Origin of the sequence: Streptomyces sp. NPDC091279 (genome assembly GCF_044757465.1) — a bacterium.
Classification (GTDB): domain Bacteria; phylum Actinomycetota; class Actinomycetes; order Streptomycetales; family Streptomycetaceae; genus Streptomyces.
The window spans coordinates 615,451-670,834 of record NZ_JBIVVA010000004.1; the positions used below are offsets into that span (position 1 = coordinate 615,451).

At 72.3% G+C, this 55,384-nt stretch carries 54 protein-coding genes, 1 tRNA gene and 4 pseudogenes (1 of these 59 cut by a window edge); 38 read left to right on the plus strand and 21 right to left on the minus strand.

All coding sequences use genetic code 11. The features are described from left to right. The first annotated feature begins 172 nt into the window (after positions 1-172). The 5 genes from ACIQOU_RS13115 to ACIQOU_RS13135 are packed head-to-tail and all read left to right on the plus strand — an operon-like array spanning position 173 to position 7,335. Positions 173-1,345: an acetyl-CoA carboxylase biotin carboxylase subunit family protein gene (locus ACIQOU_RS13115; RefSeq protein WP_401536614.1), complete on the plus strand. Its 1,173-nt coding sequence runs from the start codon at positions 173-175 to the stop codon at positions 1,343-1,345. Beyond that, entirely contained in the window at positions 1,342-3,114 is a 1,773-nt protein-coding gene (locus ACIQOU_RS13120) for an IucA/IucC family protein (protein WP_401536615.1), read from the plus strand. Before ACIQOU_RS13115 ends, ACIQOU_RS13120 begins: the two co-directional genes overlap by 4 nt. Then, positions 3,111-4,376, plus strand: coding sequence for an MFS transporter (locus ACIQOU_RS13125; protein WP_401536616.1), 1,266 nt, complete (start codon positions 3,111-3,113; stop codon positions 4,374-4,376). Before ACIQOU_RS13120 ends, ACIQOU_RS13125 begins: the two co-directional genes overlap by 4 nt. After that, complete coding sequence (locus ACIQOU_RS13130; protein ID WP_401536617.1) at positions 4,376-6,103, plus strand: IucA/IucC family protein; 1,728 nt, start codon at positions 4,376-4,378, stop codon at positions 6,101-6,103. Before ACIQOU_RS13125 ends, ACIQOU_RS13130 begins: the two co-directional genes overlap by 1 nt. Next, entirely contained in the window at positions 6,100-7,335 is a 1,236-nt protein-coding gene (locus ACIQOU_RS13135; protein ID WP_401536619.1) for a type III PLP-dependent enzyme, read from the plus strand. The genes ACIQOU_RS13130 and ACIQOU_RS13135 overlap by 4 nt, the downstream gene beginning before the upstream one ends. Before the next feature lie 16 nt (positions 7,336-7,351). Here ACIQOU_RS13135 and ACIQOU_RS13140 read toward each other — a convergent pair whose 3' ends face one another. Then, on the minus strand, positions 7,352-8,476 hold the full coding sequence (locus ACIQOU_RS13140) for a M20 family metallopeptidase (protein ID WP_401536621.1): 1,125 nt from the start codon (positions 8,474-8,476) through the stop codon (positions 7,352-7,354). Beyond that, positions 8,473-9,549: a LacI family DNA-binding transcriptional regulator gene (locus tag ACIQOU_RS13145; RefSeq protein WP_401536623.1), complete on the minus strand. Its 1,077-nt coding sequence runs from the start codon at positions 9,547-9,549 to the stop codon at positions 8,473-8,475. Before ACIQOU_RS13145 ends, ACIQOU_RS13140 begins: the two co-directional genes overlap by 4 nt. Positions 9,550-9,840: 291 nt before the next feature. On the opposite strand from ACIQOU_RS13145, the gene ACIQOU_RS13150 reads away from it, so the two are divergent. From ACIQOU_RS13150 to ACIQOU_RS13180, 7 genes are all read left to right on the plus strand, one after another. Next, entirely contained in the window at positions 9,841-10,827 is a 987-nt protein-coding gene (locus ACIQOU_RS13150; RefSeq protein ID WP_401536625.1) for a substrate-binding domain-containing protein, read from the plus strand. Between the two features lie 11 nt (positions 10,828-10,838). Then, a complete protein-coding gene (locus ACIQOU_RS13155; protein ID WP_401536627.1) occupies positions 10,839-11,606 on the plus strand; it encodes an ATP-binding cassette domain-containing protein in 768 nt (255 codons plus the stop codon). Further along, positions 11,603-12,616, plus strand: coding sequence for an ABC transporter permease (locus tag ACIQOU_RS13160; RefSeq protein ID WP_401536629.1), 1,014 nt, complete (start codon positions 11,603-11,605; stop codon positions 12,614-12,616). The genes ACIQOU_RS13155 and ACIQOU_RS13160 overlap by 4 nt, the downstream gene beginning before the upstream one ends. Next, a complete protein-coding gene (locus ACIQOU_RS13165) occupies positions 12,613-13,671 on the plus strand; it encodes a phosphotriesterase (RefSeq protein WP_401536630.1) in 1,059 nt (352 codons plus the stop codon). Before ACIQOU_RS13160 ends, ACIQOU_RS13165 begins: the two co-directional genes overlap by 4 nt. Next, positions 13,668-14,426: a glutamine amidotransferase gene (locus ACIQOU_RS13170; RefSeq protein ID WP_401536632.1), complete on the plus strand. Its 759-nt coding sequence runs from the start codon at positions 13,668-13,670 to the stop codon at positions 14,424-14,426. The genes ACIQOU_RS13165 and ACIQOU_RS13170 overlap by 4 nt, the downstream gene beginning before the upstream one ends. A gap of 79 nt (positions 14,427-14,505) precedes the next feature. Next, positions 14,506-15,120, plus strand: coding sequence for a hypothetical protein (locus ACIQOU_RS13175; RefSeq protein WP_401536634.1), 615 nt, complete (start codon positions 14,506-14,508; stop codon positions 15,118-15,120). Further along, positions 15,120-15,377 (plus strand): helix-turn-helix domain-containing protein, encoded by a 258-nt coding sequence (locus tag ACIQOU_RS13180; protein WP_401536636.1) that lies wholly within the window; start codon positions 15,120-15,122, stop codon positions 15,375-15,377. The genes ACIQOU_RS13175 and ACIQOU_RS13180 overlap by 1 nt, the downstream gene beginning before the upstream one ends. A gap of 20 nt (positions 15,378-15,397) precedes the next feature. On the opposite strand, the gene ACIQOU_RS13185 is transcribed toward ACIQOU_RS13180, so the two are convergent. Next, positions 15,398-15,613 (minus strand): hypothetical protein, encoded by a 216-nt coding sequence (locus ACIQOU_RS13185; RefSeq protein WP_401536638.1) that lies wholly within the window; start codon positions 15,611-15,613, stop codon positions 15,398-15,400. Between the two features lie 138 nt (positions 15,614-15,751). Between ACIQOU_RS13185 and ACIQOU_RS13190 the strand changes: the two genes are divergently transcribed. Continuing rightward, positions 15,752-16,048 carry a hypothetical protein gene (locus ACIQOU_RS13190; protein ID WP_401536639.1) on the plus strand — a complete coding sequence of 99 codons (297 nt, stop codon included), beginning with the start codon at positions 15,752-15,754 and terminating at the stop codon, positions 16,046-16,048. 188 nt (positions 16,049-16,236) lie between these two features. On the opposite strand, the gene ACIQOU_RS13195 is transcribed toward ACIQOU_RS13190, so the two are convergent. Further along, a complete protein-coding gene (locus tag ACIQOU_RS13195) occupies positions 16,237-16,956 on the minus strand; it encodes a class I SAM-dependent methyltransferase (protein WP_401536640.1) in 720 nt (239 codons plus the stop codon). A 165-nt stretch (positions 16,957-17,121) separates the two neighbouring features. Between ACIQOU_RS13195 and ACIQOU_RS13200 the strand changes: the two genes are divergently transcribed. The 8 genes and pseudogenes from ACIQOU_RS13200 to ACIQOU_RS13235 all read left to right on the plus strand — a co-directional run bounded on the left by ACIQOU_RS13200 (position 17,122) and on the right by ACIQOU_RS13235 (position 23,081). Next, complete coding sequence (locus ACIQOU_RS13200) at positions 17,122-18,336, plus strand: FAD-dependent monooxygenase (RefSeq protein WP_401536642.1); 1,215 nt, start codon at positions 17,122-17,124, stop codon at positions 18,334-18,336. Continuing rightward, a complete protein-coding gene (locus tag ACIQOU_RS13205; RefSeq protein WP_401536643.1) occupies positions 18,333-18,785 on the plus strand; it encodes a RidA family protein in 453 nt (150 codons plus the stop codon). The genes ACIQOU_RS13200 and ACIQOU_RS13205 overlap by 4 nt, the downstream gene beginning before the upstream one ends. Beyond that, positions 18,782-19,597: an SDR family oxidoreductase gene (locus ACIQOU_RS13210; protein WP_401536644.1), complete on the plus strand. Its 816-nt coding sequence runs from the start codon at positions 18,782-18,784 to the stop codon at positions 19,595-19,597. Before ACIQOU_RS13205 ends, ACIQOU_RS13210 begins: the two co-directional genes overlap by 4 nt. 59 nt (positions 19,598-19,656) lie before the next feature. After that, the gene (locus ACIQOU_RS13215; protein WP_401536646.1) at positions 19,657-20,307 is read left to right on the plus strand and encodes a TetR/AcrR family transcriptional regulator C-terminal domain-containing protein; all 651 of its coding nucleotides are present in this window, start codon (positions 19,657-19,659) and stop codon (positions 20,305-20,307) included. Between the two features lie 801 nt (positions 20,308-21,108). Beyond that, a pseudogene (locus ACIQOU_RS13220) lies at positions 21,109-21,590 on the plus strand (hypothetical protein). Next, positions 21,587-22,732 (plus strand): annotated as a pseudogene (locus ACIQOU_RS13225) (UvrD-helicase domain-containing protein); the annotation flags it as partial. The pseudogenes ACIQOU_RS13220 and ACIQOU_RS13225, both read left to right, overlap by 4 nt. Then, positions 22,719-22,940: pseudogene (locus ACIQOU_RS13230) on the plus strand (transcriptional regulator); the annotation flags it as partial. The pseudogenes ACIQOU_RS13225 and ACIQOU_RS13230, both read left to right, overlap by 14 nt. A gap of 67 nt (positions 22,941-23,007) precedes the next feature. After that, positions 23,008-23,081 (plus strand) — tRNA-Met (locus ACIQOU_RS13235). A 56-nt stretch (positions 23,082-23,137) separates the two neighbouring features. On the opposite strand, the gene ACIQOU_RS13240 is transcribed toward ACIQOU_RS13235, so the two are convergent. The 4 genes from ACIQOU_RS13240 to ACIQOU_RS13255 all read right to left on the minus strand — a co-directional run bounded on the left by ACIQOU_RS13240 (position 23,138) and on the right by ACIQOU_RS13255 (position 25,539). Beyond that, a complete protein-coding gene (locus ACIQOU_RS13240) occupies positions 23,138-23,332 on the minus strand; it encodes a hypothetical protein (protein WP_401536648.1) in 195 nt (64 codons plus the stop codon). Positions 23,333-23,464: 132 nt separating this feature from the next. Beyond that, the gene (locus ACIQOU_RS13245; protein WP_401536650.1) at positions 23,465-23,692 is read right to left on the minus strand and encodes a hypothetical protein; all 228 of its coding nucleotides are present in this window, start codon (positions 23,690-23,692) and stop codon (positions 23,465-23,467) included. 60 nt (positions 23,693-23,752) lie between these two features. Further along, positions 23,753-24,010, minus strand: a complete 258-nt coding sequence (locus ACIQOU_RS13250; protein WP_401536652.1) for a hypothetical protein — start codon at positions 24,008-24,010, stop codon at positions 23,753-23,755. Positions 24,011-24,399: 389 nt separating this feature from the next. Further along, on the minus strand, positions 24,400-25,539 hold the full coding sequence (locus tag ACIQOU_RS13255) for an aromatic ring-hydroxylating dioxygenase subunit alpha (RefSeq protein ID WP_401536654.1): 1,140 nt from the start codon (positions 25,537-25,539) through the stop codon (positions 24,400-24,402). A 152-nt stretch (positions 25,540-25,691) separates the two neighbouring features. Here ACIQOU_RS13255 and ACIQOU_RS13260 point away from each other — a divergent pair, with 152 nt between their 5' ends. From ACIQOU_RS13260 to ACIQOU_RS13285, 6 genes are all read left to right on the plus strand, one after another. After that, complete coding sequence (locus tag ACIQOU_RS13260; protein ID WP_401536656.1) at positions 25,692-26,405, plus strand: class I SAM-dependent methyltransferase; 714 nt, start codon at positions 25,692-25,694, stop codon at positions 26,403-26,405. Between the two features lie 72 nt (positions 26,406-26,477). Next, the gene (locus tag ACIQOU_RS13265; RefSeq protein ID WP_401536658.1) at positions 26,478-27,626 is read left to right on the plus strand and encodes a nucleotide disphospho-sugar-binding domain-containing protein; all 1,149 of its coding nucleotides are present in this window, start codon (positions 26,478-26,480) and stop codon (positions 27,624-27,626) included. A gap of 43 nt (positions 27,627-27,669) precedes the next feature. Then, the gene (locus ACIQOU_RS13270) at positions 27,670-28,479 is read left to right on the plus strand and encodes a phytanoyl-CoA dioxygenase family protein (protein ID WP_401536659.1); all 810 of its coding nucleotides are present in this window, start codon (positions 27,670-27,672) and stop codon (positions 28,477-28,479) included. A gap of 2 nt (positions 28,480-28,481) precedes the next feature. After that, complete coding sequence (locus tag ACIQOU_RS13275; RefSeq protein WP_401536661.1) at positions 28,482-29,585, plus strand: hypothetical protein; 1,104 nt, start codon at positions 28,482-28,484, stop codon at positions 29,583-29,585. Beyond that, positions 29,582-30,871 carry an activator-dependent family glycosyltransferase gene (locus ACIQOU_RS13280; RefSeq protein ID WP_401536663.1) on the plus strand — a complete coding sequence of 430 codons (1,290 nt, stop codon included), beginning with the start codon at positions 29,582-29,584 and terminating at the stop codon, positions 30,869-30,871. Before ACIQOU_RS13275 ends, ACIQOU_RS13280 begins: the two co-directional genes overlap by 4 nt. Continuing rightward, entirely contained in the window at positions 30,868-31,836 is a 969-nt protein-coding gene (locus tag ACIQOU_RS13285; RefSeq protein WP_401536665.1) for an SRPBCC family protein, read from the plus strand. The genes ACIQOU_RS13280 and ACIQOU_RS13285 overlap by 4 nt, the downstream gene beginning before the upstream one ends. On the opposite strand, the gene ACIQOU_RS13290 is transcribed toward ACIQOU_RS13285, so the two are convergent. Further along, positions 31,826-32,149, minus strand: a complete 324-nt coding sequence (locus ACIQOU_RS13290; protein WP_365231256.1) for a muconolactone Delta-isomerase family protein — start codon at positions 32,147-32,149, stop codon at positions 31,826-31,828. The genes ACIQOU_RS13285 and ACIQOU_RS13290 overlap by 11 nt on opposite strands. 142 nt (positions 32,150-32,291) lie before the next feature. On the opposite strand from ACIQOU_RS13290, the gene rfbB reads away from it, so the two are divergent. Both rfbB and rfbD read left to right on the plus strand, forming a co-directional pair. Next, on the plus strand, positions 32,292-33,287 hold the full coding sequence (gene rfbB / locus ACIQOU_RS13295) for a dTDP-glucose 4,6-dehydratase (protein ID WP_401536666.1): 996 nt from the start codon (positions 32,292-32,294) through the stop codon (positions 33,285-33,287). Beyond that, the gene (rfbD, locus tag ACIQOU_RS13300) at positions 33,284-34,135 is read left to right on the plus strand and encodes a dTDP-4-dehydrorhamnose reductase (RefSeq protein ID WP_401536668.1); all 852 of its coding nucleotides are present in this window, start codon (positions 33,284-33,286) and stop codon (positions 34,133-34,135) included. The genes rfbB and rfbD overlap by 4 nt, the downstream gene beginning before the upstream one ends. On the opposite strand, the gene ACIQOU_RS13305 is transcribed toward rfbD, so the two are convergent. From ACIQOU_RS13305 to ACIQOU_RS13335, 7 genes are all read right to left on the minus strand, one after another. Beyond that, a complete protein-coding gene (locus tag ACIQOU_RS13305; protein ID WP_401536670.1) occupies positions 34,128-35,429 on the minus strand; it encodes an activator-dependent family glycosyltransferase in 1,302 nt (433 codons plus the stop codon). The two genes, rfbD and ACIQOU_RS13305, sit on opposite strands and share 8 nt — an antisense overlap. Positions 35,430-35,511: 82 nt before the next feature. After that, a complete protein-coding gene (locus ACIQOU_RS13310; RefSeq protein ID WP_401536672.1) occupies positions 35,512-35,937 on the minus strand; it encodes a MarR family winged helix-turn-helix transcriptional regulator in 426 nt (141 codons plus the stop codon). Between the two features lie 83 nt (positions 35,938-36,020). Further along, positions 36,021-37,358, minus strand: a complete 1,338-nt coding sequence (locus tag ACIQOU_RS13315) for an activator-dependent family glycosyltransferase (protein ID WP_401536673.1) — start codon at positions 37,356-37,358, stop codon at positions 36,021-36,023. Between the two features lie 49 nt (positions 37,359-37,407). Further along, positions 37,408-38,202 carry an SDR family NAD(P)-dependent oxidoreductase gene (locus tag ACIQOU_RS13320; protein WP_401536675.1) on the minus strand — a complete coding sequence of 265 codons (795 nt, stop codon included), beginning with the start codon at positions 38,200-38,202 and terminating at the stop codon, positions 37,408-37,410. Between the two features lie 77 nt (positions 38,203-38,279). Beyond that, entirely contained in the window at positions 38,280-39,503 is a 1,224-nt protein-coding gene (locus ACIQOU_RS13325) for a nucleotide disphospho-sugar-binding domain-containing protein (protein ID WP_401536677.1), read from the minus strand. A gap of 29 nt (positions 39,504-39,532) precedes the next feature. Then, positions 39,533-40,717: a hypothetical protein gene (locus ACIQOU_RS13330; RefSeq protein ID WP_401536679.1), complete on the minus strand. Its 1,185-nt coding sequence runs from the start codon at positions 40,715-40,717 to the stop codon at positions 39,533-39,535. A gap of 100 nt (positions 40,718-40,817) precedes the next feature. Next, the gene (locus ACIQOU_RS13335) at positions 40,818-41,636 is read right to left on the minus strand and encodes an NAD(P)H-binding protein (RefSeq protein WP_401536681.1); all 819 of its coding nucleotides are present in this window, start codon (positions 41,634-41,636) and stop codon (positions 40,818-40,820) included. Between the two features lie 185 nt (positions 41,637-41,821). On the opposite strand from ACIQOU_RS13335, the gene ACIQOU_RS13340 reads away from it, so the two are divergent. After that, positions 41,822-42,607, plus strand: a complete 786-nt coding sequence (locus ACIQOU_RS13340) for an SDR family NAD(P)-dependent oxidoreductase (RefSeq protein ID WP_401536682.1) — start codon at positions 41,822-41,824, stop codon at positions 42,605-42,607. Between the two features lie 59 nt (positions 42,608-42,666). Here ACIQOU_RS13340 and ACIQOU_RS13345 read toward each other — a convergent pair whose 3' ends face one another. The 3 genes from ACIQOU_RS13345 to ACIQOU_RS13355 form a co-directional block, all read right to left on the minus strand. Continuing rightward, positions 42,667-43,365 carry a disulfide bond formation protein DsbA gene (locus ACIQOU_RS13345; RefSeq protein WP_401536684.1) on the minus strand — a complete coding sequence of 233 codons (699 nt, stop codon included), beginning with the start codon at positions 43,363-43,365 and terminating at the stop codon, positions 42,667-42,669. Positions 43,366-43,426: 61 nt separating this feature from the next. Beyond that, positions 43,427-44,194, minus strand: coding sequence for an ABC transporter permease (locus tag ACIQOU_RS13350; RefSeq protein WP_365231277.1), 768 nt, complete (start codon positions 44,192-44,194; stop codon positions 43,427-43,429). A 2-nt stretch (positions 44,195-44,196) separates the two neighbouring features. Beyond that, positions 44,197-45,180, minus strand: a complete 984-nt coding sequence (locus ACIQOU_RS13355) for an ATP-binding cassette domain-containing protein (protein ID WP_401536686.1) — start codon at positions 45,178-45,180, stop codon at positions 44,197-44,199. Between the two features lie 466 nt (positions 45,181-45,646). On the opposite strand from ACIQOU_RS13355, the pseudogene ACIQOU_RS13360 reads away from it, so the two are divergent. Next, positions 45,647-45,724: pseudogene (locus ACIQOU_RS13360) on the plus strand (BBE domain-containing protein); the annotation flags it as partial. A 157-nt stretch (positions 45,725-45,881) separates the two neighbouring features. Next, entirely contained in the window at positions 45,882-46,823 is a 942-nt protein-coding gene (locus ACIQOU_RS13365) for an aromatase/cyclase (protein ID WP_401536687.1), read from the plus strand. Positions 46,824-46,912: 89 nt separating this feature from the next. Here the strand turns inward: ACIQOU_RS13365 and ACIQOU_RS13370 are convergent, their stop codons facing one another. Next, complete coding sequence (locus tag ACIQOU_RS13370; protein WP_401536688.1) at positions 46,913-48,136, minus strand: acyl-CoA dehydrogenase family protein; 1,224 nt, start codon at positions 48,134-48,136, stop codon at positions 46,913-46,915. 118 nt (positions 48,137-48,254) lie between these two features. After that, a complete protein-coding gene (locus ACIQOU_RS13375; RefSeq protein WP_401536690.1) occupies positions 48,255-48,998 on the minus strand; it encodes an NAD-dependent epimerase/dehydratase family protein in 744 nt (247 codons plus the stop codon). 132 nt (positions 48,999-49,130) lie between these two features. On the opposite strand from ACIQOU_RS13375, the gene ACIQOU_RS13380 reads away from it, so the two are divergent. The 6 genes in view from ACIQOU_RS13380 to ACIQOU_RS13405 are tightly spaced (at most 55 nt apart) and all read left to right on the plus strand, a layout consistent with a single transcriptional unit that may run on beyond the window. Continuing rightward, a complete protein-coding gene (locus ACIQOU_RS13380) occupies positions 49,131-50,513 on the plus strand; it encodes a P450-derived glycosyltransferase activator (protein ID WP_401536691.1) in 1,383 nt (460 codons plus the stop codon). 36 nt (positions 50,514-50,549) lie between these two features. Beyond that, positions 50,550-51,761 (plus strand): methyltransferase domain-containing protein, encoded by a 1,212-nt coding sequence (locus ACIQOU_RS13385; protein ID WP_401536692.1) that lies wholly within the window; start codon positions 50,550-50,552, stop codon positions 51,759-51,761. Between the two features lie 55 nt (positions 51,762-51,816). Next, on the plus strand, positions 51,817-52,431 hold the full coding sequence (locus tag ACIQOU_RS13390) for a dTDP-4-dehydrorhamnose 3,5-epimerase family protein (RefSeq protein ID WP_401536693.1): 615 nt from the start codon (positions 51,817-51,819) through the stop codon (positions 52,429-52,431). Then, positions 52,428-53,375 carry an NAD-dependent epimerase/dehydratase family protein gene (locus tag ACIQOU_RS13395; protein WP_401536694.1) on the plus strand — a complete coding sequence of 316 codons (948 nt, stop codon included), beginning with the start codon at positions 52,428-52,430 and terminating at the stop codon, positions 53,373-53,375. Before ACIQOU_RS13390 ends, ACIQOU_RS13395 begins: the two co-directional genes overlap by 4 nt. Continuing rightward, the gene (locus ACIQOU_RS13400; RefSeq protein ID WP_401536695.1) at positions 53,372-54,859 is read left to right on the plus strand and encodes an NDP-hexose 2,3-dehydratase family protein; all 1,488 of its coding nucleotides are present in this window, start codon (positions 53,372-53,374) and stop codon (positions 54,857-54,859) included. The genes ACIQOU_RS13395 and ACIQOU_RS13400 overlap by 4 nt, the downstream gene beginning before the upstream one ends. After that, positions 54,856-55,384 carry the 5' portion of a methyltransferase domain-containing protein gene (locus tag ACIQOU_RS13405; protein ID WP_401536696.1) on the plus strand. 737 nt of this gene lie beyond the right edge of the window, so the window shows 529 of its 1,266 coding nt (coding positions 1-529); it begins with the start codon at positions 54,856-54,858; its stop codon lies beyond the right edge, outside the window. Before ACIQOU_RS13400 ends, ACIQOU_RS13405 begins: the two co-directional genes overlap by 4 nt.

A 55,384-nucleotide genomic window follows, 5' to 3' on the forward strand; every position in this document is an offset into this window, starting at 1 on the left:
ACCTGTTTTTGGCGGTCTGGGGGGGCCCGCCCCCCTACCTGGGCGGCGCGGCCGTCCCCTGGGCCGGGGGGGGCGCGGCCCCGGGGGGGGGCGGCGGGGTGGGGGGGGGGGGGCGCCCCCCGGGGCCCCCCCGCCCCTCACCCCCCACCTCCGAGCGGAAGCCGCCCCACCCATGCGCCTGTACCTGCTGGCCCTCAATCCCACCGACTCCGTCACCGAGGGGTTCCTGCCCGCCGCCGCCCACCTCGGCCTGGACGTCACCCTCCTCACCGACCAGCCCGACGCCCACCGGCACACCGGCCCCGAGGTCGAGGTCCTTCAGTGCGACGTGCGCGACTTCCGCGCCGTCATCACCCGCATCGCCACCCACCACACCCCGGACGCCGTCTTCACCAACAGCGACCACCTCCAGACCCAAACCGCCCTGGCCGCCCACTACTTCGGGCTCCCCGCCAAGGACTGGCGGGCCACCCTGCGCGCCAAGGACAAGGCCGAGATGCGCCGCCACCTGGCCGCCACCGGCGTCGACACCGTCTGGTCCGCCGAACTCACCGCACCCGCCCCGCTGGACGCCCCCTACCCCTGCGTGCTCAAGCCCCGCGAGGGCGTCGCCAGCGAGGACGTCGTCCTGGTCGAAGGCCCCGGGGAACTGGTGGCGCGCGGCACGGAGATCTTCGCCCGCCGCCCGGACACCGTCCTGGTCGTCGAGGAGTATCTGCCGGGCGAGCTGTACACCCTGGAGACCCTCGGCGACGGCCGCGCCCGCCATGTCCTGGGCGGCTTCCACACCGAACTGTCGCCCCCACCCCACTTCATCGAGGAACGCCTCACCTATCTGCCGGACCACCCGCCGGCCGTCCTCGACCAGGTGCTGGCCCAACTCGACGCGCTCGGCGTCGGGTTCGGCGCCTGCCACACCGAGTTCGTGGTGCACGCGGGCCGGGCGCGGATCATCGAGGTCAACTACCGCGCCATCGGCGACCAGTGCGACCTGCTCCTCCAACGGCTGCTCGGGATACCCCTGTTCGCGCACATCCTCCGCACCCACCTCGGCGAGCCGCTGCCCGCGGACCTGGACGCCCGCCGCGACGGCGCCGCCACCGTCTGGTACCCCTGCGCGGACCGCGCCGGAACCCTCACCGCCGCCCCACCGGCCACCGAACTCACCCTGGCCACAACAGATCTGACGTACCGTCCGCTGCGCGAGACGGGCGAACGGCACGACCTGTACGGCACCAACCGGGACTACCTGGGCGTCCTGCGCGCCGTCGGCCCCGACCGGCACAGCGTGGACAAGGCCGTCGAGGAATTCGTCGCCGCCCGGAGCTGGGAGATCCAGCCGTGACCGCCCCGACCGCCACCGACCCGGCCGAGGCCGACCTCCTCACCCGCCTCCTGAGCACCCTGCTCCGCGAGGACGTCGTCGGACTGCGCTCCCGCAGCACCCTCGTCCACCGCCCCGACGGCCGCTGGCTGCGCCTGGGCGCCGACGGACGGCCCGCCCTGCTGCTCCCGGTCACCGACGACGGCTACCAGGGCACCTACGCGGCCCGCCTCCCCCTCCTGCTGAGGGAACCCGACGGCCGCGAACTGACGTCCTGCACAGCCGTGTTGGCCGCCCTGCGCGAACGCGCCGAGCACATCGACCACGGCGGTTTCGACGCCCTCGCCGAGGAGTGCCGCCAGACCCTGACCACCGTACGGCTGCACACCGACACCGCCGAGGAATGCGCGACCCGGCTCGTCGACCAGTACGGCAAGGACCCCGCCGACTGGACAGGCCTGGCCAAAGGCCTCGCCCACGACACCCTCGCCGCCCGCCTCGACCACCCCGTCTACCCGACCGCACGCGGCCGCTCGGGCCTCACCGAACACCAACTCCGCGCCTACGCACCCGAGTTCCACCCGCACTTCGCGCTGCGCTGGCTCGCCGTGCCCCGGGACGCGCTCACCCTCGGCGGCGGCGGACTCCCGGCCTCGCTGCCGTCCCCGGCGGCCGTCGGCCTCGCCGCCCTCGACCACACCCACGCCCTGCTGCCCGTACACCCCCTGACCGTCGGCGCCACCCTGGAACGCGCCCTGCACGACACGGGCCTCGCGGGCCGCGCGTTCCTCGCCGGCCCCGCCCGCCTCGACGCCGTTCCGACCCTGTCGATGCGCACCGTCGCCCTGACCGACGACCCGGCCCTGCACCTCAAACTGCCCCTGGCCACCGCCACGTTGGGCCTGCGCAACCGGCGCACCATCAAGCCCGGCACCCTCGTCGACGGCGCTGCGGGACAACGGCTGCTGGAAACCGTCATCGCCCGCGAACCGCGCTTTCAGGGCACCGTCCTGCACGCCGACGAGAGCGCCTACGCACACGCCGGGCACGAACTGCTCGCCGCGCTCTGCCGCCGTCACCCGGCAGGCCTGGAGGACTCCGTCGTCCTCCCGATGGCCGCCCTCCTCGCCGAGGCACCCGGCGGACGGCTGGTCATCGACCACCTCGCCGACCGCTTCCACGACGGCGACCCCCTCGCCCTGCTGGACGACTGCCTCACCCTGCTCCTCGACTGGCAGACCACCCTCTTCGGGTACGGCATCGCCCTGGAGTCCCACCAGCAGAACATCTCCCTGATCCTGGACCGGAGTTCCGGCGGCACCACCCGGCTGCGGCTCCTGCTCAAGGACAACGACGGCCCGCGCGTCCACACCCCCCGACTGCGCGAGCGCCTGGGCGACGACGCCCCCGGCCCCGACGCCTTCGACGACGCCCGCATCCTCTGCCGGGACGACGAAGGACCGGCCGACCTCTTCACCACCATCACCGTCCACCTCTGCGCGGGCGCCTACGCGTTCGGCCTGGCCCGGCACGGCCGCGCCCACCTGCCCGTGCTGCTCGGGCTGGTCCGCGACCGCCTCGACGAGGCCCTGACCCGGCTCGGCGGCGCACCGGCGGCCACCCTGCGCGCCCGGGTCCTGGACGCACCCGAGCTGCCCGTCAAGGCGATGATCACCGCCGGCACCCTGCTCACCAAGCAACGCTCGGGCGCCGCCGACATCAACAAGCACTACACCACCGGCCCCAACTACCTCCGCGCCGACCTCATCAACCCGGGGGAGCGGCGATGACCGTCGACGTGCTGCCCACCCAGCGCCCCGCCTTCGGGCGCCGCCATGTGCACGCGGTGGCCGGCTGCTACTTCGTGGCGTCCTTCGCCGCCCTCGGCCTGCCGCCCTACCTGACCCAGATCCTCCCCGAGTTCGGCGCCGGGGCGGCACGCTGGGCCGGCCTGCTCTACGTCGTGCCCACGGTGTTCGGCGGCCTCGGCGCCCCGCTGTGGGGCCGCCTCGCCGACCGGTTCGGCCGCAAACGACTGCTGCTGCGGGCCCAGTTGGGGCTGACCCTGGCGTTCCTGCTGGCCGGGTGGGCCGACTCGCTCACCACCTTCACGGCCGCCCTGGTCCTCCAGGGCATCCTGGGCGGCACCTTCGCCGCGTCCAACGGCTACCTCGGCGCCGCCCTCGACGGCCCGAGCCTGTCCCGGGCGCTCACCCTGATGCAGGGCAGCGCCCGCGCGGCCCTGGTCGCCGCCCCGATCGTGGTCGGCTCGCTCTCCGACTGGATCTCCCCGCACCGCCAGTACGCCCTGCTGGCCGTCCTCCCGCTCACCGCCGCCCTGCTGCTCGCCGCCCTCCCCGAACCGGCCAGGACCGAGGCCGACGGCGCCCGCACGGTGACCGGCACCGAGCCGCCCCCGTCACCGGACGACCCCGAACTCACCACGCTCCAGCCCCCGGTGGCCGCCACACCCACCACCGGTGCCGCACGGCCCCCGGTGTCCCTGCGCACCCTCTACACCCTCGAATTCGCCTTCGTCTTCTCCACCGTCATCTCCTTCCCCTACCTGATCGCCCTGGTCGAGGACCGGATACCGCAGGCGTCCTCGACCCTGTCCGGACTGCTCTTCGCCCTGCCCCACCTCTGCTACCTGGCCGGCGCCCTCGCCGTGCACCGCGCCTTCCAGCACCGGCCGCTGGCCGGGATCGCCCTGGGCTTCCTCCTGATCGCCCTCGGCCTCGCCGGACACGGCGTCGCCGACTCGCTGGCCACCCTCGTCGCCGTCCGCCTGGTCCTCGGCGCCGGGATGACCCTGGGCCTGGTGTGCCTGTCGGTGCTGGCCGCCGACTGCGCCGAGGGCCGCGCACCCGGCGGGCTCTTCGGCTCGCTGGAGTTCTTCTCCAAGGCCGGCGCCGTCGCCGCCGGCGTGGCCGCGGCCGCCGGCAGCGCCCGGTTCGGCCCGGCCGCACCCGTCTGGACGGGCGGCGCCGCCGCGCTGCTCACCGTCGGCGCGACCGCTCTCCTTTCTCTTCGCACCCGCTGGAGCCGCTGATGTCCCCGTCGGCCGACTCGCTCGGTACCACGACCACCGCCCTGCCCACCGCCGAGGAGGCGGTGACCCACACCCTCCTCAACTGCCTGCTGCGCGAGGTGTCGGGCCCCGAGCACCAGACCGCCGTCACCGACGGCCGCCTGCTGCTGCGGCTGCCCCGCCGCGACGTCCTGCTCCGCGTCGACCTGCGCCGCACCTCCCTGCTCGGCGCCCACCGCTTCACCGGACCCGTCAGCGAACAGCGCGACGGCAGCTGGACCCGCATCGACTGGCGCCGCCTCGCCGAGTACACCCACGACGAACTGTCCCTGCGCACCGGCGTACGCAACGAAGAGTTCCTGGAACAGATCGACTCCAGCCACCGCGCCGTCGCCGCCCTGCTGGCCGCCCGGCAGGGCGCCGCGCCCCGGCCGACCGGTGACCACCTCACCGACTATCTCCACTCCGAGCAGTCCCTGCTCCTCGGCCACCGCTTCCACCCCACCCCCAAGGCCCGCACCGGCGACGCGGACTCCTGGGCTGCGTACGCACCGGAGAACGGGGCCGTCTTCCCGCTGCGCCACCTCGCCGTCCGCGACCACCTCATCGCCGAGGAACGCGCCACGCCCGCGGCGGCCGACCCGCTCGACCGCGCCGCCGTCCCCGACGGCTACCGGCTGCTGCCCGCCCACCCCTGGCAGTACGCGATGCTGAGCGAACACCCGCTGCTGCGGGCGGCGTTCGACCGGGGCGACCTCCTCGACCTCGGCCCCGCCGCGGACACCTTCGCCGCCACCGCGTCCGTCCGCACCCTCTACGACGGCGAGACCTTCCTCAAGTTCAGCCTGAACGTCCGCATCACCAACTGCCTCCGCAAGAACGCGAGGTACGAACTGTCCGGCGCCATCGCCCTCACCCGGCTCCTGGCACCCGCCCTCGCCGACCTGGCCGACCGCTTCCCCGGCAGCGCCGTCCTGCGCGAACCCGCCTACCGCACCCTCGCCCTGCCCGGCCCCGACGGCACCCCGGACCGCGACCTGTTCGAGGGATTCGGCGTCATCGTCCGCGAGGGCCTGCCGCCCCGCCTGCTGCCCGGCACCACCCCGCTGCTCGCCGCGGCCGTCGCCGACGAGTACCCCACCGGCCCCGCCCACATCTCCCACCTCCTGGCCGGAGCGGGCCCCGAGGCCGCCGCCGACTGGTGGGCCGCCTACCTGCGCCTGCTCGTCCCACCCGTGCTGGCCGCCTACTTCGACCACGGCATGGTCCTGGAACCGCATCTCCAGAACGTCCTGATCTGCGTCGACGGCGACGGCATGCCCGCCCAGGTGCTCTTCCGCGACCTGGAGGGCACCAAGCTCGTCCCCGAGCACCACGCGGACACCCTCGCCGCGCTGCCGCCCGAGGTCGCGGGCCCGATGACCTACGACGCCGAGCGCGGCTGGGACCGCGTCCTGTACTGCCTGCTCGTCAACCACATCGCCGAACTCCTCGCCGCCCTCGCCGACCTGCACCCGCACACCGAGGCCGCGCTGTGGGCCCAGGTCCGCGCCACCCTGCGCGACTACGCCGACCGCTACGACTGCCCGCCCCACCTCGCCGCCCTGCTCGCCGGGGTGCCGCTGCCCGCCAAGGCGAACCTGCTCACCCGCTGGGAACGCAAGGCCGACCGGGAGGCCGGATACGTCCGCCTGCCCTCCCCGCTCGCCGAGGCCCTCCTGCGCCACACGAACGGAACCACCTCGTGACCGCCCCCACCCCCGCCGTCCACGACCGCATCCGCTCCCTGACCCCCGACGAACTCCCCGCCTACGTCTACGACCTGGCGGCCCTGCGCACCCACGCCGCCGCCGTGCGCGCCGCCCTGCCGGAGGGTGTCGAGCTGTACTACGCGGCCAAGGCCAACCCCGAACCGCAGATCCTGACCGCGCTCGCCCCGCACGTCGACGGCTACGAGGTCTCCTCGGGCGGCGAACTCACCCACGTCGCCCGCGCGGTGCCGGGACACCCGCTGGCCTTCGGCGGCCCCGGCAAGACACCGGCGGAGATCACCACCGCCCTCGAACACGGCGTGGCCCGCTTCCACCTGGAGAGCGAGCACGACCTCACCGTCCTGGCCGAACTGGCCCGCCGTGTCACCCCCGGCACCCGGATCGCCGTCCTGCCCCGCTTCAACCTCCCGATGCCCGACGACACCCTCGCCGCGAGCGCGCTGGCCATGGGCGGCCGGCCGACCCCCTTCGGCCTCGACCCCTCCCAGGCCGACACGGTGTTCCGGCTGCTCACCGACGGCACCCACCCGCACCTCGAACTCCGAGGCGTGCACGCCCACTTGGGCAGCGGCCTTGAGGCACCCGCACAGCTCGCCCTCGCCGCGTCGGTCGTCACCTGGGCGACCGACCTGGCAGCCCGGCACGGGGTACGCCTCACCGAGGTCAACATCGGCGGCGGCATGAACGTCGACTACGCGCACCCGGAGTCCCGTTTCGACTGGACCGGCTACGGCGAGGGACTGGCCCAGCTCACCGCCGCCCACCCCGGCACCGTCCTGCGCATCGAACCGGGCCGCGCGCTCACCGCCTACTGCGGCTGGTACGCGACCGAGGTGCTCGACGTGAAGGACAGCCAGGGCGAGGAGTTCGCCGTGGTCCGCGGCGGCACCCACCATCTGCGCACCCCCGCGACCAAGGGCCACGACCAGCCCTGCGCGGTCCTCCCGGTGGAGAGCTGGCCGCACCCGTGGCCGCGCCCGACGGGCAGGGCCGAACACGTCACCCTCACCGGCCAGTTGTGCACCCCGAAGGATCTCCTCGCCCGCCGGGTGCCGGCGCCGGGGCTGCGCGCGGGGGACCGGATCGCCTTCGCCCTCGCGGGCGCCTACGCCTGGAACATCTCCCACCACGACTTCCTGATGCACCCGAGACCGGGCTTCCACTTCCTGGACAGCGACAGCGACAGCGACAGCGACACCGCCGGGTGACCGGTACCGGCCGCCGTCACAGACCGCACCAGCGCGCGACGACCCGTTCATAGACGGTCAGGGACTCCTCCAGGCGCCGCACCGAGCACCACTCGTCGGTCGCGTGGGCCTGGGAGGGTTCACCGGGCCCACAGATCAGGGTGGGCGGTGCGCCGAGGGCGGGGGCCAGGACGGCCGCGTCCGTGAAGAAGGTCGCCGTCCGGGGCGTGTACGCGGTGTCCGGGGCCACGTCGGCCACCAGCTCCCCGACCGTACGGGCCCATGTGTCGTCGGGGTCGGTCCACACCGGCGGCAGGTCGACCAGCGGTTCCCAGCTGACGTCCGGACCCGTCTGGGCGGCGAGCTGGGCCCGCACCTCGGCGTGGTCCTGCCCGCTGACCGTCCGCACGTCGACCGTGGCGGTGGCGAGGTCGGGCACCGAGTTGGCGTTGAGACCCGCCGCCAGCGTCGACACGTTGAGGGTGGGGCGGCCCATCACCGGGTGCCCGGACCCGGGGAAGGCGAAGTCGGCCAACCGGACCACCGCGTGGGCGAGTTTGTAGGCGGCGTTGTCACCGAGGTGGGGCATCGAACCGTGGGCGGTGATCCCGCTCGTGCGCGCCGTCAGCCACAGGGCGCCCTTGTGACCGTGGACAACCTGGTTGGCGGTGGGCTCGGCGATCAGCAGCGGCCCGCTGCGGCCGCCGCGCAACAGGGGAGCGACATGGCGTGCGCCCAGCGCCCCGGTCTCCTCGGCGGCGGTCAGCACGAGCCGCAGTCCGGCGCGCCGGGGCCGGTGGGCGGCGGCCCGCACGGCGGCCAGCACCATCGCCGCGACCCCGCCCTTCATGTCACTGGTGCCCCGCCCGTACAGCCGGTCCCCGTCCCGCTCACCCGCGTACGGGTCGTGGGTCCAGGGCGCGGCCCCGAGCGGCACCGTGTCCAGGTGCCCCGACAGACACAGCGGCGCCGTGTCCAGACCGGTCTGCCACTCCGCGATCAAGGTGGCCCGGCCGGGGGCGTGTTCGTGGCTGCGGACGGTGAACCCCGCCCGCTCCAGCAGCGCCGCCACGATCGTCTGGGCGGCGGACTCGTCGGCGTCGACCGTGGGCACGGCGACGAGGCGGCGGGTCAGTTCCGTGACCTCGGTGGTGTCCGTCATCGGGGGAGACTCCTCGGTGTCGAGCCCCTGACCTGGAGGAGCGGGGCGATGGCGATACGGCGGGAGCCGCCCGCCGGGTCCTGCCGCAGCAGCCGGGCGCACTCGTCGGCCATGACGTCCCACTGCTGGCGCATGGTGGTCAGCGGCGGGTCGGAGATCTCGGCGAAGGCGATGTCGTCGAACCCGGTGACCGCGACCTGATCCGGCACCGACACCCCCGCCCGGGACAAGCCCCGCAGCACGCCGAGGGCGATCAGGTCGTCGCCGCAGACCACACCGTCGGGCCCCCCGTACCCACCGGCCCCGGAACGGGAACCGGAGCTGCCGCTCCCGGCGCCGCGCGCCCCGGCCGACGGCCCGCTGTCCCCGAAGTCCTCCACCAGCCGCCGCGCCGCCTCCAGCCCCCACGAGACATCGAACCGGCCGAGCAGCGCCGGGGCGGCGGCCTCAAGACCGTGCCGGGCAAGGGACTTCTCGAACGCCTGGGCACGGTCCCGCGCCGAGGAGTTGTCCAGCTCCGAACTGACGAACACCAGCCGCCGTCGGCCCCGTGCCACCAGCAGATCCACCAGCTGCCCGAAGCCCACCGCGTCGTCGACGCCGACCCAGTGCCCCGCGAGCCCCTCCACCTGCCGGTCGATCTGGATCACCGGCACCAGCCCGGCGGCCGTCCGGATCGCCGGGGCGCTGTCGGTGGCGTGCAGCGGGCTGATGATGATGCCGTCCACGTGCCGGTCGGTGAGGGTGCGCAGCCGGCGCGCCTCGACGTCGAGGTCGTAGTGCGAGTCGCACAGCAGCAGGTCGACGCCGTCGATCTGGAGGCGGCGCTCCACGGCCTCGACGAGCAGCGGGAAGAACGGGTTGGAGATCTGCGGGACGACCATGCCGATGGTCCGCGAGCGCTGGGTGCGCAGCGCCTGGGCCAGCGCGTTGTGCCGGTAGCCGAGCTGCGACGCGGCCTCCTGCACCCGACGGGTCAGGTCGGCGCCGACCGGGCGTGATCCCGACAGGGCACGGGAGACGGTCGCGGTGGAGACTCCGGCGAGTCTGGCGACGTCCTGGATCGTGGGCATGAACCTCTTCCCTCGGGGGGTCCGGTAATCGATTGCCGAACGAGGGCTCTTCCTACCACGAGCATTCATGTGACAGCAATCTCTTGACTGTCCGGAATTCTTCCTTCTACATTCTCGGCAACTCGGCAATCGATTACCCGACGGTGGCGACGATGCCCCAGGGGCCGAGAGTCTCCTCCGGAACGACCCGGCACGACATCGCCGTCGACGGCCCTCGCTCCGAGCCCTCCGCGTTCTCTCCTTCGCCGTTCGCCCTCCCGGCCCCCAGGGGCTCGCCCGAGAGGAACCCTCATGTCCAGCACGGCTCTGCGCAGAATCTCCGTCGCCACCCTCACCGCCGCCCTCGTCGTCGGCGTCACCGCGGGCTGCTCCCGCGAGGACGCCTCCACCGGCGCCAAGGCGAAGTCGACCGCCTCCGGAGGCAAGGTCCGCATCGGCCTGGTGCAGGTCAACCAGCAGGCGATCTTCTTCAACCAGATGAACGCGGGCGCCGAGGCCGCCGCCAAGAAGACCGGCGCCGACCTCACTGTCTTCAACGCCAACGACGACGCCGTCCAGCAGACCCAGGCCGTCCAGAACTTCGTCCAGCAGGGCTACGACGCCGTCATCGTCGAGGCCATCGACGTGAACGGCATCAAGCCCGCGCTGCGGGCCGCCGCCAAGGCGGGCGTCAAGGTCATCGCCGTCGACGGCATCATCGACGACCCCGCCGTCGACGTGCAGGTCGGCGTCGACAACGCGGCCGCCGGCAAGCAGATGGGGGCGTTCGTCAACGCCTACGACAGCGCCCACCACGTCACCGCGAAGATCGGCGTCGTCGGCGCCCTCAACTCCTACATCCAGAATCTCCGCAAGGACAGCTTCGCCGCCGCGGTGAAGGCCAAGGGCGCCACGGTCGTGCAGACCGTCGACGGCAAGAACACCCAGGAGGGCGCGGCCACCGCCGCCGAGAACCTCCTCACCGCCCAGAAGGGCATGAACACCGTGTACGCCACCGGCGAGCCCTCCCTGCTGGGCACCGTGGCCGCCGTCAAGAGCGCCGGGGCGCAGAACCGGGTCAAGGTCTTCGGCTGGGACCTCACCAAGCAGGCCATCGACGGCATCGACGCGGGCTTCGTCGCCGGCGTCGTCCAGCAGGACCCCAAGACCGAGGGCACCAAGGCCGTCGAGGCCGCCGTCTCCCTGGTCGGCGGCAAGACCGTGACCAAGAAGATCGACGTGCCGGTGACCATCGTCACCGAGAAGAACGTCGACCCCTACCGCTCGATCTTCAAGTGAGGGACCCCTCCATGACGACCCTCGCACCACCCGAGTACCGCGCCGAGATGATCGACGTCCGCAAGCGCTACGGCATGATCGACGCCCTGCGCGGCGTCACCCTCCGGGTCCGCCCCGGCGAGGTCGTCGGCCTGGTCGGCGACAACGCGGCCGGCAAGTCGACGTCCATGAAGATCCTCGCCGGCGCCGTCATCCCCGACACCGGCCAGATCCGCGTCAACGGCCGCCCCACCGCGTTCAGCACCCCCAAGGAGGCCCGCGACGCCGGTATCGGCATGGTCTACCAGGACCTCGCCCTCTGCGACGACCTCGACGTCGCCGCCAACCTCTTCCTCGGCCGTGAACCCCGCACCTGGGGCGGCCTGTTCCTCGACAAGAAGCGCATGCACGCCGAGGCCCGCGCCCACCTGGACGCCCTGCGCATCCGCATCCCGCTGACCAGCGTCACCGTCCGCAACCTCTCCGGCGGCCAGCGCCAGGCGGTCGCCATCGCCCGCGCGGTCTCCTTCGACCCGCAGGTCCTCATCCTCGACGAACCGACCGCCGCCCTCGCCGTCACCGAGGTCGAGACCGTGCTCGAACTGATCCGCACGGTCTCCGCCCGGGGCGTGAGCGTCATCCTCATCACCCACCGGCTCCAGGACCTGTTCCGGGTCTGCGACCGGCTGACCGTCATGTACGAGGGCACCGTGCGCCGCGAGCTCGACGCCCGCACCACGAGCCTGGAGGAACTCGTCGCCGAGATCGTCGGCGAGGGCCACGGAACGGAGGCCGCGTGACCAGCCCGGCAGCGGTGTCCAGCGAACGGGTCGTCACCACCCGCTCCGCCCGCACCCACCACTTCCTCGCCAGCCACATCCAGACCGTCGCCATCGGCGGCATGCTCCTCGCGGTCCTGATCGTCTTCTCCCTGACCGCCGACACCTTCCTCAGCACCGACAACGTCCTCAACGTCCTGCGGCAGAACGGCCCCGCCCTCATCGTCGCGGTCGCCATGACGTTCGTGATCACCACGGCCGGCATCGACCTGTCCGTCGGCTCCGTCCTCGCCCTCAGCGGCTCCCTGCTGGCCATCCTCATCGCCCACGGCATCAGCCCCACCCTGGCCTTCCTCGCGGTACTGGCCCTCGGCGCCCTGATCGGCGTCCTGAACGGCTGGTTCTCCTGCTACCAGGGCATCCCCGCGTTCATCGTCACCCTCGCCACCCTCGGCATCATCCGCGGCACCGCGCTGCGCTCCACCAACGGCTACTCCATCTCCATCCCCGACAACAGCTGGGTGGGCTTCCTCGGCCAGGGCCTGATCGCCGGGATTCCCGTCGCCGCCGTCCTCGCGGTGGCCGCCGCCGTCCTCGGCTGGGTCGTCTACGCCAAGACCCCGTTCGGGCGGTACGTCGTCGGCCTGGGCAGCAACCGCGAGTCCCTGCGCCGGGCGGGCGTCAACGTCCGCCTCGTCGGCCTCTGGGTCTACCTGATCTCCGGAGTGGCCGCGTCACTGGCGGGCGTCCTGGTCGCGACCCGGCTGGGCAGCGGCTCCTCCAACCAGGGCGTCGGCTTCGAACTCACCGTCATCACCGCCGTCGTCCTCGGCGGCACCAGCCTCTTCGGCGGCCGCGGCAGCGTCCTGGGCACCGTCCTGGGCGTCCTCACCCTCGGCTTCATCGAGAACGGCCTCGACCTCAGCCACGTCAACCCGTTCTACGTCCAGATCGTGCAGGGCGCGATCCTGCTGGCCGCCGTCCTCGCCAACACCCGCCTGTTCACCCGCTTCGCCTCGGCCAAGTCATGACCGCCGTAGGGACCGTCCTCGGCCCGGTGGACACCACCGACCTCGGCGTGACACTGATGCACGAGCACCTCCTCAACGACTGCTCCTCCTGCTGGCACCCGCCCGCCCCCGACGACACCGAGGGCCACCGGATCGCCGAACAGCCCCTGGACATGCGGTACTTGGGCAGACTGCGCAACGACCCGTTCCTGTCCCGCGACAACATCACGATGAGGGACGTGGACCTGGCGGCCGAGGAGGCCGCCCGCTTCGCCGCCGCCGGTGGACGCACCATCGTCGAGCAGACCTGCTCCGGCATCGGCCGCGACCCGGCAGGCCTCGTCACCATCGCCCTCCGCACCGGCCTGAACATCGTGCTCGGCTCCGGCTTCTACCTGGAGCCCAGCCACCCGCCCGACCTGCGCGCCATGACCGTCGAGGACATCGCCCAGCACATCGAAGGCGAGATCCGTGACGGCGTCGAAGGAGCCGACGGCGTCCGCGCCGGCATCATCGGCGAGATCGGCATCTCGGCCGACTTCACCCCGGCCGAGGAGAAGGTGCTGCGCGGTGCGGCCCGCGCCCAACGGCGCACCCGCGTCCCGCTGTCGGTGCATCTGCCGGGCTGGCAGCGGCACGGCCACCGGGTCCTGGACACCGTCGCCGAGGAGGGCGGCGACCTCGCCGCCACCGTCCTGTGCCACCTCAACCCCAGCCACGGCGACCCCGACTACCAGCACACCCTGGCCGACCGGGGCGCCTGGCTGGAGTACGACATGATCGGCCTGGAGCTGTACTTCGCCGACCAGGACGCCCAGTCACCCGCCGACGAGGACAACGCCCGCGCGATCACCGCGCTCGTCGCCGCAGGATACCGCGAGCGCCTGCTGCTCTCCGGCGACGTCTTCATCAAGACCATGCTGACCCGCTACGGCGGCTACGGCTACGACCACCTGATCACCAGTTTCTCCCCCCGGCTGCGCCGCCACGGCCTGACCGGCGAGGACATCGAGCAACTGCTCACGCACAACCCGGCGGCCGTCTTCGAGACCGCCGCGAAAGGAGCCCACCCATGACCCGCGCCCTCCGTGTCCTCGTCGCCGGTGAATCCTGGGTGAGCGAAGCGACCCACTACAAGGGTTTCGACGCGTTCACCTCGGTCACCTTCCACACCGGCATCGACCCGCTGCGCGACGCGCTGACGGCGAGCGGCATCGAGGTGGTCTACCTCCCCGCCCACGAGGTCCCCGAGCACTTCCCCCAGTCGCTGGAGGAACTCTCCGCCTACGACGTGGTGCTCCTGTCCGACATCGGCGCCAACAGCCTGCTCCTGCACCCCGACACCTGGCTGAACGGCCGCCCCCGGCCCAACCGCCTCAAGGTGCTGGCGGAGTGGACCCGCGCGGGCGGCGGCCTCGCCATGGCCGGCGGATACCTCAGCTTCCAGGGCTTCGAGGCCAAGGCGTTCTACCACCGCACCGCCGTCGACGACGTCCTGCCGAGCGTCATCGCCGCCCACGACGACCGCGTCGAGACCCCGGAGGGCGCCGTGCCGGACGTGGTCGACGCCGGTCACCCGATCCTCGCCGGGATACCCGATCAGTGGCCCGCCCTGCTCGGCTACAACCGCTTCGGCGCCAAGCCCGACGCCCAGGTGATCGCCCGCGTCGACGGCGACCCGCTGCTGGCCGTACGGGAGGTCGGCCAGGGCCGCACCCTCGCCTGGGCCTCGGACATCGCCCCCCACTGGTGCCCCCAGGAGTTCCTGGACTGGAAGGGCTACCAGCCGCTGTTCACCCAGGCCTGCCGCTGGCTGGCCCGACAGATCTGACGACGGGGCTTGCCACGGACGCCACCCCTTGCTTATCGTTTATCGATACCATCGATAAACGATAAGCAAGGCGGGGGACATGACCGAGGACCGCAGACTGCTCGAACCCATGGCCTCGGTCGTGTCCGTGGCCCTGCGCACCCTGCTCGGCCTGGCGGCGACCGTACTGATCCTGAACGTCGCCCGCGGCACCTGGGGCGGAAGCGTCCTCTGCATCACCGACGACTCGGCCGTCAGCTCGGTCGCTCCGGGCGGCTTCCTCCCCGAGCACGGAGCGGTGGCCGAGTCGGTACCCCGGTACTGCGCCGACCACCCGGGCGCCTTCCTGCGCCTGCTGGACGGGCTCGGCTCGGTGCCGTCGACGCTGCTGCTGATCAGCGGCCTCTTCCTGCTGCACCGGCTCCTTCAGGGCGCGGCGCGGGAGGGAGTGCACACGGAGCTGACGGCATCCCGGTTCCGGCTGCTGGGGCGGTGGCTGCTGCTCGGGAGCCTGCTCTGCGCGTTCGTCGAGGCCAACGCCAAGGCGGCCCTGATCGACGGCCTCTCCCGGAGCATGGACTACAGCGCGGCCGCCTGGCTGGGCTGGTGGTCGACGCCCTACCTCGCCGTCCTGACCGGCCTCGGCCTGCTCACCTTCGCCCGGATCACCCGGGCCGGCGCCTCGATGCGCGAGGACCTCGAAGGCGTCGTCTGATGGCCGACGACGAGCAGGACGGCCACGACATCGAGGTGCACCTCGACCGGCTCCTCACCGAACGCGGCATGACCCTCACCGAGCTGGCCCAGCGCGTCGGCGTCACCAACGTCAACCTCTCCGTCCTCAAGAACGGCCGCGCCAAGGCCATCCGGTTCACCACCCTCACCCGGATCTGCGAGGTGCTCCGCTGCCAACCGGGAGACCTGCTCAGCCACCGCCCCGGACCGGCCTCGGACACCCCGCCCGAACCCTGACAGGACGCCGGGACGGACGCTCAGGCGTCCTCGTCCTCCGCGGGGAGGGAGGTGTGCCCCTCCGACCAGTGGTTCACCCAGCCACAATGCCCGCACGCGTAACGGCCGTTGACACCCGAGATGCTGCTCCCGCACTGCCGGCACTCGGTGTGCGTGATCTCCTGCCCCGCGAGGAACTCCGTGGCCATGGCCGCCTGGTCCGGGGGAGGCTGCTGATTGCGCGGGTGTCTGCTCATCGGATCGACCCTATCGGCCGCGTCCGCGCCGCGTCCGCGCCACCGCGTCCGATGCCGTCGACCGAACGTGAACACCCCTGTAGAACAGGTGAGTTACCGATTTCCCGAGGACGTGCGCGGCTGTTTATGATCTTGATCATGTCTGCACAGAACTCTGACAAGACCCCTTCCCGTAAGCAGAGGCTTCAGGAGAAACAACGCCGCCAGCTGGCGGTGGTCGACACTGTGGACAAGGCCGAGACCAAGGCCCGCCGGGCGGAGGTCGAACTGGCCATGGCCGTCGCCGAGGCCTTGCAGGTGTTCGGCGACGAGCAGTCCGCGTCCGAGGGGCTCGACATGCCGGTCGAATCGATCCGGCGCTTCCTCGGCATGGCCCAGGACGAGGAGAAGGCCGCGGCCGACAACGCCGCTGCTGAGGCCGTCGCCGCGTCCTGAGCCGGACGCTCAAAGAGGAACGCCCCGCACCGCTACCGGCAGCCCGGCGCGGAACGGGGCGTTCCCCGGCCCCCGGTGCCCCGACGGCCTGACCGGATCAGCCTGGTCAGGCCGTCGGGGCGCGGGCAGGGGCCGTCTGCGGTGAACCGGCCCGCCGGACCGTGAGGGTCACGCCGGTGCTGGCCCGGTCACCGTTTCGCGAGGACGTACCAGGTCGCGGGCAGGTCGATCCGGGTGCCGTCCGACAGATGCTCCGTCTGCGGCAGCGGCTCCTCACCGGAGGCGAGGACGGTCAGTCCCGCCGCGTGCAGCAGGTCCGGGATCTCCATGTCCTCGGCGTCGGCCGGCTTGAGGCCGTGCGTGAACACCCGCCGCAGCTTCTCGGGCGGACCGCCGGGGTCCTGCATCGCCTGCTGGAGAACGGCCTTGGAGGCGTGCGTCAGCTCCGTCACGAAGGCCCGCCCGCGCGAACCGAGCAGCGTGGCGACCGCGTCCGCCACCGCCGCCCGGTCCTGCGGCTCGCTCTGGTGGATGACCGCCCGCATATAGATGTTCGCGTCCCCGATCCGCTCCCGCAGCGCCAGCACGGCGTCGCGGTCGACCAGGTTGAGCTGCTCGAACTCCGCCACACCCGCCGGATCGGCTCGGCGTGCGTGGTCGATGGCCGCCTGGGAGAGGTCCACCCCGATCGCGCGGGGGAAGAGCGTGGCGAGATACCGGGTCTGGGTGCCGTTGCCGCAGCCGAGGTCGACCACCGGCAGCGAGGTGTCGGCGTGCGGCAGGAGCAGCTCGCTGTGGGGCACGGCGGAGAGCGCCGGGTCGATGTCCCAGATGGCCTCACCCGGGGTGTCGGACGTCGCCCGCCAGTACCCCTCCCACGACTCCCGGTAGCGCGGCGATACGTCCATACGGTCTCCCCGACTCGGGCCCGCCCGTCGCGAGCCGCGCGGTCCTGCCTACTGGTTCCCCGGCGCCGGGAGCAAGCGCGCCGCGCCCCCGGTTGACATTTGGTCATTGACCAACTCTACTGAAGAGAGAAATTGGTCAACGACCAAAAATGGAGGTGAGGAGAGATGACCGGGATCAAGGCACTGATCTCCGGCGCCGGCATCGCGGGCCCAGCGCTCGCGTTCTGGCTGGCGCGATACGGAGCGGAGGTCACCGTCATCGAGTCGGCCCCGGCCCGCCGCACCGGCGGACAACTGATCGACATCCGCGGCTGCGGACGCGACGTGATCACCCGAGCGGGCCTCGCCGAAGCCGTCGCCACCGCACGGACGGGCGCGGACGGACTGTCGTTCGTCAACGCACACGGACGCCGCCACGCCTCCGTACGGGCCGACGGCTTCGGCGGCGACGGACCGGTGGCCGAGACCGAGATCCTGCGCGGCGCACTCGTGGACATCCTCCACGACGCTACCGACCCCACCGCCGCGTACCTCTTCGGCGACCGCATCCGCGCCCTCGACGACCGGCCCGACGGCGTGCACGTCACCTTCGAGAAAGCCGCCCCACGCCGCTTCGACCTCGTGATCGGCGCCGACGGACTGCACTCGGGCGTACGCGGCCTCACATTCGGCCCCGACCACACCCAGCTCCGCCACCTCGGCCACTACCTGTCGTTCTGGACCGCACCCAACACCCTCGGACTGCGCGACTGGACCGAGGTGTACTCCGAACCCGGCCGCACCGTCGGCGCCCGCGCCGTCAACCGCAACACCCAACTGATGGCGTTCTTCTCCTTCCGCTCCGCCCCGTTCCGCCACGACCCCCGCGACACCGGCGCACTGAAGGCCGTCGTCCGCTCCCGCGCCGCCGGAATGCGATGGTCCGCCGACGAACTCATCGACCACCTCGACGACACCCCCGACTTCTACTTCGACGCGTGCAGCCAAGTGGCCCTGCCGCACTGGTCATCGGGCCGGATCGGACTCGTGGGCGACGCCGCGTTCTGCGCCTCACCGCTCTCCGGACACGGCACGACCATCGCCCTCGTCGGCGCCTACGTACTCGCCGGCGAACTGGCCAAGTCCGCAGGGGACGTCGTCGCCGGACTACGGGCCTACGAAGAACGACTGCGGCCCTGGATCACCCGCGTCCAACGATTCGGACAGGGCAACGGCGGCGCGATGACACCCCGCACCTCGGCCGGCGTCGCCTTCCGCAGCGGCATGGTGGCACTCCAGGAACGCCTGCCCCTCGGCGACCTCCTCCTGCGCGACCAGATCCGCCTGTCGAACGGCTTCACCCTGCCCGACTACACCCCCTACGAAAGGACACGCCCGTGATCGAACACCACGACCCGCCCGCACTCGCCCCGCCGGTCAGCGACGTCTACCACCACCTCGCCATCGCCCGCTCGGGCCCGGTCGTCGCCATCGCCGGACAGATCGCCCTGGACACCGACGGCCACCTCGTCGGCGAAGGCGACCACGCGGCCCAGGCCGAACAGGCGTTCCGCAACCTCGCCGCCGCACTCGCCGCGATCGGCTGCGGCCCCCACGACCTCCTCAAGAACACCATCCACGTCGTGGGACACCGCCCCGAACTCATCGAGCCGATCTTCGCCGCCGGCCGCCGGGCCTTCAACGGCGACTGGCCCCGCACCGCCAGCACCCTCATCGGCGTCCAGGCCCTCGGCCTGCCCGAATGGCTCATCGAGATCGACGGCCTCGCCGTCATCCCCACCCCGCACCACACACCCACACCAACCGACACACACAGGAGCACGACATGACCACCAAGACATGGTTCATCACCGGCGCCTCCAAGGGATTCGGCAGGCAGTGGACCGAAGCCGCCCTGGAACGCGGCGACCGCGTCGCCGCCACCAGCCGCACCCCCGACGCCTTCGGCGACCTCATCAAGACCCACGGCGACCACCTCCTGCCCATCCAGCTCGACGTCACCGACCGCACGGCCGTCGACGCCGCCGTCCGCCATGCCGCCGACCACTTCGGCCGCCTCGACATCGTGGTCAACAACGCCGGCTACGGCCTGTTCGGCATGGTCGAGGAGATCACCGAGGACCAGGCCCGCGCCCAGATCGAGGTCAACCTCCTCGCCCCCCTGTGGGTCACCCAGGCCGCCGTGCCCCACCTGCGCGCCCAGGGCGGCGGACACATCATCCAGGTCTCCTCGATCGCCGGCGTCTTCTCCCTGCCTGGCCTCGGCGTCTACCACGCCTCCAAGTTCGGCCTGGAAGGTTTCACCGCCAGCCTCGCCAAGGAGGTCAAGGACTTCGGCATCAAGGTCACCCTGGTCGAACCCGCCGGATACGCCACCGACTGGGCAGGCCCCTCCGCCGTCCACGCCGAACGCCTCCCCGCCTACGACGATTTCCGCGCCGCCATGCAACGCCCGGCCGGCGTCCGAGGCGAACCGACCGCCACCCGCGAGGCGATCCTCACCGTCGTCGACGCCGACGAACCGCCCCTGCGGATCTTCTTCGGCAAGGGAGCACTCGACGTGATCCGAGTGGAGTACGCCTCCCGCATCGAGGAGTGGGAGCGCTGGGACGACCTGTCCCAGGCCGCCTTCGGCGTCTGAACGACGTCCCGACCAGGGGCCCCGTACAGGGTCATCAACAGGGCCCCTGGACCCGCCACTTGTACCATGACCAGGACATCGCCGACCGGCGACCGAGCACGGGACGGGACACCAGGATGCGCTGGACGCTGGACGACGTGATCGAGGCGGCGTTCACCACGCTCGACGCGGAAGGCCTTGAGAAACTGACCCTGCGGGGAGTCGCCCGCAACCTCGGCTCCCACCTCAACTCGGTCAGCTCGTACGTCAAGACGAAGCAGACCCTCATCGACACCATGGCCGACCACATCGTCGGCTCCGTCGACGTCACCGACCTGCCGGCCGAACCCGTCGAACGCGCCCGCACCGTAGCCACCCGCTACCGCGCCGCCCTGCTCGCCCACCGCGACGGCGGCCGCCTGGTCGCGGGCACCTTCACCGGCACCGGGAAAACCCTGCGCGTCGCCGACACCATCGTCGGCGCCCTGCTGGACGCCGGACACCAGGAAGCCGACGCGGCCCGCCTGTGCTGGGCCATCGTCTACTTCACCCTCGGCCTCACCCAGGAACAGCAGACCCCGTCCGACAACCCCCGAGGCTCGTTCCACGACCTCATCGCCACCGGCAACTACCCCGCCCTCGCCCGCATCGGCGAACCCCTCATGGTCACAGACTCCTTCGACGAACGCTTCCACTACGGCCTGTCCCGCCTGCTGCCGACGGAGCAGTGAGCACCCGAACAGAGCCTGGTGCGTCTTCTCGTCGATTGTGTGGCTGAGGTGGCCCGGTGAGTTGCGGAGATGCGGGTAGCTGAGAATGGTGTGTGTTGTGGTGAATGCATTCTGACTGGCTGCGATGCAGGTTGGTTGAAAAGGGTTCAGGTGTAGTGAGAACTCTGGTGTGTTGGGGCGAGGCAGGAACAGTTTGATTTTGTTGGTGGGGTCCGGGCGGCGCTGAGTGGCGACGGTGGGCCTCCGTCAACCCTCGCTTGTATGACATTGCGTCAAGGTGCCGGTGTCGCTGCTGGGTTGTGTGGGCGCGGAGGGGTGGGCGGCAGATGGTGAGGTCGAGTGGTCGGGGGTGGGTGAGCCCTGACGCCCCCATTGGTTCTTTACCGAAGTATCTGCCGATGTGTGAGGGGTTTTCTGCTTCTGGGGTAGTGGGTGTCGAAGCGGTGAGGCGATGGGCTGACTGTCAGGACCAGGCTTCGGAGGGTCTGTGGAAAAGGACTTCGGAGCCCGTGCCGCTGTGATGGACCCCGGACGCCCCGCCCGGATCGTGGAGGCTGCTGCCTGTCGGTATCCGACGCGGCCAACTCGCTTTGCCCGAGCAGGCGACGGCCGTCTACGACCTCAGCCGGCTGCCCCGTGCCGAACAACGGCGCTGGCGTGTTCAGCGCTGCCCCGCGCACGCCACCACCCACGGCGCGCCGACCTGGTCTTGGCCGGATGGCAGGTCTTCGATCCCCTTCTGCACGCCCAGCACCTGCGTACCGGTCTGCCATACCCACCGGCACCCGGCAGCAAAGAGAGGTGACGATGCCGCACCACGCCCTGGAATCCTCCTGACGCGTCCGCTGGTCCCGGCGGAGCTCCAGGACGCCGCCCGCGTGCTGCCGCTCGCGACCAACCACGACACCATCCGCCTCATGACCCCCGTACGCGCCAAAACCCCCGGCCGCGCCGCACACCGGCCGCGCCGGCACCTCGCCACTCGGCTTCCCGCGGACGTGATCACCACCCACTACCCGGACGCCGGCGGGCAGGTCCTGCTCAACCTCGCCTTCCCGCCCGCCGTCCACGCCACGATCCGCCACGCCGCCCATGGAACGGATCAGAGCCCGGAACTCTTCGTGAAGCTGGCCCTGCACCGCGCACTGGCCCAGCACGCCGGTGACGAGGCCGACCGGCTCGACCGGGCCGTGCAGCACCTGCTCGCCGGTACCACGGCCGCACACCTCCTGGCAGCCGTCGGCCATGCCCTGACCCGCACCCCGGAAGCAGCCCCCGCATGAACCCGACCGACGAACAGACGGCCGCGGCCGACGCCTTCCACGCCGGCCAGCACCTCGCTTTGCAGGCCGGCGCGGGTACCGCCAAGACCACCACTCTGACCCTGCTCGCCCGCACCACCAAACGCCGCGGCCGCTACCTCGCCTACAACCGGGCCATCGCCCAGAACGCACGCACCCCCTTCCCCGACACCGTGCAATGCAAGACCGCCCGCGCCCTGGCCCACGCCGCCGTCGGCCACCGCTACACCCGCCGCCTGAACGCCCCCCGCCGCCCGGCCTGGCAGACCGGTCAGGCCCTCGGCATCACCAAGCCGATCCGCATCGGCGAACGCGACCTCTCACCAAAGCCCCTCTCCAACGCCACGTTGCGCACCGTGGCCGGCTTCTGCCGCACCGCCGATGAGACGATCACCCGCCATCACGTCCGCCGCTTGCGCGGTCTGGAAGACAAGGACCTGCACACCCAACTCGCCGCCCATATAGTGCCGTTCGCCGAGAAGGCCTGGGCTGTCCTGCAGCACCCCGACGATGGGGCCGTGCGCTTCGACCACGACCACTGCCTGAAGATCGGGGCTCTGAGCCAGCCGAAGACCGATGCCGACTTCCTGCTGCTGGACGAGGCCCAGGACACCAACCCGGTCGTCGAGCGAATCTTCCTTGATCAGCGCGGCCACGCCCAGCTGGTGATGGTCGGCGACTCCGCCCAGGCCATCTGTCAGTGGCGCGGCGCCAAAGACGTCATGACCGGCTTCGAAGGGCATCCAACTCGTCCTGTCGCAGTCCTTCCGCCTCGGTCCCCGCCCGGCTCAGGAGGCCAACCGCTGGCCGGCCATCGCCGAGACGCCGGTCCGCCTGGCCGGCACCCCCGCCGTGCCCGCCGAACTCGGGCACCTCGTCCGCCCCGACGCCGTGCTGTGCCGCACCAACGTCGGCGCCATGGCCCACGTCATGGACCTGCTGGCCGCCGGCATACCGCGTGGGACTGTCCGGGGGAGGGGACAGCCTGCGCGCCTCGGCCCTGGCCGCCCGCGACCTTCAAGGAGGGCCGCCGCACCTCCCACCCCGAACTGGTGCTGTTCCCCTCCTGGGGCGAACTGCAGGACTACGCCGCCCATGACCCGGCCGGACGTGACGATCCACCCCCTCGACCAGTCCGGCGTGGCGCGCCAGCTTCAGCGGGTGGTGGAACACCGGTCGACGAACGTGCGCCGCTGGGACAAGATCGTCGGATTCTGGGCTGCCGGTGACCACCAGGGCCTGGACGATGCCTGGACCGCCGATGTCCTGCCCGATCTGGGCTCTCAGTGGGGCCAGTACGAGTACGTCAAAAACATCGGCTTCGCCGCGTAGCAGCCGGCGACCGGCAGAAAAATGGTCTTCAGCGCCTGCTGTCATGGCGTAGTGTGGCGCGAACCGACGCGGGGTGGAGCAGCTCGGTAGCTCGCTGGGCTCATAACCCAGAGGTCGCAGGTTCAAATCCTGTCCCCGCTACTGCAGGCTGGAGGGCCCGGAACCATACGGTTCCGGGCCCTCCAGCCGTATGAGACCTACATGTCGGCAGCCGTCATGCCCAACCGCCAGGTCAGATACGAGCGCTGGCCCACCGAACCGGTCCGGGACGCGATCCGCTCGTGCCCCGACGCCAGCATCAGGTGACCCCCCTCCGCCGGACGGGCCGTAGCGGGCACCCCCCTGCGGTGGCGCCCCAGCCACATCAGCAGCGCCTGGCATCCTTCAGCCACGTCCACCCCCCCCCACCCGGCCATCAACTGCTCCACGCCCGCGAGCCATCGGGACCGGTCCGCCGTATCCCGCTGCCCCGCCCGTTCGAAGTCCAGCATGGCGCCCGCGAGCTCCGCGGCCTCCGGGGCAGATCACCAGCGGGGCCGCACGCATCTCCCGCGCGTCCAGCCCAGCCGTCCAGGCTCGCCGCACCCAGCACCCAGCACCCAGCACACGGTGTCCGGCATCCGCGTCCACCAGTACACCGCCACCTGGAAGGCATCGGCGAACAACTCCTCGCCCGCCGACCCCCACCGCCTGGCCAGCTGCTGGCGCACGCGGTGCGCCGTCACCGTCCCGGGCAGTCCGGCCAGCTGCACGAAGTCCGGACCGCGGCCGCGGGAGTCGTCCGACCAGTAACCGTGCCGCAGGCAGACCTGTCAGCTGTCCGAAGCCATCAGCCACACCGCCTCACCGGCACCCAGGGCATCAGCGCACAGCGGGCAGTACCGCACGAGGTGCCTCGCCACAGGCTCCCAGGGCCACCCCCACTCGGCCGCCTCCTGGCCTGGCAGCAGGCGCTCCGCGCCCAGGCTGGGCAGATCCTGCCGCAGGAGATCAGCCGCCCGGTCAGCCAGGACAGCCAGATAGCGCAGCCCCGCCTCGTTCACGGTGGGGAAACGCGCCTTGATGCGCACGTACGGGGTCGGTCATCCCACGGTGCACAAGGCGTTGAAGTCCGCGTGGCCGCAGCCGCGGAAGAAGCTCCCGCCCCGGCCGACCCGGCTCGATCCGTTCAAGCCGCTGGCGGACGAGATGCTGCGGGCGGACCTGGACGCGCCGCGCAAGCAACGGCACACCGCCAAGCGTGTCTTCGACGGGCCGGTCGATGAGCATCACGCGGACGGAATCTCCTACGGCATGGTCCGCGCCTATGCCGCGGTGCGCCAGGGTGAGATCCGGGCCGAGGCCGGACACGGCAGCGCGGAGGTGTTCGTGCCGCAGTCCCACTGTCCCGGGCAGGAAGCCGAGGCCGACTTCGGGGGCGTCATCGTATGCCTGGCCGGGCAGACCGTGGGCGGGAGCCTCAGAGGGCACCGGGCCAGTCGGCGTCCTCGCTCAGCAGGGCGCGGGCCAGGGACCGGTAGAAGAGGAGGACCCCGGGTTCCTTGGGGGACAGGTGGCCCCGTTCGGCGAAGCGCGATCCGGCGCCCCGCTGGACCCTCTCCAGGCCCCGGCGGTCCTCGGCGTTGATCAGGGCGGCGTAGGCCTCGGCCTCCTTCCGTACGGTCTCCCGATCCTGCCCCTCGATCATGGCGGCGGGCATCAGGACCCCGCCCCGGACCGTGGTGCGGTCGAGGGCCGAGGGGATGAGGCTGAGCCAGATCACCATGTCGCCCGAGGCGGCGAGGCTGCCCGAGGGGAAGACGAAGAAGCCGTACAGATGAGCCCGTTCCTCCTCTGTGAGGTCCAGGATGACGGGTTCCAGCGGGGTCGAGTACCGGACCCTCATGCTGTCGGCCCAGGGCGAGTCCGCCCGGACCCTCGTCTCCGCGCCGCCGGGCGTGGTCGGTTGCAGGGTCTCCGGGTGGAAGCCCATGACGTGATAGTTCTCGTGCGCGTTCTCGACGGCGACCTTCCAGTTGCAGTGCCACTCCTTCGTCCAGCCCGCGACCTGGGTCAGCTCCGGCAGGCGGTAGTTGGCCAGGTCTTCGTCGATCCGACGCAGATGGGGCCCCAGGGCCTCGGCCGAGGCGTCGAGGTTGACGAAGACGAATCCGTGCCACTCCTCCACCGCGAACCGCGGCAGCTGACACGCCGACGGGTCGAACGCCGGGTTCCGCTTCATGTGGGTGGCGCCGACGAGCCGGCCGTCGAGCCCGTACCGCCACAGGTGGTACGGGCAGGTGAACACGTCCGTGCGGCCCGAACCCTCCTCCACCACCGGCATCAGCCGGTGCCGACACACCGGCGACATCCCGCGCAGCACTGCGTCCTCACCCCGGACCACCACCACCGGCTCGCCCGCGACCGACAGGGCCACGTAGGACCCGGTCTCCGCCAACTCGTCGGCGTGCGCCACCAGCACCCAGGAACGTCCGAACACCCGCTCCCGCTCCACCTCCCACAGCTCGGGCGAGGTGAACGCCGCCGGCGGCAGGCTCAACTCCTCGGCGTCAGGCCCCAGATACCGCTCCAGTTCCGCCACGATCTCCCCGACGTCCACGTCGGCCCTCCGCTCGTTCCGGCTCTCGTTCCGGTCCGGCCGAGGGTGACCGCGCGTCCTGGTGAAACGGTCGCCACCCGATCGACGCTCCACCGGCGCCGCCTCCACCCGTCCTGGGCGATTTCTCCAGTCTCCCTTCCGACGATCCGTCCATGTACGGCGCTGACCTCACCGAGATCCACGACCTGATCCACGAGAGCCGCGGCAAGGACTACGGGGCCGAGGCGCGCGAGCTGACCCGGCGCGTGCGCCGGCTGCGGCCCGACGCGCGCTCCCTCCTCGACGTGGCCTGCGGCACCGGAGCACACCTGCGCCACTTCGCCGGGCTCTTCGACGCCGTCGCGGGCCTCGAGCTGTCCGAGCCCATGGTCCGCGCCGCGCGCCGTGCGCTGCCGGACATCCCCGTGCACGTCGGCGACATGCGCGCCTTCGGCCTCGACACCCGGTTCGACGTGGTCACCTGCATGTTCGGGTCCCTCGGCTACGCGACCACCGAGGCCGAACTCCATGCCACCCTGGCTGCCTTCGCCCGGCACTTGACGCCGGGCGGAGTGGTGGCCGTGGACCCCTGGTGGTTCCCCGAGACGTACCTCGATGGGCACGTTTCGGCGGACACGACCACCGTGGCGGGGCGGACCGTGGCCCGGGTCTCGCACTCCGCGCGCGAGGGGGAGGCGTGCCGGATGGACGTGCACTACGTGGTGGCCGACGCCCACGCGGGCGCCCGGCACTTCACCGAGACCCACCGCATCTCCCTCTTCACCCGCGCGGCCTACGAGACGGCCTTCCGGGCCGCCGGCCTCACCGTCGAGTACGTCCCCGGTCCGCACTCCGGCCGGGGTCTCTTCCTCGGAACCGCCCCGTGAGACCAGGCCTCGTGAAGCCCGGCCTCGTGAGGCCCCGAAAAGCCCACCCGACGACTCCTGCCTGGGGGCAGCATGCGCGTCCTGTTCGTGACCTCTCCGGGCCTCGGCCACCTCTTCCCGACCGTCCCCCTCGCCCAGGCCTTCCGCGCGGCCGGCCACCGGGTCCGGTACGCCACCGGCGGGCTCAGCCTGGCCGCCGCCGAGGCGGGGTTCGACGTCGTGGACGTCACCCCAGGCCTGGACTACCTGCCCGTCTACGTGCCCCAGGAGCCCGGGGCCGACAGCCCGGCGGACCACCCCATGTTCGCCGAGGACCCCGAGGACGCCGAACTGGCCACGCTCTTTGCCCGGGTATCCGGGGTCATGGTGGACGGTGCCCTGGCGGCGGCCCGGGACTGGTCCCCCGACCTGGTGGTCGCCCCGCCCCTCCAGGGAGCCGGCCGGCTCCTCGCCGCCACGCTCGGCGTGCCCCTGGTCGAGCCCCGCCTGGGTTCGTACGACAGCGGCGCCCGGCTCCGTGCCCTGCTCCGCACCGGGATGGAACCCCACTGGGCCCGGCACGGCGTCACTGGCGAACCCCCGGCGACGATCCCGCTCACCACCCTCCCGCCGAGCCTCACCGCTCTCCTCCCCGAGGACCGCCGGACCCCCGAGGCCCGGCCCGTGCGCCATCTGCCCTTCAACGGCGGGGCCGTGCTGCCCGGCTGGCTCGCGGAATCCCCCCGGCTGCCGCGCATCGCCGTCACCCTCGGCACCATCGAGGCCCAGTGGGGCGGCCTCGCGATCCTGGGCCCGCTCATGGAGGCGGTCCGGGGCGTGGACGCCGAGTTCGTGGTCACTCTCGGAGGCGGCGACCCGGCCCTGCTGGCCGACGTACCGCCCAACGTCCGGCTGGTCGACTGGGCCCCGCTCGACCTGCTCCTCGACACCTGCACCGCGATCATCCATCACGGTGGCAGCGGGACCATGCTGACCGCCGCGGCCGCCGGGCTCCCGCAGTGTGTCATCCCGCGCGGCTCCTACCAGCAGACGGGGGCCGACCTGCTGCCCGCGCGGGGCATCGGGATCGTGGCGGAGCCCGGGACGCTCGGCGCCGCCGAGTGCCGGACGCTTCTCAAGGACGAGCGCCTCCGCGACAACGCCCACCGGGTCCGGGACGAACTGCTCGCGATGCCCACTGCGGCCGAGACGGTCGGCGGGCTCGTCGAATACCTCGGATGAACGCCCTCCCACGCCCTCCCAGACGACGAGGAAAGACGATCACATGCTGACAATCTCCGATCTGACGGAGAGCGGCCTGCCGACCCAGGAGACCCTCCGCCGCTTCCACGACCAGGGATTCGTCCACCTCCGGGCGGTGCTGTCCGCTGAGGAGGCTGCCGGCTTCCGGGCCGCCGCCGAGGAACTCCTCGCCGAGGAGGGCCCGGAGATCTGGGGCGCCTCCGAGGAAGAGACCCAGGTCCACTACGTCGAGGCGGCCTGGCGCAAACACCCCGGCCTGCGCCGGCTGGCCCTGCACCCCGTGGTCACCCGGGCCGCCGAGCACCTCGCCGGCGGGTCGCTGCGGCTCTATGGCACCGACGTGCTCAAGAAGGACCCCGACGTCCACCTGCCCACCGTGGTCCACGACGACGAGCCGGGTCTCCCGCTCGCCGGCCTGACCCGGACGCTGACGGCGTGGATTCCCCTGGTGGACGTGCCCGCCGACCGGGGATGCCTGATCTACGTCCCCGGATCGCACCGGCGCCCCCTTGAACACCGCCAGGTCCATCTGGCCGGGTTCCAGGACTACCGGCCGATGGAGGAGATCTGGCCCGAGTTCCCGTTCAGCCCCCGGGTGGCCGTCCCCATGCGCGCCGGGGACGTGGTCTTCCACGACTTCCGCACCGTGCACATGGCCGGGGTCAACACCGACGGGGAACGCCGGCTCGCCTTCGCCTCCGTCTACATGGACTCCGACGCCACGTACCGGCCGGGCGTCCAGGACCATCCGGTGGCCCACCTCACGCCCGGCGCGCCCGTCGACGGAGACCAGTTCCCCCTGATTGCCGCTGATCCCGGCGCCACCCTGTGACCATGGAGGCCGCGGAGCCGGCGGAGTTGGGGGAGCGGTTGCAGCGTGAGCACGGGACGTTGTGGCTGCACCGGCTCAGGGACGATCCGTACGCCGCTCTGCTCTGCGACATCGACGATGACCCGGGGCCGCTGCGCGAACGAGTCCTGGCGGCCGGGCCGCTGTGGCGCTCCGGCCCCGGGCCCTGGGTCACCGCCGACCCGGCCACGGCGGCCGCGCTGCTCGCCCACCCGGGCATCGGGCACGTGACGGCCCTGCCAGGGGAGGCTGCCGTGACGGACGTGCGGGTGCCGGAGGGCCTCGGCTCCCTGTGTGCTCGGCTGCTCGACGCGGCGGGGCCCGAGTTCGACCTGGTCACCGACGTGGCCGAGCCGCTGGCGGCGGGCGCCCTCGCCGAGGTGTGCGCGATCCGCGAGGCGGACCGCGGCCGGTTCGCCGAGGCCCTCGCCGCCTGCGGCGTTGCCCAGGACGCGGTGGTGTGCCCGCAGCGGCTCGCCACCACCAGACGCCTGCGTACGGGCCTCGACGAGCTGCGGTCCCTCCTCGACGGCGCTCTGCCCGACGCACCGGGCCCGGCGACGGTCGTCATCGCTGCCCGTGCCGGCGCCGACCTCGTCGCCCGGACCGTGCTGCGGGCGCGGTTCCCGCTGTCGGCCCGCGAGGCCGGGCAGACGGCCGAGGAGGCACTGCGCGCGGAGCCGCCCGGGTGGATCGTGCCCCTGGTGGCCCGGACCGACCTGGAGGTGGCCGGGGCCCGGATCGCCGCGGGAGAGCGGCTCGCGATCCTGCATGACGGCGGGCCGGGAGCGGTGACGGCACCCGCCCACCGCGCACTGGCCCCGTTCCACCGCGGCCTGGCCGAGACCGTCCTCGCGGCACTGGCGGACCGGTACTCCCAGGTGCGTCCCGCGACCCCCGTAGTACGCCGCCCCCGGGCCCCGCTGACCCGGGGCCCGGCCCGTGCCCGGGTCAGGACCACGGCCATCCCGACGGTCAACAGCGGTGCGGCCGGGACGATCACCCCGACGACGGCTGACCGCAGGGCGGCCGCGACGACCACGCCGGCGGCGGCCGCCCTCGGGGCAAGAAGAGGAGAAGCGCGATGAAGGTTCTGTTCACCTCGCTGGAAGGCAGCCACTTCCAGCTGCTCGCCCCGCTGGCGTGGGCGCTGCGCACCGCTGGCCACGAGGTGCGCGCCGCCTGCGTCCCCGGTGTGGCGGAGACCGTCACCCGGTCCGGGATCACCGCCGTCCCGATCGAGAGCCCCCCGTGGTACGAGGCCCTGGGCGAGTTCCACCAGGAGGCCATCGCCCACTTCGGCACCGCCGACCAGGACCGGGAGCCGGACCGGGAGGAGACCTGGGAGGAGCAGCTCGGCTACGAGAGCGTCATCGTCCCCGCCCTCAACTCCCGCCTGAACTCGGACACGATGATCGACGAGCTGGTGGCCCTCGCCCGGCACTGGCGGCCCGACCTCGTCATCTGGGAAACGCTCTGCCTGGCGGGCCCGGTTGCGGCGCTCACCGTGGGCGCGGCCCACGCCCGTCTGGTCTCCGGGCCCGAGCTGGCCATGCAACTGGGGACCCGGCGGGCCTTCCTGCGGCTCGCCGCCGAGCAGGAGCCCGAGCACCGCGAGGACCCCACGGCGGAGTGGCTGGACTGGACGCTCGAACGCCTCGGCGCCGGAGCCCGGTTCGACGAGTCCGTACTCACCGGCCAGTGGACCGTCGACACCCGGCCGGCGAGCCTCCGCGAGGACCTGGGCATCCCGACCGTCCCGGCCCGCTACATCCCGTACAACGGACGGGCGGTCGTGCCCTCTTGGCTCCGCGAGCCACCGCTGCGGCCCCGGGTCTGTCTGACCCTTGGGGTGAGCATCGACAACGGCTACGGCCTCTGGGACCTCGACACGGTCCTCATCGGCATGCTGGGCGCGCTCGGCGAACTGGACGTGGAGGTCGTCGCCGCCCTCTCCGAACGGCAGCGCGCCCATCTGCCGCCGCTCCCGGACACCGTGCGGGTGGTGGACCACGTACCGATGCACGACCTGCTGCCGACCTGCGCAGCGGTGGTGCACCACGGCGGCTACCAGACCAAGGCCACCGCCGAGTTCCACGGCGTCCCCCAGGTTCTGCTCACGGGCTGGGAGTGGGTCACCGAGTCCATGGGCGTCGCCTACGAGAAGCAGGGCAACCTCCTGTCCCTCCCGCTGCGCGAGTTCACCGCCGACCGCTTCCGAGAGAAGGTGGCGCGCGTGCTGGCGGAGCCGTCGTTCGCGGCGAACGCGCAGCGCCTGCGGGGGGAGATCGAGGAGATGCCGACACCCAACGAGGCCGTCGCCGAGATCGAGCGGCTCACGGCCCGGTACGGAAAGGAACGGCGAGAAGCATGACGCTCACGGAGCTCGTGACGGAGCTTGCGGGGTATCTGGAGGCGGACGCACCCGAGTTGAGCCTGTCCCCGGCGTCCTTCACCTCCCCCGAGTTGTGGGAGGCGGAGCGGGAGCAGGTCTTCGGACGGTCCTGGCTGCTGGCGGCCCACACCGACGAACTGGCCGCGCCCGGCGAGTCTTTGACCCTTTCGCCCGCCGGCCGGCCCGTCACCGTGTCCCGGGGCGAGGACGGGGCGCTGCGCGCGCGGTCCGCCCTAGGCCCGCACCGGCCGGCGCCGGCCGTGGAGGAGTGGCGGGGATTCGTCTTCGTCAATCCCGACCCGGACGCCGAGCCGCTGGCACCGCACCTGCGGCGGATCGGCGAAGAACTCGACGCCTACCGGCTGCCCGAGATGACACGGATCGCCGGCTGGACCGAGGAATGGCGGTGCAACTGGAAGATCGCGGTCCAGAACGCCCACGAGAACTATCACGCCATGGGACTCCACCCCACCACCGTGGCGCTCATCACCCCACCGGGCGGGGCCATGGAGGTGCGCACCGAGTCGTCCTGGGTGACCCGGCTCCTCAGCCCGTTCCGCGAACCCCTCGTGGCCACGGCGCTGCCGCTCTCCGCCGAACAGCGGGCCACCATGTACAACTGCGCCGTCTTCCCGTGCAGCAGCCTGGCGGCCTTCGGTGACTCCGTCGTCTGGATCACCATGATCCCGCTGACCATCGACCGCATCGAGGTTCGTGGCGGGGTGCTCATGCATCCCTGCGCCCTTGAGGGCCAGGACCGCGACGTGCTCCGCGAGCAGAACGAGGAGAGCGCCGCGGTGGTCAACCGGGAGGACCGGCTCGGCATGGAGGCCGTGCAGCGGGTGGTGAGCTCCCGCTTCGCGGAGCGCGGCCACCTCTCCCCGAAGGAACCCGGGGTCACGGCCTTCTACCGAAGCCTCGCCCGCGCTCTTGTCACCGGGTGACGTCCCCAACCCCGCCGCCCCGGTTCTCGAAGGCCACCGGGTCGAAGCCGCCGACCGCCGCCAGCGGGATCACCTCGAAGCGGAGGTGCGGGCTGAGGGGGTTCCCGTACAGCAGGGCGTTCAGCTCCTCGTGGGAATCCACCTCGTAGATCAGCAGGCCGCCCGAGGCGCCGACCCGGATCCAGTTGTGCCGGATGACCCCCTTGCCGACCAGTTCCTTGACGTACGCGAAGCCCTCGGGCAGCCGCCGCCGGAACTCGTCGGCGGGGATTCCGGTGGGGGACTGGGTCGCGAGGACAGCGAACAGCGCCATGATTCCTCCAACGTTCGGGATCTCGACGCCCGAGTCTCGGCCGCCCCGGTCACCGACGGATCGACGACGGATGGAGCCGACGGCGGGACGCGACCAGGGACTGTCGTCGGATGCTCGACCCGCACCGGACACATTGACTCGCGTGAATCTCCTGGTCACCGGAGCGGCCGGCTTCATCGGCTCGGCCTACGTCCGCACCCTGCTGTCCGAGAATCCGGCCGTCCACGTCACCGTACTGGACCGCCTGACCTACGCGAGCACCCTCGACAACCTCGACCCCTCCCACCCCCGACTGCGGTTTGTGCGCGGGGACATCTGCGATCCCGTCCTGGTCGACCGGCTGATGGCCGGCGCCGACCAGGTGGTGCACTTCGCCGCCGAATCGCACGTGGACCGCTCCATCTCCGGAGCGGAGCCCTTCGTCCGCACCAACGTGCTGGGTACCCAGACACTCCTTGACGCGGCCGTGCGCCACGGGACCGGCCCCTTCGTCCACGTCTCGACCGACGAGGTCTACGGCTCCATCCCCGAGGGCTCCTGGACCGAGGAGTGCCCGCTGAGCCCCAACTCCCCCTACGCGGCCTCCAAGGCGGCCTCCGACCTGCTCGCCCTGGCCCAGCACCGCACGCACGGACTCGACGTACGGATCACCCGCTGCTCCAACAACTACGGGCCGCGCCAGTTCCCCGAGAAACTGATCCCGCTCTTCGTCACGAACCTGCTGGACGGGGAGCCTGTACCGCTCTACGGCGAGGGCACCCACGTGCGCGAGTGGGTGCACGTCGAGGACCACTGCGCAGGCGTCGACCTGGTCCGCACCCGGGGACGGGCCGGGGAGGTCTACCACCTCGGCGGCGGCACCGAACTCACCAACCGGGAACTGACCGGACTGCTCCTTGAGGCCTGCGGGGCCGACCCGAACCGGGTCCGGCGGGTGCCCGACCGCAAGGGCCACGACCTGCGCTACGCCCTCGACGACGGCAAGGCCCGCGCCGAGCTCGGCTACCGCCCCCGGCACGCGTTCGCCGACGGCCTCGCGGCCACCGTCGACTGGTACCGGCAGCACCGTGACTGGTGGGAACCGCTCAAGCGCCGCCTGCGCGAACCGCTGGACACGGCGGTCCGGACCCCACGATGAGATGGCTGGTCACCGGCGCGGGCGGGCTCCTCGGCCACGAGGTGACGGCGGCCCTGGCGGCCGAGGGCGCGGACGCGGTCGGCCTGGACCGGCGGGCCCTGGACGTCACCTACCCTGACGCGCTCGCCGCGGCCTTCGCCCGGCACCGCCCCGGCCTCGTGGTCAACTGCGCCGCCTACACGGCCGTGGAGGCCGCCGAGACCGACGCGGAGCGGGCCTTCCGCGTCAACGCCGAAGGCCCCCGCCACCTCGCCGACCTCTGCGCCCGCCACGGGGCCCGTCTGCTGCACCTCTCCACCGACTACGTCTTCCCCGGCGACGCCGACTCCCCGTACCCCGAGGACCATCCCACGGCCCCCCTCAACGTCTACGGACGCAGCAAACGGGCGGGCGAACGGGCCGTCCTCGACCTCCTGCCGGACCAGGGAGCCGTGGTCCGCACCGCCTGGCTCCACGGGGAGCACGGGCCCAGCTTCGTCCGCACCATGACCGAGCGGGCGCGAGGTCACGAACCCGTGGACGTGGTGGCCGATCTGGTGGGGCAGCCGACCTGGGCGGCCGACGTGGCGCGCTCCCTGCTCGCCCTCGGACACACCCCGGGGACGAACGGCGTCTTCCACGCCACCAACGCGGGCCGGGCCAGCTGGTACGACCTGGCCCGCGAGGTGTTCCGGCTGGTCGGCGCCGATCCCGACCGGGTACGACCGGTGCCTGCCACGACCTTCGGCGGGCGCGCCTCCCGGCCCCGGTACACGGTGCTCGGCCACGACCGGTGGCGCGAGGCCGGCATCCCGGCGCCGCGGCCCTGGCGCGAGGCCCTGGCCGAGGCGCTGGGCCGGCTCAGCTGATCCGCCGGTGACGTGCGGTCAGCTCCTCAAGGACCGGGACCAATTCGGCGGGCGAGGGGGTGGCTCGGATCTCGTCCCGCAGCCGGGCCGCGTTCCGCGCGTACGAGGGCTCGTCCAGCACCCGTGTCACCAGCCCAAGCAGCTCTGCCGGGCGCAGCGCACCGGTCCCGGGCGGGCACAGTCCGGCACCCGACCCCTCGACCAGCGCCGCCCGGGGGTGGATGTCCCACAGGTCATTGGGGACGACGACCTGTGGTACGCCGTGCGCCAGCGCGTTCTGCGCGGTGCCGAAGCCGCCCTGGTGCACGATCGCCGAGCAGGACGGCAGCAGCGCGTCCAGCGGCACGAAGTCCACCACCCGCACGTTCTCGGGGACGTGGCCGACCTCGGCCAGTTGCCGGGCGTCGAGGGTCGCCACCACCTCGGCGTCCAGCTTGCCCAGCGCCTCCAACAGGGCCGGTACGGAGGCCTGCTCACCGCCCATCACCTCGCGAAACGAGAGCCCCAGCGTGAGACAGACCCGGCGCCGGGCCGGCGGCTCGCGCAGCCACTCTTGCACCACGGACCGCCCGTTGTACGGGACGTGGCGGACGGGGACCCACGGCAGGCCGGTGGGCCGGCGCAGCGAGGCCGGGGTGGGGTCGACGGTCCACTGGCCGGTCACCAGATCCTCCGTGAACCCGCCGCCGTACCGGGCCGCCGTCCAGCCGAGCCACTCGGCGAGAGGGTCCTCCCGCAGCTCCCGGGGCCGGGCGGCCAGCGAGGCCAGGTGCCGCTCCCGCACCGTGCCCACCAGGTCGAGTCCGTAGAGGAGCCGCGCGTGGGCCGCCCCGGAGGCGCGGGCGGCGACCGCCCCGCCCATCATCAGGGTGTCCCAGATCACGAGGTCGGGGCGCCACCGCCGGGTCAGCGTCACCAGGTCCTCCACGGTCTCCTCGGCCGAGAAGTTCTGGAATATGGCCGAGGTCATCACCGTGAACAGGCCGTCCAGGAAGTCGGGGGTCAGCCGCTCGGGCCGGTCCTCTGCCATTCGCATCAGTTCCTGGGCGTCCGGCGGCTCCACCAGGCGCTCGGCCGCCTTCTCCTGCCGCCGCCGCAGTTCCTCCACGGACTCGTCCTGCGCGAGCCGCGGCCCCACCGGGGTCGCGGGCAGCCCGGCGGCGGTGATGGTGTCCATGAGGTCGGGCTGACTGGCGACGCGCACGTCGTGTCCGGCAGCGCGCAGGGCCCAGGCCAGCGGCACCTGGACGAAGAAGTGAGGTGAGGCGGCCAGGGTTACGAACAGCACACGCATGGCGGCGAGGCTAGGGACCGGACCTCGACACGGCCTCGACTTCCGTTGGTACGCGCCGAGCCCTGGCACGTGCCGAGCACCGCTACGCGCCGGGCCGTTGTCTGCGGACGGGCAGCCAGGCCTCGTCGTCGGTGGCATGGGCCAGGACGCGCTGCAGGAGGCTGCGCAGGGTCTCGGCTTCTCCCGGGGCGAGATCGCCGAGCAGCTCCGCCTCCACCCGCTCCAGCGGCCCGTCGATCCGGGTCAGCAGATAGTGCGCGGTGTCGGTGATCTCCAGTCGGCGCGAGCGGTCGTCGGCGCCCGGTCGTCGGCGCACATGGCCGGCCTCGACGAGTTCGTTGACCAGCTGGTGCACCGACTGCCGGGCGATGCCCAGCTGACGGGCCAGCTCCGCCATGGTCAGCTCGGGTTCGAGCGAGAGCTGGGTGAGCAAACCGTACTGACGAACCGTCAGGTCGTACGCTGCCAGCCGCTCGTCCACCCGACGCGTCGCGACGGTGCTCGCCACGGCTAAGAGATAGGGGATGTGTGTCCTCAAGGCGATTCAACCTCAACCGTCGGAGACCGTGATCTTCTCGCTCCGACCGTATGTCATGTGCCGGTTGGGCGCGGGGACCGATGGGCGGCCACCAGCCGTTCGAGGACTGGGACGATCCCGGCGGGCGTCGGCGTCCCGAGCATCTCGGTGCGTACCCGAGCCGCCGCGCGCGCGAACGACGGGTTCTCAAGCACCCGCGTCACCATCGCGCGCAACCGGCCGGCCGTGAGTCGCTCAGGCGGACACGTCAGGGCCACTCCGGCCGCCCGGGCCTGCTCCGCGCGCGGGGTGTTGCACCACATCCGGGCCGGGACGACGACCTGCGGCACCCCGTGGGCCAGGGCGGTCAGGAAGGTGCCCGCCCCGCCGTGGTGGATGATCGCCGCGCAACTCGGCAGCAGCTCGTTCAGCGGGACGAAGTCGACCGCCCGGACGTTCGGCGGCAGCGGGCCGAGGGCGTCGAGCTGCTCGGCGTTGAGCGTGGCCACCACCTCCACGTCCAGATCGGCCACGGCCTCCAGCAACTCGCCGACCGACGCCTGGTCCTCGCCGACCACCTCCCGGAAGGAGACGCCGAGGGTGAGGCAGATCCGGCGACGCCGCCCGGCGTTCTCGTCCAGCCAGCCGGGCACGCTCGCGGGGCCGTTGTACGGCACGTAGCGCACCGGAACCCGGGGGAGGGAGACCGGCAGGGCGAGGGAGGTGGGCACCGGGTCGAGGGTCCACTGGCCGACGACCAGCTCCTCGTCGAAGCCGCAGCCGGGACCCTCCAGACCGTGGCGTTCCAGGACGTGCCCCAGCCACTCCTCCAACGGGTCGTCCCGCAGCTCCGGCGGCAGCCGGTCGAGGGCGGCCCGGTACCGCTCGCGCAGCAGACCGATCAGGTCGAGCCCGTACATCAGCCGGGCGTGCGCGGCGCCGCTGGCGCGGGCGGCGACCGGGCCAGCGTAGGTCATGGTGTCCCAGACCACCAGGTCCGGTCGCCAGTCCCGGGCGAAGGCGACCAGGTCGTCGATCATCCGGTCCGGCACCGTGTTCCGGTGGACCAGCGGCGTCCAGGCGGCGAAGACCCCGTGCAGGTGCTCGGGCGTCAGCCGCTCGGGGCGGATCTCGCCCGGATCGAGGACCCGCAGCCAGGCGTCGTCGCGCAACTCCTCCACCACGTCCGCGTCGTCGGGGTTCATCTTGGCCGCGACGCGCAAGGGTTCACCGACCGGCACCGCCGTCAGGCCGGCCCGGGTGATGTCCTCGACCACGTCCGGCTGGGTCGCGACCCGCACCTCGTGACCGGCCGCGCGCAGCGCCCAGGCGAGCGGGACCTGAGCGGCCACGTGGGTGGCGGCGGCGAAAGGCTGGAACAGGACGCGCATCGGCGCTCCCCTCTCGGACATACGGACTCGGTCGACGCACGGGCGGGGGCGCCGGGCGGGACGGCGGGGGTCACGTCAGGGAGAGTCCGCCGTCCACCGGAACCACCGTCCCGTTGGCGTAGGCGGCCTCCGGCCGGGTGAGCTGCACGATCCACCAGGCCATCTCCTCGGGGCGGCCGACCCGGCCGCTCGGCGTCCGGGCGGCGATCCCCTTCAGGAAGTCCGTGTACGCGGGGTCGCCACCGTCCGGCCCCGGACCGGTGCTGACGTCGGTCACCCCGGGGGCGACTCCGACCACTCGGATGCCGCGCGGGGCCAGCTCGACGGCCCAGGTGCGGGTGAGGAAGTCGAGCCCGGCCTTGGCGGCCCCATACAGGCCGTTGCCGGGCCAGGACCGCAGGCCGAGGGCGCCGGACGAGCCGATGTTCACCACCGTGCCGGACCGTTCCGCCAGGGCTTCCAGTGCGGCCCGGGTGAGCAGGACCGGGGCCAGGAGGTTGGTGTGGAGTTGCCGTTCGGCCTCGGCCCGGTCGAGCGTGGCCAGCGGGCGGTACCCCATCGCGGCCGCGTTGTTCACCAGGACGTCGAACTGGCCGAGGACGCTCAGGGCCGTCTCGACGATCCGGTCGTGGGCGTCCGGCTCGGTGAGGTCGGCGACGAGGCCCTGGATGCCGGGGTGTCCCTCGGCGGTCGCGTCGAGCGTGGCCCCGGTGCGTCCGACGACGAGCACCCGGTCCCCGCGCGCGGCGAACGCGCGGGCCGTGGCCCGGCCGATGCCGGTGCCGCCGCCGGTGATGACGATCCCGCGCGCGGCTCCGGCCCCGGGCCGGACCTCACTGTCGGTTCCTTCGGTTCGCGTGTTCATGCCCCGCAGGATCGACAGCGGACCTCGTATGCGCCTCGACCTTCGCGCACCGGGCTCCGCTGCCGGGGTTCCGCCTCTCAGGCGCCGGTGGCCAGGGCCTCCAGCGTGGCGGCGAGCGCGGCCGGCGTCGGCGTCTCCGCGGCCTCCTCGCGGAGCCGCCCGGCCGCGGCCCGATGGGCGTCGTCCTCGACCAGCCGCTCCACACCGGCCCGGATCGCCGCCTCGTCCGCGAGGTGCCCGGGGACATGGAGCGCGGCCCCGGTGGCGGCCACCCGCTCCCCGGTCACCTGCTGCTCCGACGCGAACGTCGCTATGAACTGCGGCACCCCCGCCCACAGGGACGTCAGCGTGCTGCCGCTGCCCCCGTGGTGGACGACGGCGGCGGAGCCCGGCAGCAGGGCAGCCAGCGGCAGGTTCTCCACCACACGGACGCGGGACGGCACCGGGCCGAGCGCTGCCACGTCCCGGGCGGTCGCGGTGAGCACGACCTCGCAGTCCAGTCCGTCGAGGGCCGCGACGATCCGGGGGAGCAGATAGGAGTCGGGCCCGGAGACGGTGGACAGGGCCGTGGACCAGGTGACGCAGACCCTGGGGCCCTCCGGCGGTCGCGCGGTCCACGCCGGGGCGGGCCCGGCCCCGTTGTACGGGACGTAGCGGACTGGCAGCCGCTCGGCCTCGACCGGCACTTTCAGGGACGGCGGGTTGGGGTCCACGACCCGCTCGATCATGGCCAGGTCGAACGGCCCCAGGCCGTACCGGGCGAACGATCCGCTGTGATCGGTGGGGACGATCCGCATGTGCTCGGGATCGTGCGGGCTCGCAGGACCCCAGAGACAGAGTACCGACACAACGTCCAGGACCTTGGCCGCCAACAGTCCTTCCAGGCTTCCCGGGTCGTGCAGGACCAGGTCCGGCCGCCAGCCCCGGGCGTAAGCAACGGCCGCGTCGAAGCTCCGGGCCGTCGACGCGGCCAACTCCGGCGCGACCTCCCGGTCGAAGTGCCCGATGTCGAACGCGTCGAGGCGGTCGAGCCGTTCGCCCGTCAGCGGGTGAGGAGGGAGCCACGGGTACGGCCAGATCCCGTCCACCGCCTCTGTGTAGTACTGCAGCCGCAGCCGCAGGACCTCCTCCATTCCTCCGAGGACCGGTACGGGCACGAGACCGGCCCGGCCCACCGCGGCGGCCTGCGAGGGGGCGCACAGCACCCGGACCTCGTGGCCGGCCGCCTGGAGCGCCCATCCCAGCGGCACCATGGCCGCGTACTGGGTGGGCCACGTGGACACGGTGAACAGAACGCGCATGCTCGATTCCCTTCGTCTCGCTCGGCGGCTCACTTGGCGCCGAGGGCGGTCCACACGTCCGCGTCCATCCACGTGGGCAGGGTGTCTTCCCCGTTCGTCCCCTTCTCCACGAAGACGATGTTGTGGTACGCGTGCACCGCCGTGACGGTGCTCTGGGTCGGGGTGGGGCGGGTGACGGCGGGCTCGCGGTGCTCCCGGTGGTGCAGGTCGTCGATCAGCCCCTTGACGAGCCCGAGCGAGGTGTCGTGACCCGCGATCCCGCCCGTACTGCCGCCGAAGTCCGTGAAGTAGGCGGTCTGGAGGTCCTCGATCACATAGAGACCGCCGGGACGCACGTACGGGAAGAGAGTCCGGAACGAGGTGCGCACATGCTCGTTCACATGACTGCCGTCGTCGATGACGATGTCGAACGGTCCGTGCTCCCGGGCCAGTTCGGTCAGGAACTCCGGGTCGTTCTGGTCGCCGACCAGCGCCGTGAGCCGGGGCTCGGTCAGCGCCGTCTTGTCGTAGATGTCCAGACCGAGGACGGTGCCCCGGGGGAAGTAGCGCTTCCACATCTTCAGCGAGCCGCCGCCGAGGTCGTCGTCGAACCCGCCGATGCCGATCTCCAGGACTCGCACCGGCCGGTCCCGGTAGCGGGCGAAGTGGCGCTCGTAGTGGGCCGTGTACCAGTGGAAGCTGGCCCACTTGTCGGAGCCGTACCGGATCGAGAGCTCGCCCAGGTCGGGGCAGCGCCCCGTGCAGCCGGCCATCAGGGTGGCGGTGGCCTGGGCCGCCGTGCGCAGCACCGTGTTCATCTCGGCGAGCAGTTCCCGCACTTGCCCCGGGTCCTCGGGCGTCGCCACGAAAGAGTTGTGGAAGTCCCCAGTGCGCGGGGAGTCCGCCGGCCCGTAGAGCCGGCGGACCAGCCCCGACGCTGTGAAGGTCACCCGGGAGCGTGGCCGCGCGGAGTCGTCCCCGACCACGCGGATCGGTTCGTCGCGCACCATGCGCAGGACGGCGGAGTGCCGCTCCCCGCCGTGGGTGACGTCCAGGGCCACGTCGACGGGTGCGGTGTTGACCGGCTCCGGGCAGCGGAACAGCACCTCCTCGACCAGGACGCGTGCCACGTCGGTCAGACCGGCGTCTTTCAGCACGGCGTCGATCTCCTCGTCGGAGCCGACTCCGGCCCGGACCAGTCGTCGGATCAGAGCGTTCTGTGCGACATCCACCATGAGGGCGTTTCCCATCGGTCCGCGAAGAGGGTCTTGACCACCGTCGGCGGACCGCCTGGAAACCCGCTCAACCGCCGCTGAACCGTCGGGACGCGGCCCGTCAGAAGTCCGCCCGGTGGTCGGCCACCCACTGGGCGAAGGTGCGGGCCGGCCGCCCGGTGACCAACTCGGCGGTAGGGCCCACCGGTACGTCCACCGGGTCCTGGAGCAGCCAGTCGACCGCCTCGGCGGGCATGCCCTGGCCCAGCCACAGGGTGCGGGCCCCGTCCACTGTCAGCTCCTCGAAGCGGATCTCGCGGCCGAGGACCTCGCTCAGGACGCGTACCTGCTCGGCCTTGGCCAGGGACTCCGGACCGGCGAAGGAGTACGCCTTCCCCGCGTGCCCGTCCTCCAGCAGCGCCGTCACCGCCACGTCGGCGATGTCGGCCTCGTGCACGGGGGTGCTGCGGGTCGCGCTGAAGGGGGCGCGGACCACGCCCTCGGCCCGGATCGAGGGGGCCCACCAGTGCAGCAGGTTGGCCATGAACTCACCCGGCCTGACATGGGTCCACTCGAGGCCGGACGCCTCCACCGCCCGTTCCACCGCCGTGTGGTGGTCGCCGCTGTAGTCCCCGTCGGCGTACTCGGCCGCCACCGAGGAGAGCACGACGATCCGCCGCACCCCCGCCTTCGCCGCCTGCGCGGTGAACTCCTCAGCAGTCCCAGGCAGTGGGAAGAGGTACGCCCGGTCGACACCGGCGAGGGCCGCGTCGAGACTCGCCGGATCGGCGAGATCACCGCGGACCGTCTCCACCCCCTCCGGCAGCGAGGCCTTCTCGGGCGAGCGGGTCATCGCACGGACCCGCTCGCCCGCCTCCAGCAGCCCTGCGACCACGTGCCGGCCCACGTTCCCCGTGGCACCCGTCACCAGAACGGTCATGGTCTCTTCTCCTTCATCGCTCATCTCGTGTTCGGCGGGCCCGGGCCCGGACCCGCCGACCTTTCCGGTCCGTTCTCTCGAACGGCTGGAGCCGCGGTGAACGCGGCCGGTCCACCACCTGTCGAGCGCCCGTTGCCACCCTCGGGCCCCGTACGCACATCCGATGCCACGATCCGGGAGGCACCATGACCGCCACCGAAGGACGCGTCGCCGTCATTACCGGGGCGACCAGCGGGATCGGCCTGGCCGTGGCCCGCTCGCTCGGCAGGGACGGCCTGCGGATCTTCCTCTGCGCGCGGGACGCCGACGCTGTCGCCGCGACCGTCAAACTCCTGCACCAGGAGGGTGTGGACGCCGACGGGCAGACCTGCGACGTGCGCTCCACCGAGCAGGTGGACGCCCTCGTGCGCGCCGCCGTCGACCGGTACGGCCCGATCGACGTCCTCGTCAACAACGCGGGACGCAACGGGGGCGGCCCCACCGCCGGGCTGACGGACGAGCTGTGGCTCGACGTCGTCGACACCAACCTCCACAGCGTGTTCCGGGTGACCCGGGCCGCGCTGACCACCGGGGGCATGCTGGAGCGCGGCCGGGGACGGATCGTCAACATCGCCTCCACGGGCGGGAAACAGGGCGTGGTGCTCGGTGCCCCCTACTCGGCCTCCAAGCACGGCGTTGTCGGCTTCACCAAGGCCCTGGGCCTGGAACTGGCCAAGACCAACATCACGGTCAACGCCGTCTGCCCCGGGTACGTCGAGACGCCGATGGCGGAGCGGGTTCGCGCGGGATACGCGGCGGCGTGGGACACCACGACCGAGGCGGTGCTCGAACGGTTCCAGGCGAAGATCCCCCTGGGCCGGTACACCACCCCCGAGGAGGTGGCGGGCCTGGTCGGCTACCTGATCACCGACATGGCCGCGCCCATCACCGCCCAGGCCCTCAACGTCTGCGGCGGCCTCGGCAACTACTGACCCCAAGAACCCGGAGGCTCCCGCACACCCCGCCCGAAGGCCCGCCGTCGAGGGCCCGGTCACTCCGGATCGACGTTCCGTCCGGTCACGTCCGGGTCCGGGTCGGCGGGTCTCCCCTTGAGCTCATGGAACCCGGGAGTACCGGTCACCAGCAGCGTGCCGTCCCACAGCCGCCCGGCCTCCTCCCCCCTCGGTACGCGGGAGATGACCGGCCCGAAGAAGGCCGGCGGGGAACGGTGCGGCTCGGCTGGCTCCCCGACGGCGACTACCGGCGTCCCGGGCCGTGGGCCGAGGAGCCGTACGGCCTCTTCGTGGGAGGCCCGTAGTTCCTCGTCGTAGGCGGTGGAGGTCCCGGCCGCCGCCAGCTCCGTCGGCAGGCCCGCGTCGGCCAGGGCCAGGGCCGGATCATTGATCCACTTCCTGGTGTTCCCGCCGTGTTCCCCGGGGGAGTCGAGATCGGCCCACAGCGAGGCGTGGAAGCGGGCCAGGGCCTCCTGCCCGTGGTGGTGCCGGACGGCGGTGCCGATCCGCACCGGGATCATCAGGTACCCCTCGGGGTCGCCCTCGGGATCGTCGTCCCGGCCCTCGTTGAGGAGGGCCAGGCTCATCAGGTGCCAGCGCAGTTCCAGCGGGCGGACCCGGGCGGCTTCCCGCAGCCAGCGGGCGGTCAGCCAGGTGTAGGGGCAGGCGGGGTCGAACCAGACGTCCACGGTGCGGGGTTGGGGACGCGAGGTGTTCCGGAAGGCTTCGGCTGTCACGGTGCGGTCCTCCTTCGCGTACGGACTCGGACGGCTGCGGGCGGGTGCGGCGGACGGCGCGTCACACCGAGGCGTTGCGCATGCCGCGGATGCCGGCGACGACCCCCAGCACCGCGATGGCCGTCGCCGCGAGGATTCCGTACAGCACGCTCGTCTCGGCGAACTGGCCGTCGAACAGGCCGCGTTCGGCCTCCACCACATAGGTCGCGGGGTTGATCCGGCTCAGGACGTAGAGCCAGGTGGGGGCCGAGGCCTCGGTGATGGGCAGCAGGACACCGGAGAGCAGCAGCAGAGGGAAGAAGACCATCTGCTGCACCCCGTAGAACAAGGTCTGCTGCTTGCGGGAGTGGAGCGCCAGGGTGAACGAGAGGGCGCCGATCCCGATCCCGAAGACGGTCAGCAGTGCCAGGCCCGCCAGGGCGCCGAGCGGGCGGAGCCGGAAGTCGGTCGGCAGGAGCAGGGCGAGGATCAACAGGGCCTGCGCCAGCAGGATCACGACCTCCTTGAGTGCCCGCCCGACGAGCATCGCGGCCCGGTTCAGCGGGGTTACGAGCATGCGCTCGAAGGCCCCCGAGGACATCTCGTTGAGCAGGGAGGCCCCGGCTCCGGCGGTGGCGGAGAGGGCCAGCAGGACGAGCATGCCCGGCACGAACCACTGCCAAGGGGAGCCCGTGCCCCCGCCCGAGGGGCCCATGCTCGAAAGCAGGGGCGCGAAGAGGGCGAGGAAGAGGAAGGGCAGCAGCATCGTGAAGAGGAGGCCGGCCGGCTGGCGCAGCTCGGGCCTCAGCTCGCGGGCGAACGCGGTGCGGGTGTCGTTGAGCACCTTCATGGTCAGGCTCCGTCGTGCGTGGCGGTCGGGGCGTCGGCGCTCTCCCGCAGGGTGCGGCCGGTCAAGCTGAGGAAGACGTCGTCGAGGGTGGGGCGGGTGAGCCGGGCGGTGAGTGCCCGCACCCCGACCGCCTCCAGGTGCCGCAGCAGGACCGGGAGCTGGGTGTCTCCGTGGGGGGTGCGCACCCGCACCTCCGTGCCGTCAGCGGTGACCTCGTGGACGGTGGGCAGAGCGCGGGCGAACTCGACGGCCCGCTCGGCGTCGGCGCGGTCGGCGGTCCCCAGGGTGATGCGGTCGCCGGCCAGGTCGGCCTTGAGTTTCTCGGGGGAGTCGTCGGCGATCACCCGGCCGTGATCGACCACCATCACCCGTCGGGCCCAGAGATCCGCCTCCTCGAGGTAGTGGGTGGTGAAGACGATCGTGGTGCCGAGTTCCTTGTGCAGCCGCAGCACGTGCTCCCAGATGTTGGCGCGGCTGTGCGGGTCGAGCCCGGTGGTGGGCTCGTCGAGGAAGAGCAGTTCCGGCTCGTGGACCAGGGCCATGGCGATGTCCAGGCGGCGGCGCTGGCCGCCCGAGAGGGTGCCCACCGTCCGCTTTGTCAGGCCCTCCAGTTCGAGCGCGGTCAGCAGGCGCTCTGCCCGGGCGCGGGACTCTGGGCGGCTCAGGCCGTACGCGCGGCCCTGGGTGATCAGCTCGTCGCTGACCCGGAAGTTGCTGCCGGCGCTGTTGCCCTGACCGAGATAGCCGATCCGGTGGCGGACCCCCGAGGGGTCGGTCAGCACGTCGTAGCCGGCGACGACGGCGGTGCCCGAGGTCGGCGGGAGCAGAGTGGTCAGCATCCGCAGGCTGGTGGTCTTCCCGGCGCCGTTCGGGCCGAGGAAGGCGACCACGGAGCCGGCTTCGATGTCGAGGTCCAGGCCGCGCACGGCCTCGACGGTCTCTCCTTTGGCGCGGAAGCTGCGGGTGAGCCCGCGAGTGTGGATCATGGGTTCTCCCGTACGGGGTTCATGGGGGGGCGAGTCAGGGGGATCACGGCCCGCGCCCGGACCGGCCGGCTCGGTTCCTGGGCAGGGTGAGGGAAAGCCATAGGCGCTGGGCTCTTGACTTCTTCGAGCTTAGAAGCGCTAATAACGTCTTTGTCAGCCCCCTTGACAGTCTCGATCCGTCCTCCATACCGCCTTCGACCGCTTCGTCGAGCCGCCTCTCGAAACCGCCCGTTCCGGCCCGGCCGGCGCCGCCCGTACCAGCGCGACTCCACCGTCCTGCCGATGAGGACGCCCAGGCTGGCCGGGCCCGCCTCGGGACGGCCACCCGTGACCCGACGGGCGCCGAGCGCGACCTTTGGTGGGCTCACATTGGCGGCGGAGGCAACTTCGGCGTCGTCACCCGCCACCTGTTCGGTATCCGGACACCGACCCCCGGCTGAACACCTCGGGTGCGCCCTGGAGCCCCCTGTGCCACCGCGGCCGGAGCGGGCGGCTTCGCCGGGTCAAGGAACACTGGGACCCGCTGGACCTGTTCCGCCACGCACTCTCCGCCCGCCCGGCTGGCGGCCGGCGGCGCGGCCCACGGAGCGTCCGGCGGCACGATCCGCGGACGGCCCGGCGCCGAGCCGTCGTCGAGTTCCTGACCAGAGCCCCCGCAGAAGCTGACTCCGCTGCCCCAGAGCCGAACTGGACGGAGGACCATGTCACACCCCCGAACCACTCACCACACCGAGCACACGATCATGGTGACTGCCCCGGCGCGCCGCGTTTTCGACCTGATCGTCGACGTCGGCCGCTGGCCGGAGACCTTCTCGCCCACCGTGCACGTCGAATACGTCGACCGGAGCAGGACGGAGGAGCGCATCCGGATCTGGGCTACCGCTAACGGCGAGGTCAAGACCTGGACATCGCGCCGGGAACTGGACCACGACCACCTCCGCGTCTCCTTCCGGCAGGAGGTCTCCCAGCCCCCGGTGGCCGCCATGGGCGGGGAGTGGATTGTCGAGGCGGTCGACGACACCCGCACCCGGGTGCGCCTGCTGCACGACTTCAGGGCCGTCGGCGACGACCCTGACAACGTGCAGTGGACAGAGCAGGCGATCGACCGCAACAGCGGCGCCGAACTGGACGCCCTGCGCACCGCGGCCGAACGGACCGGGGACGCCGAGGACCTGACCCTGACCTTCGAGGACACGGTCCAGGTCCCCGGCGGCCTCAAGGACGCCTACGCCTTCGTCAACGAGGCGGGCCTCTGGCCCGAGCGGCTGCCGCACGTGGCCCGCACGGTCCTGGAGGAGGACGCTCCCGGAGTCCAGACCCTGGAGATGGAGACCCGGTCACCGGACGGAGCCACGCACACCACACGCTCCGTCCGGGTCTGCTTCCCGGACGAGCGCATCGTCTACAAGCAGCTGCGCACCCCCGCGCTGATGACGGCGCACATCGGGCGATGGCTGTTCGAGGAGGACGCGGACGGGGCCCGGATCACCTCCGTCCACACCGTGGTCCTTGACAAGGAGGCCATCCCGGCGGTCCTGGGACCGGACGCCACCGTCGCCGACGCCCGCGCCTTCGTCCAAAACGCCCTCAGCCGCAACAGCACCATGACCATGGAGCACGCGGCCGCCCACGCTCGTGGTTGACCGTACCTAGGCCACCGCCCCCCCCAGGGCACAAAGGAACGGGAGGGCCGGGAATCCCGGCCCTCCCGTTCCGCCGGTTCCGGACCGGCTCAGTCCTTCGGGCCGCCCAGGGCCGCCTCGGAGAGCCAGTCCACCGCGTCGGGATAGGTGAACGGGTGCATGAACGACCCCGCCCTGACGTCCCGGTAGAGACGCGCCAGTGGATGGGACCCCGAGTAGGAGGCGCCGCCGATCACCGTCACGCAGTCCGCGACGATCTCCGGTGCCAGCCGGTTTACTGTCAACTTGGCCCGCTGGAAGTCGAACATCATGCGCCGGCCGCGCTCCAGCGGATCGCCGTCGAACTCGTACGCCAGGTGGTCCGCCACCGACAGCGTGCCCGCCGCCGTAGTCCGGAGCGCGTGCAACCGGGCCTCGATCTCCGCGAGCAGCGTGCGCACCCCCGCCGACGGGGCACCACCGCGCCGTGTCAGTTCCGCCACCACGTGGTCCCGGGCGGCCTGGGCCACCCCCACGTAGATCCCCAGCATGGTGATCGAACTGACGGTCTGTCCGGCCAGGGCCGCGTCGTCACGCTCCCCGAGCGGCCCGCGCAGGAACACGTCCTCAAGGCGGACCGGGCAGTCCTCCAGGAGGATGTCCACGCTGCCGGAGGCCCGCATGCCGAGCCCGTCCCAGTTGTCCAGGACGGTCAGCCCCGAGGTCCGCCGGGGCAGTACGGCGGCGGCCGACCGCGTCACCCCCGCCACCTCCACCCGCGCCGAGACCACGAAGTCGGTGGCAATCGGTGCCATGCTCGCCAGCGTCTTACGGCCCGACAACACCCAGCCGCCGTCCGGCGCCGGACGCAGCCGGGTGACCACCCGACCCCCGCCCGCGTCCTTCACCGTGGTGCAGACCACCGCCTCGCCCGAGCCCATGCCCCGGAGCAGCCGCTCGGCCAGTGCCCGTGCCTGCTCGTCCCCGTGCCGCCACTCGTGGGTGAGCGTCAGCCCCCGGCTGAACTGCATGTGCAGGGCGAGCGCGGTGGACGCGTCCGCCTCGGCCACGGTCGTCAGGGCCAGGCAGACGTCGTGCAGAGAGGAGACGCCCAGCCCGCCGAGTTCCTTCGGCGCGGTGGCCCCGAGCACCCCGCTCTCGCGGAGCCCCTCGAACACCTCGACCGGGAAGGCGCCGTCCCGGTCCCCCTGCCGGGCACCGTCCCGCATCAGGGGAAGGTGCCCGGCCAACAGCGCGAGCAGCGCGCGGCCCGAGGAGGTCCTCGGGTCGCGCAGATCCGCCGTGACCGCCCGGTCCCTGTCGTACGTCGCCATCACGTTCCCCGCTTCCTTCGCTCGACTCCGGTCGCCTGGTGCGATCGGGACGGCCCGATGATGTCCGGCGCGGTTCGACGACCGTTGGAAAACCACTGCCCCCTGGTCCACCACCAGGTCATGCGCCCGCCTCGCGGAGATAGCGGTCCAGGGCAAGTCGGTGGTAGCCCGGCCCGAACACCGAACCGGCTGGCTCGGGCACCAGAGCCCGCAGCTTCTCCACCGACGGACAGTGCGAGAAGGCGCTCTCGCCCCCGCCCATCACCTCCTCCACGGCCTCAAGCCCCAGCCGCCGCTTGATGTAGGCGACGACGGCGAGGACGTCCACGCAGTCCCCGGAGGCCACGTTCACCGTCTCGTCGCGCACCCCGGAGGCCAGCAGGCGGTCGACGAGCCCGACGAAGTCCGCGACGTGCAGCAGATCGCGCCGGGCCCTCGGATGCACCCGGACCCGCCCCGCGCGCACCTGCGACACCAGAGCGGGCACCAGCCGGAAATCGGGCCCGTTCGGCCCCAGCACATAGGAGAGACGCAGCACGAGGTGCGCCACGCCGGACTCCCGGATCGCGGTCTCCAGGGTGAACTTGTGGCGGCCGTAGCGGGTGGTCGGGACGATCGGGTCGTCCTCGCGGCCCCGGCAGCCGGGACCGCCGTACATGCTGGCCGTGGAGAAGAAGACCAGCAGTTCGCCCCGGCTCCGGCAGCGCGCGATCGTCTCCCGTACGAGCGCCGCCTCCCGCTCGTGCTCGGAATCCGGCAGGTGCTGGCGCGGAACGCCCGCCGCCAGCACCGTCACCCCGGGGTGCGCTTCGCGCAACGGCCACAGATGCCGGGCGATGAAACCCTTGCCGATGATGTCCATGACCGCGTCACCCTAGGGGGCCGGTGCCACGCTCCCCTCGTGCCCGGCTCGACGGCCGGTCCGGCCGCAGCCAAGCGAAGTCGAGAGGGGGTCGAGGAGGCCTGCCTAGCGTTCCTGCCCATGGTGGCGAGCATGACCGACAGCGCACTGGGACGCGTCCTGCTGACCCTGCGCGGCGTCCAGTGGATTCTGGGCACGAAAGGTGACCCCTACGCACTGCTGCTGCGTGCGGCCGGAGACGACCGGGCCGAACTGGGCCGGCGCGTCCGCGAGCGGAACCCTCTGTACTGGAGCAGCGCCGAGGCCTGGGTGACGGGCGACCACGAGGTGGTCGCCGCCGCGCTGGCCGACCGGCGTCTCACGCCCCGGCCCCCCGACACCGGCGCCCCGATCGGGGAACCGGCCGGGGAACCCGCTCCGTGGGACGTGCCGACCCTGCGGGAAGCGCTGCCGCTGGCCGGGCTTCCGGTGGCGCTCGACCGGGAGGAGTACGCACGACTGCGGGGATGGGCCGCGCCCGTGCTCGGCGAGCGTGCCCTGCGCCGCCGGCACGCGGCGGCCGTCCGGGCCTACCGGCACCGGGCGTCGGCGCTGGGGGAGCGGTTCGATCTGATGGACGACCTGATCCGGCCCGCCACGGTGGATGCCGGGCGTGTCCTGCTCGGGGTACCGGAACACCGGGCCGCCCGCTTCGCGGAGCTCTGCGGGGAACTCACCGGCGTCCTGGACGCCACGCTCTGCCCCCCGCGCCTGGACACGGCCCGCCGGTACCGCGCCGCACTCCCGGAACTCCAGGCGCTGCTCGCGGAGACGCTCGGGACGTCCGGCGTGTCCGGAGCACCCAGTGCGTCCGGCACGTCCGGTGCTTCCGGCACCCACGGCCTGAGCCGTACGGCGGGCGCGGACACCAGAGCCCGCTCCGGCCTCCCCCGCCGTCTCTCGGCCACCCCCGCCCCCGACGGCCCGCCCCCGCCCGGGGACGTCCTGACGGTGTGCGCCCTGCTGGCCCTGGTCGGCATCGACGTCGCCGCCACCCTGACCGGCAACGCTATCGCACTCCTGCTGGACCACTCCGACCAGTGGCGGGCCCTGCGCGAGGACCCCGGCCTCACCCCCGCCGCCGTCGCCGAGACCCTGCGCCACACGCCCCCCGTCCGCCTGCACCGGCTGTACGCGCGCCAGGACCTGGAACTTGCGGGGACCCGGGTGGCGGCGGACGAGGAGGTCGTCCTGCTCATCGAGGCGGCCCACCGCGACCCCCGCCGCCACCGCGACCCGGACCGGTTCGACATCCACCGGCCCGCCCACGACCGGCACCCGCTCCCCGAGGACGGCCACGCAGGCGGTCTCGTCGGCCCGGCGGCGCGCCTGGCCGCCGAGGCCGCCCTTCGGGCCTTGGCCGAGGAACTGCCCGGCCTGGCCAGGACCGACGAGGTGCTGCGCCGCCTCCGCTCCCCGATGACCGGCGGTGTGTTCCGCTTCCCCGCCGCCCGCCAAGGCAACGTCCGGCGGTAGTTCCGCCCCGGACCCTATGAACCCGAGGAAGGCCCCATGTGCCGTGTCTGTGGAGGACCCGTCCGTCAGTTCTTCGATTTCGGGCGCCAGCCACTCTCCGACGCGTTCGTGAACCCCGACCGCGTCGACGACGAGTACTTCTACCGGCTCGCCGTGGGCAGCTGTGAGTCCTGCGGCATGACCCAGCTCCTGGACGAGGTCGCCCGGGACCAGATGTTCCACGAGGCCTACCCCTACCACTCGTCCGGCTCAGTCCACATGCGGCGCCATTTCGAGCAGACCGCCGGCCTGCTCTCCCGCGAACACCTGCGCGGCCCCGACCCCTTCGTGGTGGAGATCGGCTGCAACGACGGGGTGATGCTGCGGGCCCTGGCCAAGGAGGGCATCCGGCACCTGGGCGTCGAACCCTCCGGCGGCGTCGCCGAACTCGCCCGCCAGCAGGGTGTCCGGGTTCTCACCGAGTTCTTCGAAGAGGCGACGGCGGCCGAGATCGTGGCCGCCGACGGGCCGGCTGATCTGGTCTACTCGGCCAACACCATCTGCCACATCCCCTACCTCGACTCCGTCTTCCGGGGCCTCGACACCCTGCTGGCACCGGACGGCGCCTTCGTCTTCGAGGACCCCTACCTCGGCGACATCCTGGAACGCACCTCCTTCGACCAGATCTACGACGAGCACTTCTACTTTTTCACGGTGCGCTCGGTGAGCGCCGCCGTCGCCCGCTTCGGCTTCGAGGTCGTCGACGTCGAACGGCTGCCGGTGCACGGGGGCGAGCTCCGCTACACCCTGAAGCGGGCGGGCCGGGGTACGCCGAGCCCGGCCGTGGCCGAGCTGATCGCCGAGGAGGACGGCAAGGGGATCGGCACCCCCGAGGTCTTCGACGCCTTCGCCGCAGGAGTCGAACGCGTCCGTACGGAACTGACCTCCCTCCTGCGGGAGTTGCGCGGTGAAGGCAAGCGGATCGTCGGCTACGGCGCCACGGCCAAGAGCGCCACGGTGACCAACTTCTGCGGCATCGGCCCCGAGTCGATCGACTGGGTGTGCGACGTGACCCCGGCCAAGCACGGGAAGCTCATGCCCGGTTCGCACATCCCGGTCCGCCCCACCGAGGCCCTCACCCACCCCTATCCGGACTACGCGGTGCTGTTCGCCTGGAACCACGCCGAGGAGATCATGGCGAAGGAGCGGCTGTTCCGCGAGTCCGGTGGGCGCTGGATCGTGTACGTGCCCGAGGTCCGCGTCCTCTGACCGCGGAACGCCGGCGGCAAGGCCGGCACCACCACAAGCAACCGAGGACGGTGTCATGCAGTCGCGACAGCTCGCCGTGGACGGCGCGTTCGAGTTCCGGCCGAAGATCTTCACCGACGAACGGGGGCTCTTCGTCTCCCCGTTCCAGGAGACGGCCGCCCTACAGGCCCTGGGACACCCGCTGTTCCCCGTGGCCCAGACCAATCACAGCCTCTCCCGGCGCGGAACGATCCGGGGCGCCCACTACACCCTCACACCCCCGGGCATCGCCAAGTACGTCTACTGCGCGCGCGGCCGGGCCCTGGACATCGTCATCGACGTCCGGGTCGGCTCGCCCACGTACGGCCGTTCGGAGACCGTCCTGCTCGACCAGGAGGACTTCCGCGCCGTCTACTTCCCCGTCGGCGTAGCCCACGCTTTCGTGGCGCTGGAGGACCGGACGGTGATGTCGTACATGCTCTCCGGGGAGTACGTGCCCGAGAACGAGCTGGCCCTGTCCGTCTTCGACCCGGTCCTCGAACTGCCCCTGCCTACGGACGTCGACCCGGTCATGTCGGAGAGGGACCTGGCCGCACCCTCCCTGGAGGCGGCGGAGAAGTCCGGCACCCTCCCGGAGTACCGCCGGTGCCTGGAGATCGAACGGGCGCTGTGCGGCGGCCCGGGCCGGTGACCGCCCGCCGGGAGCCCGCCGTCGCCGTGTTCGGCGCGACGGGCTGCGTGGGCCGCGCGGTGACCGCCGCGTTCGTCCGGGCGGGCCGGCCGGTCCTCGAAGTGGCGCGCCACCGGCCACCGTACGCGGGCGACAACCGCTTCCTCGCCCTGGACGCCGCCGCCGCCGACCCCGGCGAACTCGCCGGTCTGCTGGCCGCGGCCCGCGTGGACACCGTGGTCAACGCGACCGGCGGCTGGGTCACCGGCGAGGCGGAGAACGAGTGCGCCCACGTCCACCTCCTGGAGAACCTGCTCGCCGCACTCGCCCGGGCGCCGGGCAGAATCCGCCTGGTACAGATCGGATCCGTCCACGAGTACGGCCCGCTGCCCGTCGGCACCGCCGCCGAGGAGACCCGCCCGCCCCGCCCCGTCTCCGCCTACGGGCGCAGCAAACTCGCCGGAGCCGAGGCCGTGCTCCGCGCCACCCGAGCGGGCCTCGTGGACGGGGTGGTGCTGCGCGTCGTCAACCTCTGCGGCCCGCAGGCGGCGGAGGTCGGTTTCCTCGGTGCCGCCGTCCGCCGGCTGCACGCCGCCACCTCCGAACGGCCGGCCGAGCTGACCGTCGCCGACGCCCACCGGGACTTCCTGGACGTACGGGACCTGGCCGCCGCCGTCCTCGCGGCCGCGACCGCCCCCGTCGCCGGGCAGGTGATCAACGTGGGCCGTGGCGAAGCCGTACCGGTGGCCCGCCTGCTCGACCTGCTCATCGCCGCGGCCGGACCGCCCCCGGGCGCGGTCCGGCTCCGTGCCGCGCCCGTCGACTCGCGGGGCGGCGACTGGACCCAGGTCGACATCGGCCGCGCGGCCCGGTCGCTGGGATGGCGGCCGACGGTGGAACTGCCCGAATCGATCAAGGACATGTGGGACGCGTCCCGCGCGGACCACCCTGTGGAGCAGCCATGACCGAAGCCATCACGCGCACCGCGCACCGCCCGCCCGCCGCCGCCACCCCGCTGCGCGTCGCCGCCTCGGCGCACGCGCGCGACGGCGGGCGCACCCCGCACTCGGCGTTCCACGACTGGTATGCCGAGGCCGCCGCCCGCACCTTCACCCAGGTGGAACGGGTCCCGCTCGACGCGCTCACCGGCTGGGAGGCCGAGCCCGACACCGGCAACCTGCGCCACCACACCCGCGGCTTCTTCACGGTGGAGGGCCTGGAGGTGCGGATGTCGGCCGGACCGGTCCCGGCCTGGAGCCAGCCCATCATCAACCAACCCGAGGTCGGGGTCCTGGGCATCCTGGTCAAGGAGTTCGACGGCGTCCTGCACTGTCTGATGCAGGCCAAGGCCGAACCCGGCAACGCCAACGGCGTACAGATCTCCCCGACCGTCCAGGCGACTCGCAGCAACTACACCGGAGTGCACGGCGGCCGCCCCGTGCCCTACCTGGACCGGTTCCGGGACCCCGGCCCCGGGGGCCCGCTCGTCGACGTACGGCAGTCGGAGCAGGGTTCCGCCTTCCACCACAAACGGAACCGGAACATGGTCGTCGAGGCCGACGGGGAGGTGGAGGTCCACGAGGGCTTCCACTGGCTGACCCTCGGCCAGCTCCACCGGCTCCTCGCCGAGGACGACGTGGTCAACATGGACGCCCGAACGGTCTTGTCCTGCCTGCCCTTCGCCCACGCCGAGCTCGCCCGGGAGCTCGGCGCGCCCGCCGACCCCTTCCGGGAGGCCCTCTTCCGTTCCTGCGACCCCTCCGCCGAGGCGCGTCACCCGCTGGGTGCCGTCCTCAGCTGGATCACCGAGGCTCGCACCCGCACCGAGGTGCACGCCCGCCGTGTCCCGCTGGCCCGGCTGCCGGGCTGGCACCGCACCCCGGAGCGAATCTCGCACGCCTCCGGGGCCTTCTTCGACGTCATCGGCGTCCGCGTGGAGGCTGGCGGCCGGGAGGTCGCCCACTGGTCCCAGCCGATGATCGAATCGCACGGCACCGGCGTTGTCGCCTTCCTCACCCGGTCCCTCGACGGGGTGCTGCACGTGCTGATGAACGCCCGGGTCGAGGCGGGCTACATGGACGTGGTGGAACTGGCGCCTACGGTCCAGTGCACCCCTGCCTCCTACGAGCACCTGCCGAGGAGCGCACGCCCGCGCTACCTCGACGCGGTGGAGCGGGCGAATCCCGCACAGGTCCGCTTCCACTCCGTCCTCTCGGAGGAGGGCGGACGCTTCTACCACGCGCACAACCGCTATCTGATCGTCGACACCGATCTCGACGTTCCGCCCGACGATCCCGACTACCGGTGGATGACCGTCCACCAGCTCGTCGAGCTGCTGCGGCACAGCCACTACCTCAACATCCAGGCCCGCAGTCTGGTGGCCTGCCTGCAGAGCCTGCTGATGCCGGGCGAACCGGCGCCGACCACTGAGAGGAAGGTCCGGGTATGAACGCGGAGAATGTACGGCCCGTCATCAGCTGCCGGGTGTGCGGCGCGTCGGACTGGCAGGACGTGGTCTCCTTCGGCGAGGTGCCGCTGGCCAACGCTTTCCTGGAATCGGCCGCCTTCTACGAGGACGAACCCGCCTACCCGCTGGGCGTGATCTCCTGCCGCTCCTGCCGGCTGATGAGCGTCACTCACGTCGTCGACCCCGAGGTGATGTACCGGACGTACAGCTACGTCACCTCCGACTCGGAGACCATTACCCGCCACATGGAGTTCGTCGCGACCACCTGCCGGGAACTCGCCGGTCTCGCCGCCGGCGACCTGGTGGTGGAACTGGGCAGCAACACCGGCCAGCAGCTGGCCGCCTTCGCCCGCAACGGGGCCCGCGTGCTCGGCGTGGACCCCGCCCGCAACCTGGCGGCCGTCGCCAACGAGCACGGCATACTCACCCTGCCCGAGTTCTTCACCGAGACCACCGCCGGCGCCGTGCACCGGTCCCACGGGCCCGCGCGCCTCATCCTCGGCCGCC

Bases quoted from the DNA above. Each gene is read 5' to 3' on its own strand.
- ACIQOU_RS13150 (WP_401536625.1), top strand. From the start codon at position 9,841: ATGTCCAGCACGGCTCTGCGCAGAATCTCCGTCGCCACCCTCACCGCC.
- ACIQOU_RS13305 (WP_401536670.1), bottom strand. From the start codon at position 35,429: ATGCGTGTGCTGTTCGTAACCCTGGCCGCCTCACCTCACTTCTTCGTC.
- ACIQOU_RS13185 (WP_401536638.1), bottom strand. From the start codon at position 15,613: ATGAGCAGACACCCGCGCAATCAGCAGCCTCCCCCGGACCAGGCGGCC.
- ACIQOU_RS13155 (WP_401536627.1), top strand. From the start codon at position 10,839: ATGACGACCCTCGCACCACCCGAGTACCGCGCCGAGATGATCGACGTC.
- rfbD (WP_401536668.1), top strand. From the start codon at position 33,284: ATGAGATGGCTGGTCACCGGCGCGGGCGGGCTCCTCGGCCACGAGGTG.
- ACIQOU_RS13325 (WP_401536677.1), bottom strand. From the start codon at position 39,503: ATGCGCGTTCTGTTCACCGTGTCCACGTGGCCCACCCAGTACGCGGCC.
- ACIQOU_RS13210 (WP_401536644.1), top strand. From the start codon at position 18,782: ATGACCACCAAGACATGGTTCATCACCGGCGCCTCCAAGGGATTCGGC.
- ACIQOU_RS13175 (WP_401536634.1), top strand. From the start codon at position 14,506: ATGACCGAGGACCGCAGACTGCTCGAACCCATGGCCTCGGTCGTGTCC.
- ACIQOU_RS13200 (WP_401536642.1), top strand. From the start codon at position 17,122: ATGACCGGGATCAAGGCACTGATCTCCGGCGCCGGCATCGCGGGCCCA.
- ACIQOU_RS13350 (WP_365231277.1), bottom strand. From the start codon at position 44,194: ATGAAGGTGCTCAACGACACCCGCACCGCGTTCGCCCGCGAGCTGAGG.
- ACIQOU_RS13375 (WP_401536690.1), bottom strand. From the start codon at position 48,998: ATGGACATCATCGGCAAGGGTTTCATCGCCCGGCATCTGTGGCCGTTG.
- ACIQOU_RS13260 (WP_401536656.1), top strand. From the start codon at position 25,692: ATGTACGGCGCTGACCTCACCGAGATCCACGACCTGATCCACGAGAGC.
- ACIQOU_RS13195 (WP_401536640.1), bottom strand. From the start codon at position 16,956: ATGGACGTATCGCCGCGCTACCGGGAGTCGTGGGAGGGGTACTGGCGG.
- ACIQOU_RS13330 (WP_401536679.1), bottom strand. From the start codon at position 40,717: ATGGTGGATGTCGCACAGAACGCTCTGATCCGACGACTGGTCCGGGCC.
- ACIQOU_RS13265 (WP_401536658.1), top strand. From the start codon at position 26,478: ATGCGCGTCCTGTTCGTGACCTCTCCGGGCCTCGGCCACCTCTTCCCG.
- ACIQOU_RS13145 (WP_401536623.1), bottom strand. From the start codon at position 9,549: ATGCCCACGATCCAGGACGTCGCCAGACTCGCCGGAGTCTCCACCGCG.
- ACIQOU_RS13315 (WP_401536673.1), bottom strand. From the start codon at position 37,358: ATGTCCGAGAGGGGAGCGCCGATGCGCGTCCTGTTCCAGCCTTTCGCC.
- ACIQOU_RS13115 (WP_401536614.1), top strand. From the start codon at position 173: ATGCGCCTGTACCTGCTGGCCCTCAATCCCACCGACTCCGTCACCGAG.
- ACIQOU_RS13190 (WP_401536639.1), top strand. From the start codon at position 15,752: ATGTCTGCACAGAACTCTGACAAGACCCCTTCCCGTAAGCAGAGGCTT.
- ACIQOU_RS13280 (WP_401536663.1), top strand. From the start codon at position 29,582: ATGAAGGTTCTGTTCACCTCGCTGGAAGGCAGCCACTTCCAGCTGCTC.
- ACIQOU_RS13165 (WP_401536630.1), top strand. From the start codon at position 12,613: ATGACCGCCGTAGGGACCGTCCTCGGCCCGGTGGACACCACCGACCTC.
- ACIQOU_RS13380 (WP_401536691.1), top strand. From the start codon at position 49,131: ATGACCGACAGCGCACTGGGACGCGTCCTGCTGACCCTGCGCGGCGTC.
- ACIQOU_RS13385 (WP_401536692.1), top strand. From the start codon at position 50,550: ATGTGCCGTGTCTGTGGAGGACCCGTCCGTCAGTTCTTCGATTTCGGG.
- ACIQOU_RS13170 (WP_401536632.1), top strand. From the start codon at position 13,668: ATGACCCGCGCCCTCCGTGTCCTCGTCGCCGGTGAATCCTGGGTGAGC.
- ACIQOU_RS13270 (WP_401536659.1), top strand. From the start codon at position 27,670: ATGCTGACAATCTCCGATCTGACGGAGAGCGGCCTGCCGACCCAGGAG.
- ACIQOU_RS13320 (WP_401536675.1), bottom strand. From the start codon at position 38,202: ATGAACACGCGAACCGAAGGAACCGACAGTGAGGTCCGGCCCGGGGCC.
- ACIQOU_RS13290 (WP_365231256.1), bottom strand. From the start codon at position 32,149: ATGGCGCTGTTCGCTGTCCTCGCGACCCAGTCCCCCACCGGAATCCCC.
- ACIQOU_RS13400 (WP_401536695.1), top strand. From the start codon at position 53,372: ATGACCGAAGCCATCACGCGCACCGCGCACCGCCCGCCCGCCGCCGCC.
- ACIQOU_RS13130 (WP_401536617.1), top strand. From the start codon at position 4,376: ATGTCCCCGTCGGCCGACTCGCTCGGTACCACGACCACCGCCCTGCCC.
- ACIQOU_RS13140 (WP_401536621.1), bottom strand. From the start codon at position 8,476: ATGACGGACACCACCGAGGTCACGGAACTGACCCGCCGCCTCGTCGCC.
- ACIQOU_RS13340 (WP_401536682.1), top strand. From the start codon at position 41,822: ATGACCGCCACCGAAGGACGCGTCGCCGTCATTACCGGGGCGACCAGC.
- ACIQOU_RS13285 (WP_401536665.1), top strand. From the start codon at position 30,868: ATGACGCTCACGGAGCTCGTGACGGAGCTTGCGGGGTATCTGGAGGCG.
- ACIQOU_RS13335 (WP_401536681.1), bottom strand. From the start codon at position 41,636: ATGACCGTTCTGGTGACGGGTGCCACGGGGAACGTGGGCCGGCACGTG.
- ACIQOU_RS13355 (WP_401536686.1), bottom strand. From the start codon at position 45,180: ATGATCCACACTCGCGGGCTCACCCGCAGCTTCCGCGCCAAAGGAGAG.
- ACIQOU_RS13180 (WP_401536636.1), top strand. From the start codon at position 15,120: ATGGCCGACGACGAGCAGGACGGCCACGACATCGAGGTGCACCTCGAC.
- ACIQOU_RS13125 (WP_401536616.1), top strand. From the start codon at position 3,111: ATGACCGTCGACGTGCTGCCCACCCAGCGCCCCGCCTTCGGGCGCCGC.
- ACIQOU_RS13275 (WP_401536661.1), top strand. From the start codon at position 28,482: ATGGAGGCCGCGGAGCCGGCGGAGTTGGGGGAGCGGTTGCAGCGTGAG.
- ACIQOU_RS13370 (WP_401536688.1), bottom strand. From the start codon at position 48,136: ATGGCGACGTACGACAGGGACCGGGCGGTCACGGCGGATCTGCGCGAC.
- ACIQOU_RS13365 (WP_401536687.1), top strand. From the start codon at position 45,882: ATGTCACACCCCCGAACCACTCACCACACCGAGCACACGATCATGGTG.
- ACIQOU_RS13390 (WP_401536693.1), top strand. From the start codon at position 51,817: ATGCAGTCGCGACAGCTCGCCGTGGACGGCGCGTTCGAGTTCCGGCCG.